Source organism: Vibrio sp. SCSIO 43133, from assembly GCF_023716845.1.
GTDB classification, from domain to species: domain Bacteria; phylum Pseudomonadota; class Gammaproteobacteria; order Enterobacterales; family Vibrionaceae; genus Vibrio; species Vibrio mediterranei.
The window spans coordinates 1,151,871-1,209,541 of record NZ_CP068025.1 but is presented as its reverse complement, the minus strand read 5'-3'; the positions used below and the strand labels follow the sequence as shown (position 1 = coordinate 1,209,541).

Below are 57,671 nucleotides of genomic sequence, written 5' to 3'. Positions count from 1 at the left end.
CTCGATCATCTGATGGATTTCGCCTGTGCTGTCTTGTGTGCGGCTAGCTAACTGTCGAACTTCATCCGCTACGACGGCGAAACCTCGTCCTTGTTCACCCGCTCGAGCTGCTTCAATAGCTGCATTTAATGCCAGTAAATTAGTTTGCTCGGCAATATCTTGAATAACGGTCAAAGAGGTAGAGATGTTTTTGACATCTTCTTCTAACTTACTGATAACTGAACTTGCTTGGAGGACTTCATCAGCTAGAGCTTGTACCGACGTTGCAGCTGTATTCACCGTTTGTTGGGCATCTCGGGCATTTTCGTCTGCTTGCTGTGCTGATGTTGCAGCGCTAGTGGCGTTAGATGAAATTTCAGAGGATGTTGTCGTCATTTCAGTCATAGCTGTGGCTACTTGTTCGGTCTCTTCTCGCTGATTGGTAGCAAGGCTATCCACCTGCATTGCTCTTCCTTTCATTGCGCGAGTTTCTTCCACAACAATATGGCTGGTCTCCGAGACGTTGGTAATGATCTCCTGGAGACTACTCACAAACGCATTGAAGTTCTCTCCAAGACGTTTAAATTCAGGTGCATCGAAGCTCTCCATTCTTGCAGTCAAGTCGGCATCACCTGTCGCAAACGTTTTTAGCGAAGCATCGAATTTATCAAGTGGCTTCATAATGCTTCGGTTGATGAAGGTAGCCATACCAAATACCACAACCAGTGTCAGTCCAGATAATAAAATGATAGTGATAATTTTCGCATTAAGCGCTTCTGTTGCTTGCTGCTCCATAGCAGAAATAGTGGTGTCTATATCGTCTATGTAAAAACCAGTACCGAGTATCAAATCCCACTCAGGTATATATATCGAGTAGCTTAATTTAGCTTCAGGATTGGTTTGTCCTGGTTTAGGGAAATAGTAGGTAGTAAATGCATTAGATTTGGCGTTATTAATAAGATCTTTAATAAACAAGTTGCCTTTGCTGTCTTTAGCATCGATAAAGTTTTGGCCTAGACCTGAACCATTTTTGCCTACAAGCAGACGATTGCCTTTCGAGTCATAGCCAAATAGATAGCCATTTTCTCCATATTCAAGATTTTTAAGTAGCTGAAGCACCTCTTCTCTCTGGCTTTTTTTCTCAATTAGAGGGAGAAGTGAGGACTTAGCAAGTTGTAAGTAGTTGCGCAGTTCTTGTTTCTTATTAACCAGCAAGCTTTCTCGGGTATCATCAAATTGTTGTTGGTTGAGTTCAGAAACCTTTGAGTAAGTGACTCCTAAAATTCCTAATGTAACGAGTAGTAAAGGAAGTATCGTTAAGACATACAACCGCTTTCGAATAGACAAATTCATAACATTCGTATCCTAATTATTATAATAAATACGCAATTATTGAGTTGCGTATCAATAACAAAGCAAGTGGTGTGCCTAAAATTTATTCAGGGAATGATGTTTGGAAAATAGTTCTTCTACCTGAATGGTTTATAAAGGTTGTGCCCTCAAGTCAGCTAATTTGAAGAAGTGCTTGTCAAATTTTCTATAACGGCTTTTGTTCCGTAACCGGAGAACGATTGCCGCTGAAATTACCGATTATATGATTCAGCGGATAAATCTTGCCATTTAACATATTGATATGGTTTATCTATCTGAAAAATAAAGATAAAAATCAGTTTGCGAGTTGATTTCTTCGACTAAGCTATAAATGACGAAGTAAAGGAAATCGTCATTTTTGAACGTAATGACATGGAGAATAATATGAAAGCAGTCTTTATTTTTATGCTAGGCGTTATGTGTTCGTTCGCTTCTATAGCTGAGGAAGGAGGCGCACCGGGTAATATTTGTCTAACGGAAGCGGGTTTAGTTGTCACTACTCACCTCGATACCTGTCCGAAAACGATGACGAAGCTTTAATAACTTTAGGCAAAGTGTTGAACCAGCATTTATGCTGGTTCGTGTTTTTTCATGCACAAGCGATATATCGTGGTGGTATTAGCTATCAGAAATGTACCTTCGACTAGTGAACCGCCGATAGAGCCAATCCATATATTATGGGTAAACCAACATGCGGAGTTGAATAAAATTAAACTCCGCATTTTGATACCAGATGCGGAGAATAATGCCCATGTACCCACTGCGGAACCAATAATTGGTAAGAGCTCTACAGGAGAGGAGACATTGGGGAGTGTCATGCCAAGTAGAATAACAATGAAGAACCACATAGCGCGCTTAGAGCGAGTTTTAATGGAGACGAAAGCACGAATACCATTGATAGCGACACCTATTGCACCAACCACGGCCCCCATCATGGCAAAATGTATCATCATGATGAAGCAAAATGCGACCATACAGTAACGGAACCGAAGGTCGTCTTTTTGTAAAAATGCCATGATCCCAAAGACAAAAGCAATACCACCAACAAGTTGGGCGAATAGCATTAACGTCATTCTAATTGCTTCTCCAGATAGTTCAGGCAACTTTGTGGGCTGGATAAAACGGTAATGTCAAACTGACACTCCGCTAATGCATATGCCATCGACGCTTGCGCTAACACGATAGCATCATAACGGTTTGTAGAATGTATACGATGCTCAGTGATAGTGTTTGCAATGCTTGAATTGAAAGCCAGCATTGAGCCCGCGACATAATGTTCCCACGCCGCTGGAATAAATAAAAACTCGAATTGAGAATGGTTGTTGGAGCTTTCTAGTAAAGATCGAGTGGGTTCTATCGTACTTTCAAGCGTAACAGCAACAAGTATCCGACTGTAGCCAATGGTTTGTTCTGCCATCGGTCGGTCGACTCGAAAAACACGGTTATCAGGGTAAGCATCCACAATTGGGCCCAGGGTTGAACAAGTGCAGACAATAAAGTCATAGCCTTGAGTAAGCTGATGGTTTAAATAACCTTGAATCTGCTTGACGATAGAGGGAGTTGGCCCTGTTTTGCGTATGTTGCTTAGAAATGATTCTTGGACATCGTGGAATATGTCATGTTTAGGGAGCGATGTTGCGGCTAGAGGTTTAAAGAGGGTGATGTTGCTCGCTAAAGTGTGCAGGAACAAAATCTTCATAAAAATCCTTTTCGTTATTGCTTGGGAGGCTCCTTCTGGAGCCTCAACAATACAGATTAATTATTCACTAATGCAACCGCTTCACGGGTAAGTCGAGCAAGTTCTTCCCATTCCCCAGCTTCGATTAGCTTTTTATCAACCATCCATGTCCCACCACAAGCGAGTACACGAGGGATCGCTAGGTAGTCTTTGATATTCTTAGGATTGATTCCGCCAGTTGGCATTAAGCAAACATCACCGTAGGGTGCCAACAGTGATTTCACCATACTAACGCCACCAGATGCTTCCGCTGGGAAGAATTTTAAAGTAGTGAGCCCCATTTCTAGCGCCGCCTCAACCGTACTTGGGTTGTTGACTCCGGGTACAATGTCGATCTCAAGCTCTTGACACGCTTTAACGGTATTTGGGTTGAAACCAGGTGAAACAATAAATGTCGCTCCTGCTTCTTTTGCTGCAATCACTTGCTCGCGATTTAAAACCGTACCAGCTCCAATCAACATGTCTGGTTGCGCTTCTCTTAGCAAACGAATCGCTTCGACTGCAGCCTCAGAACGGAAAGTGATCTCTGCAGCAGGTAGGCCGTTTTCAGCCAGCACTTTGCCTAAAGGGATGATATCTTCCGCTTTGTCGATAGCGATAACAGGGATGACTTTAAGCGCCTGTAGTTGTTCGTTGATAGTCGACATGTAAATTCCTTAATTTTTTTTGGTCACGACATCAGTCGCAGTCTTGGGGATTATTGCCCCTTTATGTTGAATTACGATTCCCGCGAGGCGATTGCCTCTCTGACAAGAGTGCTCCATTGAGCCGCCAGCGAGATAACAAGAGAGGAAGCCGCCGTTAAATGAGTCGCCCGCCGATGTTGTATCTACAACATTTTTCACGGGCTGCGTGGGAACGGTTAGGGATTGCTTGCCAAAGTTTTCTGAAACTAAGCAACCCTCTGAGCCCAGTTTTAGCACAACATTTTTGATGCCCTCACTATGAAGTCGTTCTATGGTTACTTGAGGGTTGAGGTCTCCCCAAATTAGCTTTTCATCATCAAAGGTGACTAATGCTATATCAGTAAGTTGATACATCTGGCGGTAGTTTTCTTTGACGGTAATAAGTTCATCTGAAGGCCACAAAGCTGGACGATAGTTGCTATCAAAGCTTATTTCGACATCATTTCGTTTTAGCTCGTTAAGTAAGCCGAAAAGTTTGACTCGATCCTCAGTGGGTAAAATAGCTAAGCTGATGCCGCTGAGAAAGACCATATTTGTCGACTTTAGAGCGTGAGCAATGGTGTCAAAATTAGGGTGTTGTAACAGGTATTTTGCTGCTGACTGGTTACGCCAATAGAGAAACGTCCGTTCCCCTTGTTCGTCTAGCTGAATAAGATAGAGACCGGGCGTTCGATCCCCGTCACGCAACACGAACTGCGTATCGATATTTTCATCTTGCCAACGCGCAATCATTCCTTCGCTGATCGCGTCGGTTCCCAAAGCGCTGACAAAGGAGGTTCTTATTAAGGTGTCCTCAGAGTTAAGCTGACAGCCACGGTTCAAATAAACCGCGGCATTAAGCGTATCTCCACCAAACGTCTGATGCATCTCACCAAATGGTTTCCCATTTAGTTCAATCATACATTCACCAATGATGGCGATATGTTTCATCGTAAGTCTCCCAATTACTTGATGGAAAAATAACGCTTGGCGTTGTTAAAACAGATATCTTCAACCATAGGACCTAACAGTGATAGGTCGTTTGGTACTTCGCCATTTTCCGCCCAGCGACCAATCATGTCACACAAGATACGACGGAAATACTCGTGGCGAGTGTAAGAAAGGAAGCTGCGAGAGTCTGTCAACATACCAACAAACTGGCTTAGTAAACCCAGTTGAGACAACTGTTCCATTTGTCGCTGCATTCCATCTTTTTGGTCGTTAAACCACCAACCAGAGCCAAATTGAACTTTGCCCGCAATGCCGCCACCTTGGAAGTTTCCAATCATCGTCGCCATCATTTCGTTATCACGAGGATTTAGGCAGTAAAGAATGGTTTTAGGTAGTTCATTACTTTGATCCATTTCATCAAGAAGATGAGCTAATTCGAATGCGAAGGTACGGTCACTGATGGAGTCGAAGCCGGCATCTGCACCAAGCATTTGGAACATGCGCGTATTGTTGTTTCGCTGTGCGCCAATGTGCAGTTGCATTACCCAACCTAGCTTGGCATAGCGTTTACCTAACCAGACTTGTACCGCAGTAGAAAACTGTGCGCACTCTTCTTCTGTGAGTTTTTCTCCGCTTAAGCGGCGTTTTATCAGGTGGTCTAATGCTTGCTCTGATGGAACTTGTGCGTAACGAACGATTTCAATGCCATGATCGGCTGCACGACAGCCGTGAGCATCGAAGTGAGAAAGACGTCGATCAAGTGCGTCAAGCAGGGTTGCGAAACTGTTAATCTCAACATCTGCTGCGCGGCCTAGTAACGTCATATAGTCTGCAAAACCATCCAACTCAATTTTGAAGGCTTTATCAGGACGCCAACTAGGCAGTACTTCAATATCGAAACTTTCATCATCAGCAATCGCTTTATGATGTTCAAGCGTATCGACTGGGTCATCAGTTGTCCCGGCCATGACAACATTCATTTGCTTCATAATACCGCGTGCTGAAAACTCAGGCGTTTGTAGCAGCTCGTTACAATGGTTCCAAATGGTGTCAGCCGTCTCGGGACTAAGTCGCTTCCCTGTAATACCAAATGGTCGACGCAACTCTAAATGCGTCCAGTGATAGAGCGGGTTACCTAACGTCATAGGCACTGTCTTTGCCCACGCTTGAAATTTGTCGTAATCAGAGGCAGAACCTGTGATCAATTGCTCTTGAATACCAGCTGAGCGCATACCGCGCCATTTGTAGTGGTCGCCTTCAAGCCAAATTTGACCGAGGTTATCGAACTTACGATTGCTTGCAACTTCGGCTGGATTTAAGTGGCAGTGATAATCGTAAATTGGCTGGTCCGCCGCATGCTCATGATAAAGGCGGCGAGCAGTTTCATTACTCAGTAAAAAATCTTCACATAGAAAGTCTTTCATCATTAGTTCCTTAACTCACCCTTAAAGTGCCGCGACGGTCGCTTTTGCACCATTGTCGATTAGTGATTGATAAGCGCTCGAAACGGCGTCTATAACCTGAAGGTCACGGCCAATATCAGCTGGGAAAATTGCTTCGATGCCAAGTAATGCTGGGACGACAGTGACATTCAGACCGTGCTGTTCGCAGACACTACGAAGCATCGTCGCCATTGGGTCGCGGACGTCGATTTCGTTACCTTGCTCATCAACACCAGACACATAGCGCATCCAGCCAGCGATACCTGCGGCAAGCCATTTAAATTCAGAACCTTGGTCTAGATGGAATTTTAGGCTTCCCCCCATACGTTGAGGGATCTTTTGGCTACCGTCCATCGCGATCTGCCAAGTCTTATGTTTTAAGCTAGGGTTAGTGAAACGATCAATGAGCAGCTTGGCGTAAGCTTCTAAATCTGTCCCTTCGGGCATCTTAAGCGATGGGGCTTGCGCTAACATCATCATATCGAAAGCGGCTTTGCGATAACCGGCATCTGTCATCGTGTCTGAGATATGAGCGTAACCACCGAGGTAACCTAAGTAAGCTAAGAATGAGTGACTACCGTTGAGCATTCTTAGCTTCATCTCTTCATAAGGCACAACGTCTGCGACAAACTCTGCACCAGCAATGTTCCAATCTGGACGACCAGCTACGAAGTTGTCTTCAATTACCCATTGACGGAAAGGTTCACAAGCAATACCACATGGGTCTTCAACGCCGAGTAGTTCAGTAATCTCACGTAGCGTTTCTTCCGTTGCTGCCGGAACGATACGGTCTACCATAGTGCAAGGGAAAGTTACGTTTGCTTCAATCCAGGCACCTAGCTCAGCATCTAGTAACTTGGCGAATTCTAAAATAGCCGCTTTCGCCACGTGACCGTTTTCTTGTACATTGTCGCAAGACATGACGGTAAATGGCGATAGACCACGTTCGCGACGAACTTTCAAAGCTTGAACTATGTAGCCTAGTGCTGATTTTGGAGAAGATGGGTTTTCTAAGTCGGCAATGACTAAAGGATTGTTCTTATCTAATCGACCAGTAGCAGGGTCTGCGCAGTAGCCTTTTTCAGTGATAGTCATTGAAACAATGGCGACCTGTGGTTCGGCCATTTTCTCAATAACAGCATCGATGCCGTCTAAACTTGGGTGTAGAGATTCTGTTACTGAACCAATGACCTTGACGTCTGTCGAAAGAGCGCCTTTTTCAGCGACACTATATAAATGATCTTGCGCACGTAGCGAAGTAATTAATTCTTCTCCACCGAAAAGGTTGATTTCACAAATACCCCAGTCGCTTTGTGATTTTCGCGCAACTTCATCAGTAAAGAGTCCTTGGTGTGCGCGGTGGAATGCACCGAAGCCTAGATGAACGATTCGTGATTTCAGCTCAGAACGCGGGTAGTTAGGTTGGCTTACAGATGCGTTCAGTGTGTGGTTACTGATATTTGTCATTGAATCGGTTCCTTATTTAGCCGCTGAAAGTGGAAACGCATCACCGTTTTGATATGTGTTTCCGTTAACGATGAGTTGACGTTTTTCGCTGTTTGGAAGGTTCAGCGTTAATGTGTCATATGCCGGTAGGAAGTCACCGGTACGAGTAATATTCAAAGTAATGGTGTTGTTGTCGCAAACCATTTCGATATTCAGAGTAATATGGTTGCCTGTTAGATAACCGTTAGACTCACCGTCATCATCAAAAATGCTACATTGACTCTGTCCTACCCCTTGAAGTGGGTAAATATTTAGGCCACGACTGTCATCTTTTTGGGCGTTGGCATTAGCGATTCTCGCACTTGTCGGGATCACTGCACCTGCACGAGCAAGCAGAGGGATGCGCTCTAGTGGTGCGGCGACGGAAATGGTGTTACCAGCGCTATACCATTGACCTGTGTAGAAGTCGTACCAACCATCCTTGTTATTTGGAAGATAGATGTCACGTTCACGTTGTCCTTCTTCTACTACGGAAGCGACGAGTAGATCTTTGCCTAGTAGGTAGTCGTCATTTTCGATAAACGTATTTTCATCATGCTCATGGTCCAGGAACGTAGGGCGAAGCATTGGTTCATCATGAGTATGAGCTTGATACAACGAATCATAGATGTACGGAAGAAGCTGGTAACGAATCTTCATAGCGTCACGAATAATAGGAGTGACAGTTGGATGCATCCAAGGTTCGTTAACGCTGCCATCGTCATTCCAAGAGTGGATGGTGAAACGTGGGTGCATAACACCGTTCTGTACCCAACGAGCGAAGAGTTCAGGATCAGGCTTGTCACCCGAGAAACCACCAACATCATGACCAAGGTTATACAAGCCAGACAAGCTCATACCTAAACCCATTTTGATATTGTATTTTAAGCTGGTCCAGTTGGTTCTGTTGTCACCACTCCAAGTTTGAACGTAGCGGTTCATCCCAGGGCACCCTGAGCGTGAAATCAAGTATGGGCGAAGTTCTGGAGCAAACTCGGTTTGCGCTTCGTAAGAAGCACGCATCATGAGTAATGGTTGCAGCGGGCGAATCAAGCCAACAGGAATCTCTTTGCCGAAACCGAAGCAACGTGCACTCTTGTCCCATATCTCGTATTCGTTGTTGTCATTCCAAGTAGAATCGATGCCTTTCTCTAATAACTGCGCTTTAACATTGTCCTGCCACCACTTGATAGTTTCTGGATTGGTAAAATCAAGGTGTGAGCCGTCCGCGTCCCAGAACACCGAGTTTTCTGGTACGTCATACTCGGAATCTTTAATGAACAAGCCTTTCTCTTTGACTTCATCGAAACGAGGGTGATCATGTAGCAAACAAGGCTTAATATTTGCGGCTAGCTTCAGCCCATGAGCATGGAAATGGGCTGACATTGCATTTGGATTAGGAACTTTTTCGTAGTTCCAGTTGAAGACATAGCGTTTGTCCCCGATAGACGTATAACCCGAAGAAAGTTGGAACGAGTCACAAGGAATACCGTGCTCTGCACATTGGTCTACAAAACCTTCTAGTAGCTCCTGAGAATTAGGTGCGTCTGTGTATTGCATGGTTGAGCCGCTGTAACCCAAGCTCCATTTTGGACCAAAGGCAGTGCCACCAGTTAAACGGACAAACTGTTGAGTCACATTTTTGATGCTTTCGCCGTACATGAAATACAGATCTAAGTCACCGTCTTCGGCACGATAGCTACGGTATTTGATGTGGTAGTTATCCAGCTCATTTCCTAAATCAAACCAGCAACTTGCTAAGTTGTCATAAAAGACACCAAACGATGCGCCACTTTCATCAGAGGTCGTTTTAGTGATATAGAAAGGAACATGTTTGTACAGAGGATCGGTCTTGCTTGCGTCATAACCCATTGCATCGAGGTTGCGCATCTCAAAACGACGACCTTCACGATTGAGGTTGCCAGTCTTCTCTCCAAGACCGTAGTATAGTTCGTTGTCACCACGATTCATAAAGTGGGCAATACCTGGTTCACTAACACCCAATTGGTATGCGCCTGTTTTGCGATCTTTCGTTAATGGTTTCCACTCACCGTTTACTTTATGTTCCCACTCCATCCATAGAGGCTGGTGGACGGTTAAACGCAACTGCTCTGTCTCGATGCGCAGAGTATCTTGGTTTTCATAGAGTTCGAAAGTAGGTAAGGTGAACCCCTCTAGTGACATTCTGTCGCGACCTTCCCATGGTACATCGTTACCATCGGGTGCCACCATCCAAGTTCTGTCAAGGCGAAGAGTATTGTGACGTTGGAATAACACACGAATTAGATGGTTCTCTAGCACGAATAAATGAAGAGTGTGTTTGTCGTCGCAGCTTAGAATGATTTCGTTATTATTTTGCTGCTTAAATTGCCAGTTTCTAATGGTCTTCACTTTAGAATTCCTTTCAATAGAGAGAGCCCAAACGGGCTCTCAGAATGATATTTGGTGAGATTAGTAGCCTAGGAATAGTTGAGGTAGTATCAGGCTTACTTGAGGTACGAAAGTCACTAGCATTAGTGCTAGTACCAATACAGCGTAGAAAGGCAGTAATGGTTTGATAACTTTGTCGATCTTCACATCGCCTACAGAACAACCGATAAATAGTGCACTACCTACAGGTGGAGTACAGATACCGATACATAGGTTGAAGGTCATCATGATACCGAAGTGAACTGGATCCATACCTAGGTCCATCGCGATTGGAAGGAAAATAGGTGTAAAGATCAGTAGCGCTGGTGTCATATCCATGAAGATACCGACAATAAGCAGAATCAAGTTGATGATCAGTAGAATGATCAATGGGTTTTCCGATACGGCTAATAAGGCATCACTTATCATATAAGGGATATCAGCGTTCGCCATTGCCCACGACATGCCCATTGACGCACCAATAAGTAGTAAAACAATGGATGTCGTAACGACAGATTCAAGAATGATGCCCGGAAGCTGTTTGATCGATACTTCACGATAGAAAACTACAGCCAGCAATAGCGTATAAACAACAGCAATGGCAGATGCTTCAGTTGCTGTGAAAATACCGCCGATGATACCGCCCATGATGACGATGATTAAGCTCAGCGCTGGTAAAGCATCAAGTGTTTTCTTAATGACGACAGAGGTAGATGGCTTAGCGGCAACAGGATAGCCTCGTTTCTTCGCAATAATAGCGGCAACGATCATAAGGCCAAGGCCCATAATCATTCCTGGGATGTAACCCGCTAGGAAAAGTGCGCCGATTGATGTGCCACCGGAAATAAGAGAGTAAACAATGAATGTGTTACTTGGTGGAATCAATAGGCCTGTTGGACACGAAGTAATGTTAACAGCTGCAGAGTAGGCTGGGTCATAGCCTTCCTTCTTTTGTAGCGGTGCCATAGTGCCACCAACAGCTGCGCCAGAGGCCACGGCTGAACCTGAAATAGCACCAAACATCATGTTAGCAAGTACGTTTACGTGAGCTAATGACCCTGGGAGGCGGCCACCAAGTACTTTTGCGAATTCAATAAGGCGAAGTGCAATACCGCCTTGGTTCATGATATTACCCGCTAGGATAAAGAATGGTATTGCTAGTAGAGCAAAGCTATCAAGGCCGGATGCCATTTTCTGAGAAATAACGGCGATAGCGGCATCAAAAGGTAGTGTCATCATTACCGTTAATAATGACGCAATACCAATAGCGAACGAAATAGGAACCCCTAATCCTAGGAAAAGGAAAAAGCTACCAAATAAAACAATAATTATTTGCCATTCCACAGTAATATTCCTTATTAATTATTGGTTTGAAAGAGTGGAAGAGTTGGTATTTTTTGAGGTCATAAAAGCGATATTCTCAAGAATATCTTGGACCAAATAAATCACCATAAATAAGCCCGCAAGAGGAATTGCGGCATACACTAAACCCATCTCTATACCTAGAGCGGGAGATACTTGACCTGTCGCTAGAGTTTTTAACATTAATCTACCGCCACCATAGACCATAATGATGGAGGCGAAAGACATGCTGATCATATTAATCAGTAACTTCAACTTGTTATGTTTAGCTTCGTCGTGTTCGATTTTCATTGCTAATAAGTCAATAGCAAGGTGGCGTTTTTGTCCTAGCGTATAAGCTGCACCCATCAAACCGACCCAGATAAAGAGAAAACGGGCAACTTCATCAGTGAATGTACTTGGCGCGTTTAATACATAGCGAGAGAACACCTGCCAAGACACGCAAACAACTAAAACACTACTCAGCGAAATACAGAATAAGGATAAAACCTTATTCATTATCGTAATGAGCTTATTCATAACATCTCCTAGTTGACGAAATCCTTCGTCTTATAATTTGGAAAAAGAGCAAGAGGTAAGGTTGAGCAGATTTAAACACAGTAAATTGAAACCGCTTGTGACAAATCTCACAATAAAATTGGTCCAACCAATTTTAGCGATGAAAGCATGACATTGGTCAACCAATTCGATTTTTTACGTTGATTATTGGTTGGTGATGGTTCAGATTGATAGCGTAGTTAATAAGAAACGGAATTTAGCCATAATTGGTTAACCGAATTGTAATAATTAATCCTATAACTGAACATAAATTGAATGGAGACTCCCCTATGCGTTGGAACAAAACAGCACTAACAACTTTCGTTACTTGTGCTCTCGCTGCATCGACTTCTTTTACCGCTTCTGCAGTAACCACGCTAAAACTTAGCCACAACCAAGACCGTAATCACCCTGTGCATAAATCAATGCAGTACATGGCGGATGAAGTGAAAGAGCTGACAGATGGTGAAGTTCGTATCCGTATTTATCCGAATGGACAGCTTGGCACTCAACGTGAATCGATGGAATTGCTACAGAATGGTGCTTTAGACATTGCGAAATCAAATGCGAGTGAAATGGAAGCGTTTGAACCAGCTTATGGTGCGTTTAACATTCCTTATATCTTCCGTGACCGTGACCACTACTACCGTGTAATGCAAGGTGAAGTAGGTGAAAAAATCCTAGATTCCTCTCACGATAAAGGTTTTGTTGGTTTAACTTATTATGATGCTGGTGCTCGCAGCTTCTACGCCTCAAAAGCCATTAAAACACCTGCTGATCTTAGTGGTATGAAAATCCGCGTTCAGCCAAGTCCAACTGCTGTTGAAATGATTAAACTGATGGGTGGTTCGCCAACTCCACTATCTTACGGTGAGCTATACACAGCAATGCAACAAGGCGTTGTTGATGGTGCAGAAAACAACCCTACAGCGCTAACAACCGCTCGTCACGGTGAAGTTGCTAAAGTATTTAGCCAAGATGAGCATACGATGATTCCAGATGTTCTAGTAATCAGCTCTAAAGTTTGGGACAAGCTGCCGAAAGACCAGCAAGAAGCTCTTAAGAAAGCGGCTAAAGATTCCATGATGTATCACAAAGATCTATGGACCAAAATGACGAACGAAGCTATCGAGAAAGCAAAAGATAGCATGGGCGTAGAGTTTGTAACTGTAGAAAAACAACCATTTGTTGATGCAGTGAAACCAATGCACGATGCGGCGTTGAATAACCCTGCAATTGCAGACTACGTACGCGATATCGATGCGTTAGCAGTTCAATAATTAATGAGTTTTTGGGAGCACGATTTGTGCTCCCGCTTTCGGAGTTTAAGTAAGATGCTAGAACGTTCTGAACTTGCTGAGAATGCGATTAATTGTTTGCATGACGAACAATACGATGTGCCTTTCAATCTACAGAATTTAAACCATAGCAATATGTTGTTTATGGGGGGACGCAACACTGAGTCTCTTAATGGACATTGGAACTTTGCGGTTGATCTTTTAGATACAGGCCTTCGTCAACGTTGGTATGACATGAAGCCGATGCCAGCAGAGCAAAGAATTGAACCTTGGGACTATGACCCATACGTGGGCGAAACCATTCCAGTACCTTCGTGTTGGCAAATGCAAAAGGAGAAGTGGTATTTCTTCGAAGGCAGTGCTTGGTATACCAAATCTTGGGACTATGAAGAGTCTAATAAGGATGAGCGTGTATTCTTACGTGTTGGTGCTGCACAATATGATTGTAAGGTATTCTTAAATGGCGAGTTTCTAGGTAATCACTATGGTGGTTCCACGCCATTTTTCGCTGAGTTTACGGGTAAATTAAACCAGGGCCGTAACTGGATAATGTGCTGTGTAAACAATACTCGCACCCTAGACCGAGTACCAATGCGCAATACCGATTGGTTCAACTACGGTGGTATATACCGTGATATCGAGATTGTAAGAACCCCAAAAGAGATCATTCGAGATTTACATGTCTACTTAGTACCAAATGGTCAATATAACTTGGTGCATGTTGACGTAGAAGTTGAAGGTTCACAGTCTGAAATAACCTTTGCAATTGAAGAGCTGGGTATCAATGAGAGACTGTCAATTGTAGATGGAAAAGCAACAATAGAATTAAGCGTTGAGCCTGAGCTTTGGTCTCCAGAAAGTCCGAAGCTGTATGATGTTTCAGCAACCTACGGGAATGATGTCGTCACAGATCGTATCGGTTTTAGACAGGTCGAAGTTAAAGGTACTGAAATCTTTGTTAATGGTGTGAATACTTTCTTACGTGGTATCAGTGTCCATGAAGATGACAAAGAGATAGGCAAGGTTGTTACACCGGAAGACCTAAAGCGTCGATTCCAGCATGCGAAAGAGCTGAACTGCAATTACATGCGATTTGCGCACTATACGCACCACGAAATGGCGACCAAAATGGCTGATGAGCTTGGTTTCCTTATCTGGGCTGAAATACCAGTATATTGGGCGATAGATTTCGAAAATCCAGCAACTTACCGAGACGCTGAAAACCAACTACTAGAGATGATTAAGCGTGACCGTAACCGCGCAAGTATCATTATGTGGTCAGTGGGCAATGAGAACGCTGATACGGATGCGCGCTTAGAGTTTATGTCTGGTCTAGTTCGTACCGCGCGTGACAATGATCCTTGTCGTCTAGTTTCTGCTGCTTGTTTGGTTAACCATGCGAAGAACAAGATTGAGGACCGTTTAGCTGAGCATCTAGATATTATTGGTATCAACGAGTACTACGGTTGGTATGAAGAAGTGTTTGATGACCTTATCGAAATCGGTGAAAACTCTAATCCAGGTAAACCGGTTGTTATTTCGGAGACTGGTGCTGATGGCTTCATTGGTGAGGGTGCGCCGAAAACAGGCTTCTTCAGCGAGTCATACATGACAGATGTATACAAAAAGCAAATCGAATATCTGGAAAAACTGGATTACATTAAAGGCATTTCGCCATGGATTCTTTATGAGTTCCGTGTGGAACGTCGCCAGAACATGTTCCAGAAAGGTTGGAACCGTAAAGGTCTCATCTCGAATGACAAATTTACGAAAAAAGAGTCATTTACGCTACTTGCTGACTTCTATGGCAAGTTGAAACAAGAAAGCTTGAAATGACATATAATTGGTCAACCAATTGGTTGACCAATTTAAACCAAGTGATATTATTAACCTAAGACCAATTTATAAGACGATGCTATGAATATCGCTATTACTGCACCTAAAAGACTGTATCAAGAAATCGGACTTGCGCTTCAAGAGCGTATTCAATCAGATGAATTCAAAATAGGGGACAGACTGCCTCCTGAACGTGATATCGCTGAAGAGATGGAAGTGAGCCGATCTGTGGTGCGTGAAGCGATTATCATGCTAGAGCTGCAAGGATTAGTTGAAGTTCGCAAAGGCTCAGGCGTTTACGTCAACGCAAAGCCCTCTGCTGATGCTCAGCAATCTCAATTGGCAACGCTTAGGGCAAATTCTGATATTGGTCCTTTTGAATTACTTCAAGCTCGACAAGTACTCGAAAGCCAAATCGCCAGTTTTGCAGCGATGCATGTGACGAAAAACGATATCAGTCGCCTCAGAGAGGCATTAGATACTGAGCGTCAACAGTTGGAAACAGGTCATGGGGATTACGATGGTGATGAACTATTCCATTTAACCATTGCAGAAGCGTCTCAAAACAGTGTTCTTAGTGATATTGTTAAAGATCTTTGGATGCGCCGCGATGAGAGTTCAATGTGGAGACAGTTGCACTCACGTATCACTAACATGAATTATCGTACCGCTTGGTTAGACGATCACGAAAAAGTGTTGCTTGCCCTTCAACGTAGAGATCCTGAAGGTGCAAGAGAAGCAATGTGGCAACACTTGGAAAACGTAAAACAAACGTTATTTGAATTATCTGACGTAGATGATCCGCAATTTGACGGCTTCCTTTTCCGTTAGTTAAAAATAACAGTTTAGCTCTTCAATAATAATAACGACTAGTGAGTATGAAATTATTCGCTACGCACTAGTCTTGTCCAAAGATAGGTAATTAATATGGAACAAACATGGCGTTGGTATGGCCCTAATGACCCTGTATCACTAGATGATATTAAACAGGCGGGAGCAACTGGTATTGTAAATGCTCTGCACCATATTCCAAATGGTGAAATTTGGACAAAAGAAGAAATATTAAAGCGTAAAGAAATAATTGAAGCAAAAGGCTTTGTTTGGTCGGTTGTAGAAAGTGTACCAGTACATGAAGAAATTAAGACTCGCTCTGGTAATTATCAACAGTGGATTGATAACTACAAGCAATCGCTAATCAATCTTGCTGAATGCGGTATTGATACGGTGTGTTATAACTTCATGCCGGTATTAGATTGGACGCGTACAGATTTGGAATATGAATTAGCTGATGGCTCAAAAGCACTGCGTTTCGACCAAATCGAGTTTGCAGCGTTTGAACTATTTATTCTAAAACGTCCAGGCGCGAAAGCTGAATATACCGAACAGGAGCAAGCGGATGCCAAGGCGTGTTTTGACGCTATGTCTCAAGCTCAGATCGATAAGCTAACGTCTAACATCATTGCTGGACTGCCAGGTGCCGAAGAAGGGTACACACTTGAAGAGTTTCAAGCGCGCTTAGATACCTATAAAGGCATCGATAAAGAGAAGCTGCGCGAACACATGGTGCTGTTCTTACAAGAGCTGATTCCAGTTTGTGAGCAGTATGGACTTAAGTTGGCGGTTCATCCTGATGATCCACCACGTCCGATTCTTGGCCTACCACGCATTGTGTCGACGATTGAAGATATTGAAGCGTTAACAACGGCGGTGCCGAGTAAAATGAACGGTATCACGATGTGCACAGGTTCGTATGGTGTTCGTGGTGACAATGACTTGGTGAAAATGATCGAATCATACGGAGAGCGAATTTACTTTACGCACTTACGCTCTACTCAGCGTGAAGATAATCCGATGAGTTTCCATGAGGCAGCTCATCTGGAGGGCGATGTCGATATGTACAATGTGATCAATGCGTTGTTGAAAGAAGAGAACCGTCGACTAAGCACCGGCGAGACTCGCATGATTCCAATGAGACCAGACCATGGTCATCAAATGATCGACGATCTGAAGAAACAAACCAACCCAGGTTATTCTTGTATCGGTCGTTTGAAAGGGCTGGCTGAGATCCGTGGTGTGGAACTCGCTTTGAAGCGCGCATTTTATATGTAATGGCTCCACCATTCGTATACTAAAAAAGAAGGAGGCGTTTGCCTCCTTTTTTGTTTTTGTTGTTAATGAATTAGACCTTGAACAATAGCGGTAACACCACTGAGTGAACATAATGCCAGTGCGCCAATACGGATTTTCTCTTTTGGTAGGGAATGAGTAGTCATTAAAGCCAACTTATAGCCTAACCATGCTGCTGGGATAAGCGGTACCGTGATATACAAATGATGTAGTGTTAGGAAGCCTATCGGCGCTTGTACGACTAATGACATGATCGAACTGAATACAAAGAAAGCGGACAAATTGCCTCTTAATTGGTTCGCCTCTTGGTGCTGGAGTAACAAAGCCATCGGTGGCCCTCCAATGGCACTGCTGGTACCAAAAAAGCCGGAGAAGAAGCCAGCGACCCCCATTCTGGTAGGTGTTGGTTCTATTCTGAATGGTAGCAGGCTAACTACAACTGCGAATACTACTAATACCCCTAACCACAGAGATAGAACCTGTGTGGAAACGTACAGAAGCAGCGCAGCTCCTGCAATCGAGCCCGGTACACGGCCAATCATGGCCATTTTTAATCCGCCGATTGCAATATTAGAGCGATGTTTCGCAGCATTAAGTAAAGAGATAAATAATGCAACCAAGCAGATAGGGGCCGGTACATAGTCAGGAGATACTTGGAACAGCAGTGGTGCAGCAACGATCGCTAACCCAAATCCAATGGCAGTTTGTACAAACGAACCCAAAAAGATCAGCAACATCGCGATAAGTGCCGTGTGACTAAACCAGTCAGCGAGCATGGGACTTCCTTTATAAAGAACAACAATACAACAGCGGTGCTGCTATTATATACAATTGTCATCGCGCAGACACGCTAAAAGTAACAAAATATTTAAAATAGATGATGTTAAGAATTATTATATGAAGTGATATAGATAATAAAAAAGGGAGCAGTAATGCTCCCTGAAATATTAAGCAACTAAAAGAAGTTAAAAATGAATGCCGCTAATATTCCCTCATTCCTTGCGAAGTATTATTATGTCCTATTCAGAGCTTTCTAACCCAGTGCAGAGCAGTAATTCTGTCGCTAAAGCACCAGTACTGAAAGTAATACCAGCTACAAGTAGTACAATGGCATATTTGCTTGCTATGATGCAGAGGCCAATGGTATTAATTATCTTCTCCATATCGCTTCTCCTTTGAAACGTGAACAGTATTTATCTGCTATTTATTTTATGTCATTGGTAGAATATTAATTGCGACGTCAAGCTATATATTGAACTTTATCTTTGAACTAATTGTATAAAAAGCGAATAGGTCATAAATTTACAACTGCTTACAATGACAAGTCTGGGAATGTAATTTGATATATTGAAATGTTTGTACGTGTTTTGAAACAAATATCTTATAATTAAATCATCAATCAACAAGGGATACGTTGTATGTTGAATATGGATTTCTCCCAAAGAGTTGTTATCGATACATTGACTATGGAATGGATCGCCTCTCCCGCAAATGGTGTGAATCGGAAGCCTTTAGAACGAGAAGCCGCTGAGTCAGGTCATGTTACTAGCATCGTTGAATACCTCCCAGGAACTCGGTTTAGTCAACACTCGCATCCTCTGGGTGAAGAGATATTGGTATTAGAAGGTGTGTTTTCTGATGAAACGGGAGATTACCCAGCAGGCACATACCTTCGAAACCCTCCGGGTAGTTCACACGCGCCATTTAGTAAGCAAGGGTGTGTCATCTTGGTGAAACTCAATCAGTTTGATGAGAATGATCTCAAGTCTGTTAGAGTTGATACGACCCAAGCAGAATGGCTACCGGGGATAGGTCAAATGGAAATTCTGCCTTTGCACTCCTTCAATCAGGAGAATGTTGTGCTACTGCGTTGGAATGGTCCGGATAACTACCATCCACATGGTCATTTTGGTGGTGAAGAATTGTTCGTTATAGAAGGGACCTTGATAGACGAGCACGGAGAATACCCCAAAGGAACATGGACGCGAAGCCCTCACGAAAGCCAACATACACCTTATGTAAAACAACCGACAACTATTTGGTTTAAGACCGGCCATTTACCAATCAAAAAATAAGGCGACAATAGATTGCCGCCTTACGCTTTTCAACAGCAAGTCTTATTAAGGCTGTTGACGTGTTGGTGCTAATACGATTTCACGAATACAGACGTTTTGAGGTTGTGAGTAAGCAAACTCAACCGCACGAGCCACATCATCTGCAGCTAACACGCCACCCATCACTTCTTTCCACTCATCGTAACCGTCTTTAATTTCTTGAGAAGTAGTATGTGAAAGAAGCTCAGTTTCTACAGCGCCGGGTGCAATAGTAACAACACGTACGTCTGATTCTGCTACTTCTTCACGTACGTTTTCTGATATTGCGTGAACGGCAAATTTAGTACCACAATAAGCAGCGTGATTGCCGAACGTCTTGCGACCTGCAATGGAACTGATGTTGATAATAGTGCCAGAGTTACGAGCTTTCATTGGTGCTAGCACCGCTTGCATGCCGTTTAGTAGACCTAGTACATTAACGTCAAACATGGTTTTCCACTCTGCAGAGTCTTGCGTATCGATCTGGCCAAGTAGCATCATGCCGGCATTGTTGATAAGAGCATCGGCAGGACCAAACTGCGCTTCAGCTTTAGCGATTGCAGCTTCAAACGTAGCTTTGTCAGTGATGTCGACTTTTTCACACAGTGTGTTAGGAAGTTGCAGTGCTTCAAGTTTTTCTACACGACGAGCCAAAAGCAATAGTGGGTGACCAGCGTCACTTAAACGACGAGCAATCGCTTCACCAATACCAGAACTCGCACCTGTAATTACAATCAGCTTTTTCATTTGTTCACCCTCTAAGTGTTATTTGTGATTAGACTTCTTTTTCGAAGATGTGTGTATTGTAGTAGATGAATTATTGTTGATATATGGGGATTTAATTGAAACTGTGTTGTCATATAGCAACAATGAAAACTAACCTTCTGTTCCTATACTAAAAAAGATATGCACCTAAACACCTCGTTGGATCGTGTGTCAGAAAGGGTTAAAATTCCTGTCAGTTGTTAGGGGACGAACTGATGTATAAGTGGTTATTAGTTGTATTGGTTATAGTGGGGCTGCCATTTCGGTCTTTTGGTCTGGAGATCTCTCCAGATGTCAAAATTGATAGAGTAGAGGTAAAGAAATCAGCAAGGCGAATGTACTTGATGGATGGCGATACTGTTATCCGTGAGTATAGGATTGCGCTTGGTAAGAATCCGAGAGGGCATAAAATCCAAGAGGGTGATAATCGAACGCCGGAAGGAAAGTACTATCTCGATTTTGTTATGGACGATTCCGCTTTTTATCGCTCCATGCACATTAGTTATCCTAACCTGAGAGACAAAAATCGTGCAAAGAGTTTGGGTGTCGCGCCTGGCGGCAACATTAAAATTCATGGGTTGAAGAACAACAATACTAAGCCACCTCAATTCGTACAAAGCTTTGATTGGACTAATGGTTGTATTGCCATTACTAACGATGAGATGGATGAGCTTGTTTCTTTAGTGAAAATAGGCACGCCTATTTATATTCGATGGTAATGAAGTTAGTCGGAATAGCGACAGCAAGCTTATGATTGCGGGGGTTGAGCATAAACATAATGGATCTTACCGTCGCTAAATTCTTAGTTACATGTAGTTGCAGGTTTGGGCCAGTCGAATCAACGTTTCTGATTTGAATTTGGATTTACTGCCGGCAAGTTGAGCCAAGTAGTAGTCTCGCAATGGACGTTTTGCATCTTGTTTTGCTTTAGGCTTAGTGTGTTTCATCATGTTCCTCCAGCCTGAGTTTGCTTCAGAATCTGAACTCATTGTCGGTTAAAATGCGGCAGTTAAAAACAGAGTTATTTTTGTCTCAAATGTTCCTTATAAGTAAAGCTCTGGCGATTAATCTATGAATGCGGGTTTAAATTGCTAAAATAAGGAACATTAATAAGACGAATTGGTACCTGTTTTTGGAAAGTATTAACCTTTACCGTTACTTTAAGCGCCTAGAGGCTTTTGAAGTCGGTCATCAGCATGCAGTGACACTTTCTGACGTCGCAGAGCGTTTCTTTTCTAGCCCAAGGCACACGCGTTCGATCCTAAAACACCTAAGCCAAGCGGAATGGATTACTTGGGTGCCCAGAGCGGGCCGAAACCAGCGCTCTACACTCATTCGATTATTGTCTGAAGGGGAGGTTAAACGTCGTATTGCTTCTCAATGGGTTAAAGAGGGTAAGTATGACCGGGCTCTGGAATTTTTAGATAATGATCAAGTGGCGTTTGGTCAACTGCTACAACAAACCTCAGGTGCAAAAATCACTGAAGGACGTGTCAATGTCCAACTGACCTATAACCGGCCATTAACTCGATTAGTTCCTCATATTCCACATCGAAATAGCGAACGATTCTTGAATCGCCAGCTCTATAGTTGTCTGGTTTCAATGGATAAAGCTGGCGAGCTCAAACCTGATGTGGCGCATCATTGGGAAGTGGACCCGTCGTTTCAAGTTTGGACGTTCTACATTCGACCTTCCGTGTTTTTTGACAACGGTGACCAGATTGATGCTAAGACGATTAAAAGCTTATTGTTGCAACTTCAGCAACATTGCTACTATGCGAATGAGCTCGACCACTTGGAATCCATAGACGTTAAGCCCCCCTATGTGATGACCATCAATCTTAGCCGTCCTGACAGAGGGTTTGCCGCGCTGCTCACCGATCTTAAGTATTCGATACAGCCGCCAGAGCAATTGGCACAAAATGATCGAAACATAGTCGGTAGTGGTGTCTTTTCACTTAATAACCATTCAGAACAAGTACTCTCCCTCGTTGCTAATGAACAGTATTTTGGGCTAAGAGCCTTAACAGATAACGTTACGATTTGGTCTTTGGATGGCAGTATAGAGAAAGTGACTGAACGTGATGCAGCATGTGCGCACCGTGTTTCACCCACCATTAAGCGTATCGAGCCCTCATCTAGGTCGACTATATCCCATCCCGCCATCGACTTTGACCAGAATGAATTGCTCAGTGCCACATCACGAGCAAGAATTGAAGATGGTTGCCTGTTTCTCCTCTTTAATCAGCATGGTAGAGCACTTACTTATCCTCAACGACGTTGGTTTAGTGAAACCTTATGCGGTGAAAATGTTTGGCACCAGTTAACGCTGGATCAGCGTACCTTCGGTGCGGAAATAGCGAGTAATTTCTTTCCTTTCTGGCACAACGTTAAGCGAATTCATACCGCTCAGCCCGTTGACCTACCTGAAACTATTCAGATAGCTTTCTATGCTCATCCCGGTGTTTTACGAAGCGCTGATGCCGCGAAGAAAATTCTTGAGCGACGAGGGGTGAAAGTACAACTCAATTTGTACAAGTTTCATGAGTTTATTGAAAAAGCTATGGCAGAAGGGTTTGAAGAAGAGCTTATTATGAGCAGCTTAAACTTAGATGATAATAGGCAGGTATCGGCTTTATTGTTTTTCCTTAGTGACCCCGTACTTCATTCTGCAATTGGTAAACAAGCCAGTGATTGCCTTATTTCGGAGATTGACAAGATTAGGGCGAGTTCAAAGCCAAGTGATTATTTAAAACAGTTAGAACAGCTAGGTTCGCTTTTGATACATGAAGGGTTAGCCAGCCCAATGTTTCATCATCGTCAAACATTGAGCTTTCATGGCATCTTGAAAGGTGTGGAAATCACGACTTGGGGCTGGCCTCAATTACGTGATGTTTGGTCTGTAGATTGAACCTCGTGCGCTGCTAAGCGTTCGGTTAGCACCTTTTGATTGGCTGTGGTCGTTTCTAACGATTCTGCCGTTTGATGGATCGCACTGGCCATTTTGGACACGTTTCGTGTGGCGTGAATAATGGTGCCTTGCATTGGACGAAGAATTAACCAGTACGCTGCAATTAGAGCCAGAACAATGGCGAAGACAAGTAGAGCAAGCAATAATAACACATTAAATCGAACGTCGTAGGCAAATTTTTTGGTGCTGTTGGCGATGGAGTTTTGTGATTGTTCTAAAGCGCCCGGTAAGGCAATAAGTGATTGTTTGGACATCTCAGTGAGTTCGTTGATGTTATCCATGGTATCAACGAGCACTTGTCGTTGTTCCTCATTCAGGCTTTCATTTTTTGACAGTAAAGTTAACGATGTCGCCAAATTATCGATGGCAACTGCAGAGCGCTCAATGGACTGTTCGATTCCCTTAAGATCTAGCATCATTTTAATATTGACTAATGGCTCCTCTAGCTCGCTCGGCTCTGTAGTTTCTGAGGTCGCGGCAAAGACGCTTTGCAATGGTAATAGAAGGGTCAGGGCGATAGTTAATAACGTTTTCATGGGTATCCCAAGCAGAATAGGTGACTATTTTAATGCTACTAACTTAGTTCAACTTTAAGGTAGATACCAATTAACGTTTTGTATCCTATCTGTATTTTCTATTTACGTTGCAACTTAAACCAAGACACTAAACCTATTCCGCCCAATATAAGAAAGGTTGATAGGAGCGACATGGCAGACACGGTTTCACCGATAAATAGCCAACCAAGAACCATAGCAATAACAGGGACTGTTAGCTGCAGTAATGACGCATCAAGCACATCGATCTTCGGAAGCAGTGAGTACCATAAAAAGTAACCTACAGCAGAGGCGAGCGAACCCGATAACACGGCGTAAAGAGCACCGGATGCATTGAATAGAATCGACTCTGAACTAACAAATAGGCTCAAAATAAAATAGAGAATCATGAATCCACTGGCCACGAGAAAACCTTGTTTAGTGGCTAAGATAGGAGATGGGACGCTTTTCCCTAATATTGTGAAGATACTCCAGCAAACCCCAGATAAGACCATCAGCACAGTGCCGACAACAGAAGGTTGAGATGCGGACGGTAATAGTAATGAAGCAAAACCGGTTAACGCGATGGCAATACCCACCATCTCTAACTTGGATATTTCATGGCCACTGATTCGGTGATAAGCGATCAGTGCCAATTGTACGGTGCCAAACAAGATTAAGGCGCCAGTCCCAGTATCAAGCGTGATGTAAGCAAAAGAAAATAGCAATGCATAGCCAAAAAGTGACAAGCCTAGGGAGAGTGATTGACATTGACTGAGCTTAAGTGAGCTTTGGTTTTGTCGTTGGTCGTCCAATAGATAGCTAAGGGCAACCAAGGTGACGGCTCCACTGACTAAGCGAATTAAAGTAAACCCTACTGGATCGATGACCTCGGTTCCCAAAGCGAATCGACAGAATAGAGAGTTAAGCGCAAATGCCGTCATGGCGGTGAGCGCCAAAGAGAAGTTTTTGTTCATCGGGCTTCAATCAGTTACAACCGAGTCATTATCCTAACGGTCAGAGTCCTTTCACGGAATAACCAATAACTTATATATTATGTTTTTCACTTCCATCTAATCAGAGTTACTCTGCATAATTGTATAACTATCACTTTTTATCATGATTAACTAAACTAAATATCACTTTTATAGAGCTTTAAAGCGGCATACAGTGAAAAGGCATTTAATAGAAGTAGAGAACATTATGAAAGTCGAAATAGTAAATGCGATGCCAAAGTACGATGAGGCGTTGTGTGCTGTGATTCAGTCCGTGGGAGCCGAGTTTGGCGCAGTGGGCGAAGGGTTTGGTCCTTCGGATCCAGAAGTGTTAGCAATGAGCGAAAACTACAGTGAAGTAAATCGCAGTTTGTATCTTGTTGCGCTAGTGGATGGCAAGGTAGTTGGAGGTTGCGGATTAGCACCATTTGGTGATCATCAAGACGTATGCGAGCTAAAGAAACTTTTCTTACTACCTGAAACTCGCGGGCTTGGATTAGGTAAGGAGTTAGTGCAGCAATGTTTAGCGTTCGCGACTGAACAAGGCTACGCATCTTGCTACTTGGACACACTCACTTCCATGTCGGCAGCAGTGAGATTGTACGAGAACTTTGGTTTCACACATTTAAACGCACCCTATGAAGGTACGCTGCATAACGGTTGCGATGTTTGGATGCTTAAGTCTCTACCGTAAAAAAGGAAATCGCGTTACGGATGATAGGACACAACTACAAGTTATTGCGACCACTGCAAGCTCTACTTGAAACACGTAGCCTCACTGAAGCTGCAGAACGGTTGCGAGTAACTCAGTCGGCGATGAGTAGAAATCTTACTCAACTAAGAGCGGAGTTTTCTGACCCTCTGTTAATTCGAGAGGGAAAAACATTCATGCTCACGGCACGTGGGGAGTCGCTTAAACGAGCGCTACCTCATGTTCTTAGCGCCATTGAAGGCTTATATTCAGACAGTTCGATTGAGCCCAGTGAAATAAAGCGCACCTATCGAATAGCGTATTCAAGTTTTAGTTCATTATCGCTGGTAAAAGACTTGAGTTTGGCGTTGATGAGTCAAGCGCCGAATGCCTCCTTCAGTATGGAATTGTGGCAACATCGGGATATTGATGAGTTGTCCACGGAGGATGTCGATATACTGATCACCCCAGCACACCGGATCCCGGACAACATCTATGGGAAGCGCATTGCTGACAACGACTATGTTGTTGTTAGGTCTAAAGAGCATCACAAGTCTCAACAGACGCTTTGTCTTGAGCGATATCTTGAGTCTCGGCATGTCTTACTGCATTTGGTGGCGAATATTGATCTTGAGGTGAACGAGTTTTTTGCCAACTTATCGGTAAAAAGAAATGTAGCGTTAACGTTGTCGAGCGCTCGCGAAGCTCTGGACGTTGTACGAGAAAGTGATTTATTGGTAACGCTGCCTAAGTATCTTGTAGAAAGATTGCCAGACAAATCCGACTTTGACATTCACCCGCTGCCATTTTCATTGCCGTCACACAGTTACTATTTACTGTGGCATGCTAAATGGCAAAATGATGTGGCTCACCGTTGGTTACGCGACACAGTGTTTTCGCTGTTGTAGACGCTGCCTGTCTTCTATGATTTGGTTATCCTTTTGCTTGCTCACATAGTAGATGCAACCATTGTTGGTGATGAGCCGCCACTTGTTTGGTCACGAATCTACCGGTTAGCCAACGGAGTCCACCTCGCTGAGTTGATTCAGTGACAATGCGGCAACCGTTGTCGCAAGGACTTAATAGCCAAGCGTGGTACATAACAACGTCTCCACATTTCCCTTTCCAGGCAATACGCTCGTGAGGGATATATTCCACTACCGTACATTCAAAGCTCATGGTCTTGGTGATCCAGTTAAACATCGTTCCTTTGTGAAGCTCACGCGTGTCACCTTTTGTTATCTGAACCGCAGTTTTTCTATGGTGCCAATTAGGCCAACAAGGCGCTTGAACGATACAAGCCCATATCCGTTCACATTCTGAGGGTACGACAATCTCTTCCTTAACGTGTACGGATGAGTTTTTAGGATGGTAATAGTCAGGCCAATGAATCTCTGTTAACTCGCTCATGCCTATCTGTTTTCCCGTGTTAATGAGCCTTTGTTAACTATAGTCACGATATACAGGCCGTCATAGAAATTGGCTAACGTTGAACGGAGTCTTCATAAAGATTCTGTTATCAGAACGTAATGAAAAACTGCTTTTGTATGATTATATGCTCAATTTTCGAGTGGTAGATCTCATTATCTAGCATTGATCGCAAAATCTCACCGGAGATTGATTGCTTAACCCAAACAGAGCATATATGATTAACTCAAATAGTCATACAATAGTATTTTAGGAGTCACACATGACAAAACCAGTCATTGGTTTCATCGGCCTAGGCCTTATGGGCGGTAACATGGTTGAGAACCTTCAAAACCGTGGTTACGAGCTAAACGTAATGGACCTAAACAAAGACGCTGTTGCTGCTTGTGTAGCTCGTGGCGCTAAAGAAGCAACAACGGCAAAAGAGCTGGCTGAAAACAGCGACATTGTAATGCTGTGTCTAACCACTTCTGCAGTAGTAGAGAAAGTCGTTTATGGTGACGAAGGCATCCTAGCTGGTATTAAAGAAGGTTCAACACTTATCGACTTTGGTACCTCTATCCCTGCTTCCACTCGCAAGATTGGCGAAGAGCTTGCAGCTCGCGGCGCTGGTATGATCGATGCGCCACTGGGTCGTACTCCTGCTCACGCGAAAGATGGTTTACTAAACATCATGGCTGCCGGTGATATTGACACATTTAATAAGGTAAAGCCTGTTCTTGATGAACAAGGCGAAAACGTATTCCACCTTGGTGCGTTAGGCTCCGGTCACGTGACTAAGCTAGTGAATAACTTTATGGGTATGACCACTGTAGCAACGATGTCGCAGGCATTCGCTGTTGCGAAACTAGCCGGTGTTGATGGCCAACAGCTATTCGACATTATGTCAGCAGGCCCATCTAATTCTCCATTTATGCAGTTCTGTAAGTTCTACGCCGTAGACGGCGAAGAGAAATTGGGTTTCTCCATTGCTAATGCAAACAAAGATCTAGGCTACTTCCTAGAAATGGTATCTGACCTAGGTACTGAGTCTTTGATTGCTGAAGGGACTTCTAAGAGCCTACAGGCAGCGGTTGACGCAGGTCTAGCTCAAAACGACGTGCCAGTAATCTTCGACTACTTTACTCAACTTAAGAAGTAACGGTTTGCTACTAAGTTAATTGAGCCCCGCTATCAAGCGGGGCTTTGTCATTTTTACTTGGGAAATAATACAGACTCCACCTCTAGCAATTGTTTCAGTTTGGTCAATTTAACGACATATAATGTTCGTGTATTTTGCATCTCGATGTCATTTTGGCAGGCAACACTGAATGAACATAATCAGCTACAAGGAAAGTCATGTATGCCAGTGTTGTTATCTCGCAGTGTAAAAGCGCTGCCATTTACCCGCAAAGCTAAGCTTCAACCATTCACCAATACCGAACTCATCTACAATCCCTCTTTCAAAGATACGCTAGCGACACTGCGTTCATATTTAAATGTGGATAAGCTAATCTACTCTCAGGTTCCTAGCATTCCGGTTGAAACGATTAGACGTGACAGTATTGAGTCAGATACAGGCGATTGTGTATTTCGCTTAGGGCACTCTGCGGTGTTAATGAAAATAGACGGTAGAGTGTTGCTCACTGATCCTGTATTTAGCGACAGAGCATCGCCTTTGTCTTGGGTTGGTCCTAAGCGTTTTCACCCCTTACCTATCTCTTTAGAAGATCTTCCTCGCATTGATATCTGTTTAATCAGTCATGATCATTATGATCACCTTGATAAACAAACCATTAAACAACTTCATGAACGAGTTGATCAATTTCTTGTACCGAAGCGTGTCGGACACTATTTACTTGGCTGGGGGGTGGCGCGAAATAAAATCCAAGAATTGGATTGGTGGCAGTCGGAGAGAATTGGGACATTGACGTTTGTTTTCACTCCAACTCAACATTTCTCTGGTCGTTCCTACAAAGAGCGTGATTTGTCGTTGTGGGGAAGCTGGGTGATACAGGGTAGTGAATCAAATATTTACTTTAGTGGTGACTCTGGTTATTTCAGTGGTTTTCGCGATATTGGTGAACGTTATGGTCCCTTTGATTTAACGTTGATGGAAACGGGGGCTTATGATGATAGGTGGGCCGATATTCACATGTTTCCAGAGCAAAGTGTTCAAGCGCATATCGATGTAAAAGGGAGTGTCATGTTGCCCATTCATAACAGCACCTTCGACCTCTCTTTCCATGCTTGGAATGAGCCGTTAAAACGCCTAGTTCGAGAAGCTAGTGAACGCAATGTAAATGTCGTATGTCCGAAAATTGGAGAAAAGGTACTCATACGAGAGTTGAGTGCAACTGAGAATCAACAGGTTTGGTGGGATTAACCAATGGTATCTTGGTTGACACCATTGGTTTGCGTAATCACCGACGTTGTTTAAGAACTCGTTTGGCTACGAATGAGGTCGGTGACCTGTTCCAATGACTCGAATAAATAGTCAGCTATTTCAGCGATGTCTTTTTGGGGTGGTGTGATGTCTGGAATCATCGCTGCCTGGCATCCAGCATCTTTTCCTGCGCGCATGCCATTATTCGAATCTTCCAGTACCAAGCATTCACTTGGAATCAGGTTAAGGCGTTGGCATGCCATGATGTAGCAATCTGGCCTAGGTTTACCATTTTGTACATCTTCTGCGGTAATTATGGTATCGAATTGCTCAAGGTAGTCTGAGTTTTGAAAGTTATGTTTTACTTCAGGCAAATGGGAGGAGGTGACGAGTGCAGTGATAAGATTGAGTTCCTTAGCCGTTTTGAAAAGCTGGTGGAACCCATGTTTGTAGTCTATTCCTTGTTCTCTTGTTTCATGAAAATGTTGGTCGCGAATGACCTTGTATGCGGCTAAGTCAAATCCTTCACCAAAGTGCTCACACAACATTCGTTCACAGTCAGGGTCTTGCACGCCAATAAAACCTTGATAGTAGTCGTCGGTTAATTCATACCCCATCTGGGTAGCCGCGTATTGCCAACTCTTTTTGTAGACCGTTTCCGTATCGAATATCAATCCGTCCATATCAAATAAAAGTGCGGAGATCATTTAGGTAATCCTCTTAGGTTTCACGTTTTGTTTTTATAGCGCTACTTTGTCAGAGATTAAATGAAAGTCAAAAAACATATCTGTAATAAAATTACATTATGGCGATTTTCGACTATTTATTGAGCTATATTGGTCGGCTTTAAGTAGGGTTAGATGAGCTTTCTGAGTGGTAATTTAATCAAAGTGTGACTTGAGTCTCTAATTATTTTGTGTGTCACGGGTTAATAAATGTGATGCTGATCAACAATAAATGAGATTTATTATCAATAAAGCTGCTGTGTAATTTATCAACGCTGCAATTACGTGATCTACATCACTCGTTATTGTTGTTTGTGGTTTTTGTGTAGTGATTTATATCACAAAAATGCCGTCATGCTGACTTTTGGAAATCTTGTGTTACTTTTTAATGGACTTTTGAATAACAACTTTTGGTCCAAAGGGACTACTTTTTCTGATAACGAGGATGACCTTATGCTATCTCCTGAAGCGAAAATCAAAGTACAGAACTTTGGTCGTTTCCTCTCCAACATGGTGATGCCAAACATTGGCGCATTCATCGCTTGGGGTTTGATTACGGCACTATTTATTCCAACCGGATGGATTCCAAACGAAACTTTGGGTTCGATGGTCGGTCCGATGATTACTTACCTTTTACCGCTATTGATTGGTTATACCGGCGGTAAAATGGTTGCTGGCGACCGAGGTGCGGTTGTTGGTGCTATCACAACAATGGGTGTGATTGTTGGTACAGATATCCCAATGTTTATGGGTGCAATGATTGTAGGTCCACTTGGCGGTCTAGCGATTAAGAAATTTGACCAAGCAGTTGAAGGTAAAGTTAAGAGTGGCTTTGAGATGTTGGTTAACAACTTCTCGGCTGGTATCGTTGGTATGCTTTGTGCCATCCTTGCTTTCCTAGTTATTGGCCCAGCAGTTAAGGTACTCTCTACTGCACTTGCTGCGGGTGTAGGCGTAATGGTTAACGCAGGTCTTCTGCCTCTAACCTCTATCTTTGTTGAACCTGCGAAGATCCTGTTCCTAAACAACGCGATCAACCACGGTATCTTCTCGCCACTTGGTATCCAACAAGCCGAAGAAATGGGTCAATCAATCTTCTTCCTGATTGAAGCGAACCCAGGTCCAGGTCTAGGTCTACTACTTGCTTACATGTTCTTTGGACGCGGTAATGCTAAAGAGTCAGCACCAGGTGCGGCGATCATCCACTTCTTTGGTGGTATCCACGAAATCTATTTCCCATACGTGCTAATGAACCCACGTCTGATCATCGCAGTGATTGCTGGTGGTATGACGGGTGTGTTCACACTAACGATGTTCGATGCAGGCCTAGTATCTCCAGCGTCTCCAGGTTCAATCTTTGCTGTACTTCTGATGACTCCTAAGTCTTCATTTGTTGGTGTGATTCTATCTGTAATTGCCTCAGCAACAGTGACATTCTTCATCGCATCGCTACTAATGAAAACATCTAAACAAGATGACGAAGAAGAATCTCTAGAAAAAGCTGCAAGCCAAATGGCAAGCATGAAAGCGTCTTCAAAAGGTCAAACTGGTGCAGCTCTAGACTTAGCAAAAGTTCGCAAAATCATCGTAGCGTGTGACGCGGGTATGGGTTCAAGTGCGATGGGCGCAAGCATGCTTCGTAAGAAGGTAGATGCTGCTAACTTAGACATTTCGGTAACTAACTTAGCGATCAACAGCCTACCGGATGACGCTGACATCGTCATTACTCATAAAGATCTGACTGACCGTGCACGTAAGCATGCCGCAAACTCACATCACATTTCTCTAAGCAACTTCCTAGATGGTGCTTTGTATGATGGTCTGGTTTCTGACCTTGTGAATGCACAACAAGCGGGTGCTGAGCCAAAAAAGCCTGAAGCACCAGCAGACACTAGCTCAAGCGAAGAAGGAACGCTTAAGCTTTCGAATGAAAATATCTTCTTAGGTATGGAAGCAAAAACCAAAGAAGAAGTTATCAAGTTTGCTGGTGAGCAACTCGTAAAACTTGGTTATGTAGAACCGCAGTATGTTGAAGGCATGTTGGCTCGCGAAGAGTTGGTTTCTACGTACCTTGGTGAGTCGATTGCAGTACCTCACGGCACTATTGAAGCAAAACAGTTCGTCAACAAAACCGGTATCGTGTTCTGCCAATTCCCTGAAGGTGTTCAATGGGGTGAGGACGAAGATGATGTTGCGAAGATGGTCATTGGTATCGCAGCGCAAGGTGATGAACATATTCAAGTTATCACAGCGATTACGAATTCACTTGATGACGACGAAGCTGTTGAATGTTTGAAGTCTACCACTGACGTTGAGGATGTACTTCGCATCCTAAGTGGTAAGTAGCATAAATGGTGATGATCACCATGGCTTTAAGTCATAGCTCCTAAGTGAAACGAGACCAACGCTCCCCCTGTTGGTCTCATTTTTGATTTTGTTTTTTTCTTTTTTTAATGAGTTATTTAGGAAGACGTCTTATGAAAGCACTACATTTTGGCGCAGGTAATATCGGTCGTGGCTTTATTGGTAAACTATTGGCAGATGCGGGTATTCACGTAACATTTGCCGATGTAAACGAAACAGTGGTTAATGCCCTAATCGAACGTCAATCCTACCCAGTAAAAATCGTTGGCGAAGATTGTATTGTAGAGCAAGTTAACAATGTGACTGCCGTAAACTCAACGAGCACAGACATCATTGAGCTCATCGCGACTGTTGATATGGTAACAACCGCTGTTGGCCCTACGGTTTTAAAAATTATCTCTAAATCTGTTGCTCAAGGTATCGAAAAACGTCTAGAAAGTGGCAATACTGCACCTCTTAATATTATCGCATGTGAGAACATGGTTCGTGGCACTAGCCAGCTCAAAGAGATGGTGTTTGAGCATCTATCAGCAGATGCCAAAGCGTTTGCGCAAGAGCACATTGGCTTTGTAGATTCTGCGGTAGACCGTATCGTTCCTCCTGCTGAGGAAGGCGAAACCGATCCTCTGGCAGTAACTGTAGAAACGTTCAGCGAATGGATTGTTGATGAAACTCAGTTTGTTGGCGACATCCCTGCTATTAAAGGCATGGAATGCACGGACAACCTAATGGCGTTCGTAGAGCGTAAACTGTTTACATTGAATACTGGCCATCTAATTACGGCTTACTTGGGCGTGCTTGCAGGCCATGAGACAATTAAAGATTCTATTGAAGACCCTGCGATCTTTGCAGATGTTCAAGCAGCTATGCAGGAAAGTGGTGAAGTATTAATTCGTCGTTACGGCTTTGATGCAGAAGTGCACGCGGCGTACATTCAAAAAATACTTAACCGTTTTGCCAACCCATATCTACGTGATGAAGTAGATCGTGTTGGTCGTCAACCAATTCGTAAGCTAAGCCCACAAGATCGTTTGATCAAACCACTAAACGGTACGATTGAATACGGTTTACCTAACTCTCACTTAATCAAAGGTATTGCGGCAGCATTTCTTTATAAGAATGACGATGATCCACAAGCAGTAGAGCTTCAAGCTATGTTTGCTGAACAAGGCTTTGCTAAAACACTCGCTCATTATTCAGAGCTGAATGTTGATTCAGAAGTTGTTACACTAGCGCACGAAGCGTATCTAGCGCTCAAATGATTCAAGCTGTTGGTGCCACGCAAGTGGCACCCTTTGTATTAAGAGATGTTATGCCACTGCACCCACCCAATGAAACTGAACTTTTAGAGGCGCTGTCTGAAGCGAAAGACGCGAGTGAGTGCCTTATGGCGGCTTATGATGCGATTGATGATACGTTAGATACGCTGATCAATAGTATTTTTCATAAAGACGACTATGCAGTGAAGTACGTGGTGGATCCTCTTCTGACCAACGATGGTCCGCTGGGGGATATTCTCGTTCGGGCTAAGCTACTTTTAGGTCTAGGTGTTATCTCCAAGGAAGTATTCGATGATATCGATATCTTCGTAACACTGCGTGAATGGACCAAGCATCAAGAAAATGATGTGAGCTTTACCGAAAGAGACGTGTTGTTTGAGTTGAACAAAATCAGTGCTATCCAAAAAATGATGCCGATCGAATACGATGAAAGCATGACAGATGGCCTAGATGTGGTGATGCTGGAAATGTTTTTAGAACGCCACTATCAACGCGTTAAATCCACCATTATTCTGGCGATTACCGAGTTGGTTGAAACACTGTGTCGAGATAACCCGCTGGTTTAAATAGTGACGAGCTTCGGCACTATCCTGTGCCGAAGTTATATTTCTATCTCTCCTTCTTTTCTTCTTAGTTTATTCTCAATTTTCCCTCGGCTGTTTTTCAAAATACTACCCATTCTTCGTGATGTTATCTTTCGAAACGAAAGTTTTATGTGTGTTTTTTCATCAAATGAACCCTGTCTTAGATTTAATACAGCGGATTTCTTGCGTGATAACTTACGTTGTGAAATAATTTTGCTATCAGTTAAGTTTTGAATCGAAATTAAAATGCGAAAGCGAAATACTCAAGTCAGACGTCATTCCATTGCTCAACTTGTTAAAGAGCGTGGAGAGGTGAGCGTAGAAGAGCTATCCGCTCTATTCGACACCTCTGAAGTGACTATTCGTAAAGATCTTACTTCTTTAGAAAAGAACGGCCAGTTACTAAGACGCTATGGTGGTGCTGTAGCACTACCTCAAGAAGCTGTAGATGAGGTGCTGAATGAGTCGAGTTTGACGTCCGCCTCGAAAGAGAGCATCGCAGAGGCCGCAGTTGGTCTAATCAATGATCATTATCGAATTGTTATCGATTGTGGCAGCACAACAGGCGCTTTGGTCTCAAGGCTTGGCAGTAAGAAAGGATTAGTGGTAATGACAAACTCGTTGTCACTCGCGAATGCCATCAATGACTTGGAAAATGAACCAACGCTATTAATGACAGGCGGTACTTGGGATAGTCATTCAGAATCATTTCAAGGGCAGGTTGCTGAGTCGGTACTTCGTTCTTACGACTTTGACCAGTTATTTATCGGTGCCGATGGTGTCGATTTAGCGCGCGGCACCACCACATTTAATGAGCTAATCGGTCTTAGTAATGTTATGGCAGAAGTCGCACGCGAAGTCGTGGTAATGATTGAATCCGAGAAAATAGGCCGAAAAATTCCTAATCTAGAATTAGCGTGGGATGCCATTGATGTCGTCGTTACAGACAAAGGTTTAACTAACGAGCAGAAAGCTCAAATTGAATCGAACGGCGTAAAGGTGATTTGCGCTTAACAAAATTACTCCCTCCATCATTGATTTGCTTGCACTCAGAGAGGGAGACAGAAATAAGAAACGGAGAATTGATATGTGTGGAATCGTAGGTGCGGTAGCACAACGAGACGTAGCGGAAATTTTGGTAGAGGGTTTACGCCGTCTGGAGTACCGTGGATATGATTCAGCGGGCGTAGCCGTTGTTGATGCAGATTCAGAACTGAAACGCGTTCGTCGTTTAGGTAAAGTTCAAGAGCTCGCGGATGCGGTTGACTCTCAAGATGTGACTGGTGGTACAGGTATTGCTCATACTCGCTGGGCAACACACGGCGAGCCTTCAGAGGCGAACGCTCATCCACACGTATCCGGTGATATCGCTGTGGTTCACAATGGCATCATAGAGAACCATGAAGAGCTACGTGCAACGCTTCAAGAGCGTGGTTATGTATTCCAATCTCAAACCGATACGGAAGTTATCGCACACTTAGTTGAATGGGAACTGCGTACTTCTGCAACCCTAGTGGAAGCACTGCAAAAAACGGCAGCTCAACTTGATGGTGCTTATGGAACGGTTGTGGTTGACCGTAAAGACCCAAGCCGTATTGTGGCAGCTCGTTCTGGTAGTCCAATCGTTATTGGTTTTGGTGTTGGTGAGAATTTCTTGGCTTCAGACCAATTGGCTCTATTGAGTGTGACACGCCGTTTTATGTATCTTGAAGAAGGCGATGTGGCAGAAATTACTCGTCGCGAGGTTACTGTTATCGATGTAGACGGCAACCCAGTTGAGCGTGAAATCACTGAGTCTAATGCGGAACATGATGCTGGCGACAAAGGTCAATACCGTCACTTTATGCAAAAAGAGATCTTCGAGCAGCCTCGTGCGTTGATCAACACCATGGAAGGTCGTATTACCGACAAAGCGGTAGTCACTGAAACAATTGGTGTCAACGCGGTAGATATTCTTAAGAAGGTCGATCACGTTCAAATCATCGCTTGTGGTACGTCTTATAACTCAGGTATGGCTGCTCGCTATTGGTTTGAGTCGATTGCAGGCGTAAGCTGTGATGTGGAAATTGCTTCTGAGTTCCGCTACCGTGATTTTGTGGTTCGCCCTAATAGCTTGCTAGTGACGTTATCTCAGTCTGGTGAGACGGCTGATACTTTGGCTGCTCTTCGTTTAGCGAAAGAAAAAGGCTACATGTCGGCAATGACTATCTGTAACGTTGCTGGTTCATCGTTGGTTCGTGAGTCTGACTTTGCCTTTATGACTCGCGCAGGGACTGAGATTGGTGTGGCATCGACGAAAGCCTTTACGACTCAACTAGCAGCAATGTTAATGATGGTAGTGTCTATCGCTCGTCTGCAAGGTCGTATGACCGAAGAACGTGAAGCTGAAATCGTAAAATCTCTACATGAACTTCCTACAAATATTGAAAAAGCGCTAGCATTCGACAAAGAAATCGAGGCATTAGCAACTGACTTTGCAGATAAGCATCACACACTATTCCTTGGCCGCGGTGAGTACTACCCAATTGCTATGGAAGCGTCGCTGAAACTCAAAGAGATCTCATACATTCACGCAGAAGCTTATGCAGCAGGTGAACTGAAACACGGTCCTCTAGCACTTATTGATGCAGACATGCCAGTTGTCGTTGTTGCGCCAACTAACGACCTCCTAGAGAAGCTGAAATCGAACATTGAAGAAGTACGTGCGCGTGGCGGTCTACTGTATGTATTTGCTGATGAGAAAGCAGGCTTTGAAGGTGATGAAAACATGAAGATCATCCAAATGCCAAACGTTGATGACATCATTGCTCCAATCTACTACACCGTACCAATGCAGCTACTGTCTTACCATGTTGCATTAATCAAAGGTACCGATGTGGACCAGCCACGTAACCTAGCGAAAGCGGTAACGGTTGAGTAACTGTAATTTGTAAAAACAAAATATGAAGTAATTTAAGCGGCCAATAGGAATATTGGCTGCTTTTCTTTTCGTATGTAGACGACAGAGTATTTCTCTTTAGAGTTAGGGTTTCTGTGTGGGCTGTTTAAAGAATCAACAGTTATGTCGCCAAATGGCAATTCACTAACCTTCGCTTTGTCTATGATGCCTCCATCAACTTAATAGTGTTCTAGAGGAAGCCATCATGAAAAAAGTGATTATCAATACAAATGTATTTAACGGTGTCGATGACAAGCTGATAGAGAATGTGTCGATTCTCATAGAAGACAATTTGATAGTAGAGATTGGTGATATCGATCTTTCAGTTGCTGATGAAGTTATTGATGCGAAGGGTGGCACAGTTATGCCTGGTCTGATTGATGCCCATGTACATATTACTCTCTCTGCGCCGTTTAATGTTATTGATACCATGACACGTGAGGAAGTGGCGATTCGTTCGGCCAAGATTTCCGAAGAGATGCTAATGCGTGGGTTCACCACCATTCGTGACGTGGCTGGTAATACGCTTGGACTCAAAACCAGTATCGATAATGGTTACGCATTAGGACCTCGCATTTTGCCGTCTATGGCGGCTATTTCTCAAACGAGCGGTCATTCTGACTACCGCCAAAACCGAGCTCAAGAACGCAAAGGTGACCACGAAGATTCACCGATGATGAAACTGGGAGCGATGAAAGTCGCTGATGGTCGTGCAGAAGTATTAAAAGCAGTACGCGAGCAGTTGTTTATGGGCGCCTCTCAAATCAAGATTATGGCCGGTGGTGGTGCTTCCTCAACATTCGATCCACTAGATACATTGCAGTACACGTTGGATGAAATGAAAGCGGCTGTTGAGGCGGCCTCTGATTATGGAACCTACGTAGCGGCTCACATTCATACCGCAGATGCGATGCGTCGAGCTGCTGAAGCGGGAGTCATGTCTTTTGAACATGCGACAATCATGGATGACGATATCGCACAAACTATCAAAGAAAAGGGGATTTGGGTTATCCCATCATACTTCACGTCTTCCTTAATTGCAGAGCGAAAAATACCGCTGCCAAATGAAGAAACTTATCGCAAAACTGAGCGAGTTGGCAAAGCGATGTTCCACTCCGCTGAGCTTATTAAGAAGTATGATATTCAAAACTTAGCATTCGGTACTGATTGTGTGGGTGAGAAAGACGTACATGCGACTCAACTTAATGAGTTGGCGGCTATCGAGCAAACGTTCGATACGATAACAGCGCTGCGTATGGCAACTTCAAACTGTGGGCGCTTGTTTGAGATGTCAACGTACCAGCACCCATACCCGCAAGGGAAACTGGGTCAGATTGTTGAAGGGGCTTACGCGGATCTATTGATTATCGATGGTAACCCGCTGAATGGCGTAGATTGTGTTATGAATTGCGATAGACAAAAAATCATCATGAAGGATGGTGTCGTTTACAAAAACACTCTTTAGCCTCATGAAAGCGGCACTTTCTTCAATGTAAAAGAACGAGCAACAAAAAAGGGCAGTGAAGTCATCATTCATTGCCCTTTTTATTATTGATAACTTGCAGTCAGGCTTTCTTCTTCACTTTTCCTTGAACCGCTTTAAATCTTGGGTTGGATTTGCATATTACATAAATACGACCGCGGCGCTTAACGACTTGGCAATCATGGTGGCGCTGTTTAGCACTTTTGAGTGAGCTAAGTACCTTCATTTGTGTTCCTTACTTGTTGGTAGCGACATGGCCGAAGCGGCGATTGAAATTAGCTACACGTCCTTCTTTATGAATAACTCTTTGTTTTCCTGTGTAATAAGGATGTGATTCCGATGACACTTCAATAGTCATATACGGATAGGTTTTACCATCCTTCCACTCGATAGTTCGGTCTGTTTCCAGCGTTGAGCCAACGATAAAGTACTTGTCTACGCTCGTATCGTGAAAAATAACCTGACGATAATTTGGATGAATATTCGGTTTCATAATACCTCTAATTGTTATGTTATAACATTGCAAATGATAATCGTTATCGAATGAAGAATGCAACAGAAATTTCAATGGTGGTCTGTGTGATGACTAATCCATAACAAAGTTACGGTTGATAATTAAATGATAATCAATATCATTTAATTTCTTGGTAAGGAGAGTTGAAGGTTAGACCGATGGATATGAAAAAATGGGAAAGACATACACTGTTAGCCGACGAAGCGGAGAAACAAGGGGAGTTGATGGCAGCGGTCGCCCATTACCAAATCGCGCTGTCTGAATCACAGCAGATGAAATTTGATACATCAGACCTTGAAGAGTTGGAAGATCTACTGGCGGTTAAAGTAATGTCCTGCCATAACCTTGCTGACTTTTGGCGTGCACAAGGAGACAGTGAATATGAACTGAAGTACTTACAACTAGCTTCAGAAGAAGTGATGACCTTGTTACCTCAATGTCCGCGTACTAGTTGTGATCGTTTTATCTCTTCGCTGGGGTGTTGCAAGTCTGCATTGGTCGAATTTCTTAAACGCCATCCGAATCCAAAGGTTGCAAATCATATAGCTGACATGCAAACGACAAATGATTGTGAGTTGATTGTGAAGTTTAAAATTCATTGATCGGCTTAAGTTTTCTCTCCTATATGCAATTCTCATTTAATCTTCGGCTACATATGAGATGTGATGATAGTTCGTTGTTCTCAATGCAAAGAAACAATGACTTATGAAAATGTATCAGTTTGCCTGATGGTACGTGTTTTTCATTGGTCAAAAAAACGCCTTATAGTGTTCGATATGAGCAGAGTAAAGGAGTATTCGGCTATTCGCTAACGATTAACGTCAAGGGGAATTACCATGAGCAAACTTACTCAAATCATATTGGCTTCAGTCCTTCTTTCACTCTCATCATTCTCATTTGCTAACGAGCAAACGCCGCGACATGGTGAGTATGTTGGTGAAGCGGAAGTCTTGGTTAGGAATGTGGTCAGCACAAAAGTAAAAACCTGCCTTTATAAAGGCAGTACCGAAGAGCCCGTAGAGCTTAAATGGGGCAAAACGTTGACCTGTCCAGACTCGATAACCATCAATGGCAATGTGATTCATGAAGGTGATGGGCTTAATACATCAGACCACAAGCGAATGTAAGGCGAAATCTATGTTCGTTAAATGAAAGAAACCGAGATTTGATATCTCGGTTTCGAAATCTTGGGGGAAAACTAGTAGGCGTTATGCTTCAGAAACAACGCTAACACAAGCAAGGCTGACGTCTTGATCGATATAGGCCATGCCGAGCTTATTTAAGTAATCCATTCTATCCGCGGTTCGCAGGTCAATATCTGGACCTTCAATATTGTTGCTTTGATAAATCTGCGCTAAGTGCGCCATAAACTGCTCACCTACGCTCATCATTAGTAGGCTCATCGCACCTACATCGGGTTTTACTTTTTCGCGTTGTTTTTCTGATAAATTGACCGCAAGGACAATAGGTTCTTCTTCACCTTCAAAACGAACGCTGCGGTCTCGAACGGTTTGCTGCGCCCAATAATAAGCCAATTCTTTACTTTGAGTCAGAAAAACAGGCTCGACAGATTCGGTGTAATTGTTACCTATCGTTGCCATGGTCTTTTTCGCGGCTTGGTTAAGAGCTTTGTCGCCGGAGCGCTTAAGCCCTTGTCCTTGGATTGAACTTAGTAGCGCCGATGAGGTGCCGTGGTACCAAACATCACTGGTTGCAAAGCCATCTTGGGATAGCAACTCTTTAGCATCTTGAAGATAGGAAGGAACTGTAGTCATAGGCATTCTCAACAAACATGAATGAATTTAGTCTAACAGAAGTGGAGAGTGAGACTGCGTCTTGGGGCGCAATTCTCACTCTCTAGGTGTGTTATCTATTTACTCTCATGAGTGTGTAGAGAGCAAATCGCCACCTTAATTAGTCGAACTGGTGAGAAGTATTCAGTTCACCGGCTGCTTTCAACGCATTTTCACCTGCAAAGTATTCTTTGTGGTCGTCACCGATGTCTGAACCAGACATGTTTTGGTGTTTCACACAGGCAATACCTTGACGGATTTCTTTACGTTGAACATTGGCTACGTAGCCCAACATGCCTTGCTCACCGAAGTACTCTTTCGCTAGGTTGTCAGTTGACAATGCAGCAGTGTGGTATGTTGGTAGCGTGATTAGGTGGTGGAAGATCCCCGCTTCACGAGAGGCATCCGCTTGGAAAGTGCGAATCTTTTCATCAGCACGCTTAGACAGTTCAGTTTCGTCGTACTCAGCGCTCATTAGGTTAGCGCGCTCGTATGCTGATACATCTTCACCTGCTTCAACCATTGCATCATAAGCTTGCTGACGGAAGTTAAGTGTCCAGTTGAATGATGGTGAGTTGTTATAAACTAGCTTAGCGTTCGGGTGAACTTCACGTACGCCGTCCATCATCTCTTTGATTTGACCAATATGTGGTTTCTCAGTTTCAATCCACAGTAGGTCGGCACCAGCATTAATCGCCTCAATACAGTCAAATACGCAACGGTCTTCACCAGTGCCTTGACGGAATTGATATAGACCTGAAGGTAGACGCTTAGGACGTACCAGCTTACCTTCACGGTTGAAACAAACGTCGCCTTGCTTCATATCTGCTACATCGATCTCTTCCACGTCTAGGTAAGAGTTGTAGATGTCGCCTTGGTCGCCTGGCTCTTTAACTACTGCGATTTCTTTTGTTAGGCCAGCACCTTGTGAGTCAGTACGTGCAACGATAACACCGTTATCGATACCTAGCTCAAGGAAAGCGTAACGTAGTGCACGAAGTTTGGCATGGAAATCAGCGTGAGGTACCGTTACTTTACCGTCTTGGTGACCACATTGTTTCTCATCCGCTACTTGGTTTTCGATTTGAAGACAACAAGCACCAGCTTCGATCATCTGTTTCGCCATTAGGTAAGTTGCTTCTGCGTTACCAAAGCCAGCATCGATATCCGCGATGATAGGTACAACGTGCGTTACGTGATTATCGATTTGGTCTTGAATAGAATCTTGTAGATCCACATCACCCGCTTCACGAGCAGCATCTAGAGCACGGAATAAACCACCCAGCTCACGAGCATCGGCTTGACGTAGGAATGTGTATAGCTCTTCTACTAAACCAGCAACCGACGTTTTCTCGTGCATTGATTGGTCAGGCAGTGGACCAAACTCTGAACGAAGTGCTGCAACCATCCAACCTGAAAGATAAAGGTAGCGACGGTCGGTTTTACCACCGAAGTGCTTTTTAATAGAAATCAGTTTTTGTTGACCGATGAAACCATGCCAGCAACCCAATGATTGAGTGTACTTAGAGCTATCTTCATCGTAGGCCGCCATATCAGCACGCATAATATCTGCTGTGTATTGCGCGATATCTAGACCCGTTTTGAATTTGTTTTGAGCACGCATGCGAGCAGCAGATTCTGGATTAATAGCATCCCATGGAGCACCAGCAGCGCGTTTTGCAACTTCTATCATTTCGATATCTTGAGTGATTTGCGACATAACTATTCCTTAGTTTCACGTTGGATATTATTGGCCAAATGGCTTAGTCATCTTTCTCCGAGGGCTTCATGTTTCAGATGGGACGACCCGTTTAATTTGTTGTTATGGACAAATCGTAGCCGCATGTGTGATAATTTTGTTAATTTATAGTTATTATATTCGGTATTTTTTATATGAATATTGCTCGTATAGACCTTAATTTGCTTGTGTATTTAGACATGTTGCTACGGGAAAGAAATGTCACCAGAGCAGCAAATCAGTTGGGCATTACCCAACCCGCCATGAGTAATGGTTTGCGCCGATTACGTGATCTGTTTGAAGATCCGTTGTTGGTTAGAACGAGCGAGGGAATGATACCGACAGAGCGTGCACAAAAGCTGCAACCAGTGATTCGCAATATCTTGGCAAACGTTGAAAAGACACTACAGCCGACCACGGAATTCCATGCTGATGACAGTGAACGCGTGTTCCGCATCATGGCAAGTGACTATGCGGAATCCACCATCATCCAACCTTTGCTTAAACGGCTAAGTGAAATAGCGCCGAAAATCCGTCTAGATATCATGACGCCTAGTGATGTTAGCTACCAAGATGTAGAGCAAGGAACGGTGGATATCATCATCAACCGCTTTGATGATATTCCTCAGTCTTTCCACCAAATGAGCTTATGGCATGACGGGTTCTCATGCTTATTCAGTTGCGATAACCCGATTGCAGATAATTTTGACTTGTTGTCGTATTTGAAAGCACAACACATTTGGGTGAGTAAAACCGGGATGGGGACTGGGGTTGGGATTAATCCCAGTGAGGCGCAAAAGCTTGGTTGGATTGATGAAGCGCTGATGCGTATTGGTAAGACCCGCAACATTACGGTGTTCACTCGACACTATTTGTCGGCCATCCTATTTGCCCAACAGAAAAACTTGATCCTTACCATTCCAACCAAAGCGGCGCAGCTTCAGCGTCATAATCCTAAGCTTCTGATAAAGCCAGCACCATTTGCGATTGAGCCTTTTGAAGTGAAGATGGCCTGGAGCCCACTTCTGCAAAGTAATCCGGATCACCAATGGATGAGACGCTTGATTAAGAGTGTGGCAAACGAGTTAGAAAGTGGTGTAACAGAGTAGTGAATTTGGATATTTATTATGTGAATGTTCACTATAAATGGCATAAATTAGCTAAATTTTCGTCTGTTACGTAAATTTATTGAATAGTCATCGATTAATTCGAGAGAGATTTTATGAGCAATCGTATTCAACAGGGAAGCTTGAACATTGATAGCACCCTCTACCAATTAGTTAATGAACAGGTGATGCCAGGCACTGGCATTAATGCTGACGACTTTTGGCAATCTTTTGAGTCCATTCTTAAAGACTTAGCGCCTAAAAACCGCGCGCTGTTAATTAAGCGTGATGATCTACAGCATCAGATTGACGCTTGGCACCAAGAGCGGACAGGGCATGCAATAGATGCAGCAGAATACAAACAGTTCCTACAAGAGATTGGTTACCTAGTACCAGAAGGCAATGACTTCCAAGTCACCACTGCCAGTGTTGAACCTGAGATTGCGACGCAAGCAGGTCCTCAGTTGGTTGTTCCTATTATGAATGCTCGCTTTGCCTTGAATGCTGCTAATGCTCGTTGGGGAAGTCTTTACGACGCGCTTTATGGAACAGACGTCATCAGTGAAAATGATGGTGCAGAGAAAGGTGGAAGCTTTAATCCGGTTCGTGGAGCAAAAGTGGTGGCTTATGCCCGAGAGTTTCTTGATGAAGCAGCACCGCTAAATGGTGTTTCTCATAAAGACGTGACTAAATACAGTATCAGCAACGTCAGTATCGGCAATACGTTAACCGCAACGTTGGAAAACGGTGAGGAAGTTACGTTGATCGACAGTGATCAGTTCATTGGATACCAAGGGGATGCAAGCGCACCATCTTGCATCTTGTTGAAGCATAATAATCTGCATATTGAGATTCAAATCGATCCGACAGCTCCTATTGGAAGTGTTGATGCTGCGGGTATTAAGGACGTGCTGGTAGAAGCGGCACTTACTACGATTATGGATTGCGAAGATTCAGTAGCTGCAGTGGATGGTGAAGACAAAGCGCTTGCCTATCGAAACTGGTTAGGGCTGATGAAAGGCGATCTACAAGAATCGCTTGAGAAAAATGGTAAAACCATTGTTCGTAGTCTTAATCCTGACCGCCATTATACTAGCGTGTCTGGCGGAGAAATTTCGCTCAAAGGCCGCAGTATGTTGTTTATACGAAATGTGGGTCATTTGATGACGAACCCGGCCATTATTGATGCGCAAGGTAATGAAGTGCCTGAAGGTATTATGGATGGCATGATTACATCGTTAATTGCAATGCATGACTTAAAAGGTAACAGCAAGTATCAAAACTCAACCGCTAACAGTATTAATATCGTTAAGCCTAAGATGCACGGCCCTGAAGAGGTAGCATTTACCAATGAGCTGTTTGGTCGTATTGAAGATGCCCTCGGTTTAGAGAGATACACCATCAAAGTTGGCATCATGGATGAAGAACGCCGTACATCGGTTAACTTGAAAGAGTGTATCCGCGCTGCGAAAGATCGTGTGGTGTTTATTAACACTGGGTTCTTAGACCGAACTGGTGATGAAATTCATACCAGTATGGAAGCTGGTCCCTTCGCTCCTAAAGCACAGCTGAAGAGTATGACTTGGATTGGTGCATACGAAGATCAAAACGTCGACCTTGGTCTTGCCTGTGGGTTGCAAGGTAAAGCGCAAATTGGTAAAGGGATGTGGCCTGAGCCTGATAATATGGCCAAGATGATGGAAGCTAAAATTGGTCACCCGCAAGCTGGTGCTAATACCGCTTGGGTTCCGTCACCAACAGCAGCAACACTCCATGCGCTGCACTACCATAAAGTGAGTGTGCCTAGCCGCCAAAAAGAATTACGCGAGCGGGTTCGAGCGAATGTAGATGATATCTTGACGATTCCATTACTAGGCAATCAAAAGTTGACGGCGAAAGACATTCAAAGCGAGTTAGATAACAATACGCAAGGTATCTTAGGTTATGTTGTACGCTGGATTGACCAAGGTGTTGGTTGCTCTAAAGTACCTGATATCAATGATATTGGCCTGATGGAAGATAGAGCGACACTACGTATCTCTAGTCAACATATCGCCAACTGGCTACGTCACGGCATCTGTGATGAGGCGCAGGTTATGAAAACCATGAAGCGTATGGCGGCGGTTGTTGATGAGCAAAATGCAGGTGACCCTAACTACAAAAATATGGCGCCTGATTTTGAAAGTAGCATTGCGTTTTCAGCCGCATGCCAGCTTGTATTTGAAGGCTGTGCACAACCTAATGGTTACACGGAACCTGTTCTTCATGCGATGCGTTTGAAGCTAAAAGCAACCCAACACTAAACAATCAACTATAAAAGATACACCCCCAATTAAACCGAGCCCAAGGTGCCGCGCTTTATAGCGCGGTTTTTTTTATCTTGCGATAAAGGGTTTTGAACGTCGGGTGGAAAAATGACAGATAAAAAAACACCGAGAACATAGTCTCGGTGTGAAAGATAGTAATAGTAAACTCGGGAGGGCTGAGTCTCCCAATACAAAAATCTTAAGGATCGTTGGCTACATAGTGATGTAGAAACAGTTTGATCATATATTCACCACTCCTATTGGAACATTAGACTAAAGTGGTAAAGCGAATAGCAAACTTGAAAACTGATTTTTCATTTTTATTTCACAGAATTTTTTGCGTTTGATGAGATTTTTGCTACTACACACTTCAAAACCGCATAGTCGTAGTTCTGCTCAAGGTACTCATAAAGTGGCTTGAGTTTGTAATCTTGCAATGTCTTTAAACTTATTGCTGCTGTTGTGATGGTGTCATACTCTGCCTCACTAATATCGACGACTTGTTCGAGTTGGCAGGCATTGATTTCTATCGCTTTGGCTAAATGAGCCAATACCGTTGCTAGTTTTATATTCCGCTCAGTCGCAATCTGGTCAGGCGTTAATCCTTGTTGAAGTCGTGTCAGTGACTCAAGCTCAGTCTCATTTAAGACGGTTTCTTGTTCTGTTTTGGGCTCGATAGCATCAATAAAGCGCTGACCATATTTACTGATTTTAGTCTCGCCAAAACCGGAGATTTGATGCAGATCGTTAAGTTGTTGAGGTCTCTCAATCGACAGCGCTTCTAGTGTCGCGTCGCTACAAATGATATAGGCCGGAACTTGTTGCTCTGTCGCTAAGGATGATCGCACCTGTTTTAATACATCAAACTGTTTGATGTCTCCTGTTGAAAGTCCAGTACGGCGACCTTTAGTGCTAGAGCGAGCTTTTGAATTAGAACTACGAAGCTTTCGCAATTGTATGGGGGCTTCACCTTTTAAGTATGGTCGACAATGTTCGGTCAAGCGGAGACTGCCATGGTCGCCATGTACCTCTAGCAGGTTCATGGCAAGCAATTGACGAAATACGCCTTGCCATTGTTTCGCATTTAATTCGGTGCCGATACCGAACGTAGAGACGTTATGGTGCTGGTTCTGTTCAATTCTTTGGTCTGACTTGCCAAGTAGAATATTAATTAAATAGCTGGCACCAAAGCGTTGCTCGGTACGAAACACGGTAGAAAGTGCTTTTTGAGTCGCTTTGAGTCCATCCCAAGTCTCGGGTGGTGTAAGGCAGTTATCACAGTTACCGCACGGCTGTTCCAGGGATTCTCCAAAATAAGCCAAGAGTGCTTGGCGTCGACAAGTAGCAAGGTCGCAGTAGCCCAGCAGTGCATTGAGTTTTTGAATGGAAGTAAATTTGAATTGCTCCGAAGCGTCGGAGTTTTGCACCATTTGGCGTTGTAATACCATATCTTGCATGCCAAATGCCATCCAGGCATTGGCTGGCTGACCATCACGTCCGGCACGTCCTGTTTCTTGATAATAGGCTTCGATGCTCTTCGGCAGGCTTAAGTGTCCAACAAAACGTACATTAGGCTTATCAATCCCCATACCAAACGCAATCGTGGCAACTATGATGATGCCATCTTCTCGTAAGAACCTTTGTTGATTCAACGCTCGCTGATCCGCAGACATACCCGCATGATAAGGGAGGGCAACTTTACCTAACTCGTTGAGCCATTGAGCTGTTTCTTCCACCTTTTTTCGGGACAGGCAATAGATAATACCTGCATCTTCAGGATGATGAGCTTGGATAAATGACCAGAGTTCTTGCTTGGCATTGCTAAGGTCTGAGACGTGATATTGAATGTTCGGTCTATCAAAACTGTGAACAAAGACCTCGGCGTTCTCCAAGGCCAGCTGCTCGATAATTTCTTGCTGTGTTCGACTATCCGCAGTCGCGGTAAGTGCTATTCGTGGAACAGAAGGAAAGCGCTGCTTTAGGACATCTAGCTTTTGGTATTCAGGACGAAAGTCGTGTCCCCATTGGCTAACGCAGTGTGCTTCATCAATGGCAAATAATGATAAATGGCACTGCTCTAGCAGACCAAGCGTTCGCTCCAGCATCAGTCGTTCTGGAGCTACATACAAAATATCGATATCCCCAGATCTTAGCTGTTGTTCGACAATCTGCTGATCATAGGGCGTTAAAGTTGAGTTTAAATATGCGGCTTTTACACCTATCTGATGAAGGGCATCGACTTGGTCTTGCATCAAAGCAATGAGTGGTGACACAACAATCCCAACCCCTTGCCGCAAAATGGCAGGGATCTGATAACAGATCGATTTACCGCCTCCAGTAGGCATTAAGGTTAGTACATCGTTTCCTGATATAAGAGTGTTGATGATGGACTCTTGCTGATGACGGAACTCATCATAACCAAAAAGGGATTTGAGTAATTGTTGTGGAGTCATTGGTTTGGCTATATTCGGATAGGTCGACACAGTTTCTCAATCGTGACGATCGTTTTCAAGCGCAGTCTGTTGTCACTTGAGGTTACTCGGGTTAACTCAATGAAAGGATGCAATAAAAGTTGTAGTCGATGGTTTAGAAATCAAAAAAACGGATTAAGTAGGAAAGAAGGGGAAGAAGAGATAGTCGGGCTTAGCTTGGCATATAAGCCCGACTTATACGGAGCTTTGGAATACGTTAGCACTCCATTGCTAGTCACTTTTTGTTGCAAGTGACGTCTTTTTAGAACAAAGGGTAACTAAAAAGTTCCATTACCCTTGTTCAAAAAGTTGGTTTATAGACCTTTGATGTTCTCAACTTCAAGTTCGTTGAAGTAGCGAACAGTCTTCACTTTAAGCTCTTGCTGAGCTGCATCGTCAGCAACGATGATCGCTTTGCGGTGCATTTGAAGTGCTGTCACTGTCCACATGTGATTTACAGAACCTTCAACTGCCATTTGTAGAGCAAGTGCTTTGTTGTGACCTAGAGTTAGGATCATTACTTCTTCTGCATCTAGAAGAGTCGCCACACCGATAGTTAGTGCGTACTTAGGTACTTGATTGATATCGTTATCGAAGAAACGAGAGTTAGCGATACGAGTATCTTCTGTCAGAGTTTTGATACGAGTACGAGATGCTAGAGAAGAACCTGGCTCATTGAATGCGATATGACCATCAATACCCACACCACCCATGAATAGGTTGATCTTGCCGTATGAACGAATCTTTTCTTCGTACGCAGCACAGTGAGCATCGATGTCATCAGCAAGACCGTCAAGAAGGTTGATGTTCTCTTCTTGGATGTCTACATGATTGAAGAAGTTGTTGTACATGAACGAACGGTAAGATTCTGGGTGCTCAGGGTCGATACCAACGTACTCATCCATGTTGAAAGTAACAACGTTTTTGAAGCTTACTTCACCAGCGTTGTATAGTGCGATCAGCTCTTTGTATGTAGAAAGAGGTGTTCCACCAGTTGGCAAACCTAGAACAAATGGTTTTTCAGCAGTTGGTTGGAATGCATTGATACGCTCTGCGATATGGCGTGCTGCCCACTTACCTACTTGTTCTGCGTTTTGTAATGGAATAAGTCTCATGTTGATCCCCTAATAATAGAATTTAGTTTGTTCTGAAACATTAATTCGCATTATAAAATAAGTTTTTCGAGTCGGCTATTACTTTTCTGTGAATTTTGCGATTTTTCTTGATCGGGATCGCTTTTCATTAGCTTTATGTCGACAAAATCGACAAAGTGAAAGGGATGAAAGTTAAAAATTTCGATAGGTAAATAAAGTGGTTACGACGCGTAAGCTAGGTCATTTTTGAGGGGAAAAGCTAAGAGGGCGCGATGCACCCTCTAGAATTCTTTAGATAGCTTGACCGTTTGCAGTAACTGCAACATCGACATTGCCTCGTAGAGCGTTTGAATATGGGCATACTTGGTGCGCAACACGAACCAGTTCAATAGCAGCGGCATCTTCCATATCTAATGTCACATCAAGCGCAACATCCAAAACAAATCCGCCTTGTTCGTTTGCTTTTAATGCAACCGTTGCCTTTGTCGGCGCCGCTTTTAGGCCAAGCTTCTGCTGCTGAGCAACATGAAGGATTGCGTTCGAAAAACACGCTGAATAACCAGCAGCAAAAAGCTGTTCTGGGTTAGTCGCCGTTCCCGTGCCGCCAAGTGCTTTAGGATATGACAACGCAAGATCTAATAGACCGTCATCTGTAGTCACTTGTCCGTTACGTCCAGCAAGAGCGGTAGCAGAAGTTGTATAAAGTGCAGACATGATTCATTCCTTATGTATTAATAATGATTGTGTGTAATTAGATTGTGCACAAATCATATTGCCAAATAAGAGTGATTGCAAGTATATTGTGCGCAATATAAATAAATGGTTTGGAAAGATATGAAGTTCGACCAGCTAGAGTCATTAGATATCGATAAGCAAGTTTGCTTTGCACTTTACAGCGCTAGTAATGCACTGACGCGAGCTTATCGACCAATTTTGGAACAGATTGACCTGACATATCTGCAATACATGACCATGCTTGTATTGTGGAAGAAAGCCCCGATGAACGTTAAAGACATTGGTGCAGACTTGAAGTTGGATTCTGGAACGCTCACTCCTTTACTTAAAAGACTTGAACAGAAAGGGCTTGTGGAGAGAAAACGCAGTGAAACAGACGAGCGTGCGAGAATGATTACTGTCACAGAACAGGGCTTTGCTCTGCGTGAAAAAGCCATGTCAGTCCCCAACTCCATTGCATGTAAGGCTCAATTGGAACTGGAAGACGCGCTGACATTAAAACGAATCTGTGAACAATTGACCAATAACCTAATGGATTAGTACTTGATGGATATCGAAGGATTATCAAAAGTAGGCTTTAAGCACCTTCTGGCGCTTCATGTCATGCTTGACACAAGCAGTGTCACCAAATCAGCAGAAGTACTGTCGGTTACGCCATCCAGTGTGAGCAAAACCATCACTCAGTTACGTGAAATATTAGACGATGAATTGTTCTACCGTGATGGTTCTCAACTCACGCCAACCCCTTATGCCGTAAAAATCGCGCCATTGATTCACTCTATGCTGGCAAGTATGAACGGTTTATTGAACCAAACACGATTTGAACCAAACTCATTTGAAGGCCGATTCAGCCTATCGATGAGAGAAAGCACTTTTGAGTTGTTCGCGCATTCCTTGGCGCGGCTGACCATAGAGTGCACGCCAAAGGCCAAACTCCAAATCATGACAAAGGCTCGATTTGGCTTCGACGCTTTGCACAGTGGCCAAGTAGATTTCATTATTCTCCCTCACGATGTGAGCCAAGCCCCAACCAATACCAAAGAGTTGATTTGGGAAGTGATTCTGGAAGATGAATTGGTTTGCCTAATGTCTTCTGACAACCCGTTAGCAGGACGTGAACTGACAATTGATGATTACCTAAATAGTCAGCATATCGGTATTTCAGATGCCGAACTTAATCGCCCTTATTTTGAGCAGACTCTACGCCAGAAATATCGCGCTAGAGATGTAAAAGTGAATGTTTCAGACTTCGGTGCAGCAGCTGTACTGTGTCATCAATCCAATTTGCTGTTTACTTGCTCTAAAAAATGGGCCGATATTGCGCTTCAAGCAAAAGGATTGGTAGCAAAACCCTTGCCTTTTGAATACGGTAAGGTGGCATACAGTTTGGTGTGGAACCGAGCTAGCATTAACGATCATGCCATCGCATGGCTATGTAATTATCTTCGAAATCTCGCTTAACCCTTAGCTGCTTGTTTATGAAAACCGTATTGGCAGTTGCATATTGATAGGTGATGAAATAGTCTGTTATTTCATCACTAAGGAAATTCATATGTGTGCACAGTCTAACTACCTCTGGCTTCTACTCGATATACCAGTAGCTCGGTAGGTTTTTCTGTGCCTGGCTACGAGTAAAGCGTAGCCAGTCCACACCGCTTATTCTCGTAGCCTTTATTGAAAGGGAGTAAGAATGAGCAACGCGATAGAATCATCCCAAACGTCATCGAAGCCCCAATATGTTAAAGGGTTAATGTTCGCTTTATCTGGAGCGGCGCTTTTCTCACTCAAGCCGATATTGATTAAAATCGCTTTTCAATATGGTGGCGATGCTACAACCATCATGTCGTTGCGCGCATTTAGCTCGCTGCCTTTTTATTTATTGGTGCTTTGTATTCTTTGTCGCTCAGCGGAAAAGCGCCAGCACGTTAGACGTCATGGCTGGCAAGCTGCATTAGTAGGCGTTTTAGGTTACTACGTTGCCAGTTATCTAGATATAGCCGCATTGGAGTACATCAGTGCTCAACTCGAACGGTTACTTATATTCCTATTCCCCAGCTTCGTGGTGCTATTTTCTTGGGTATTTTTGGGACAAGCGCCGTCCAAGCTTGTGCTTAAAGCCGTTGGTATAGGGTATTTAGGTATTGGTTTTATTATCGCTCACGACTTACAGTCTTTTGGCGGAGAAGTATGGAAGGGGAGTGGCTTGGCTATAGCATCGGCGATCGTGTTTGCCGCTTACTTAATGTTAAGTAAAAACATCATAAGTAAGATAGGAAGCGAGCTGTTTACCAGTATTGGTATGGGTAGCGCCGGATTAGCGATCCTAGTGCATTTGTCCTTATCAGGGATTAGTCCGAGTGACTGGTCGTTTCCTCTAATTTTGCTGGGTATTATATTAGGAATCTTCTGCACAGTGCTTCCCTCTTACCTTATCGCAGCTGGAATGGCACGACTAACCGCGACCGAATTGAGTGTCACCTCAAATATAGGTCCCGGCATTACGGCATTAGCGGCGGTGTTTGTTCTAGGTGAGGCATTTACTGTCTATCACGCCGTTGGGTTATGCTTAGTACTGTACTCGGTATACAGTATGAAACAGGCAAACTAAGATATCACTGTGGCTAGATTGGTTACCCAACTAGCCATATCTAGCCACATTAGACATAGCGGAGGAAAGGTTTATTTCCATGCGCTACCGAACTGAATATAGGTTGTCCACTCTTCAGGTCCTTTTGCGACGTCGATACCCATACGCAAACCAAGCTGACGGGCAAGCAAGTATCGAAAACCGGCACCTTGGGTATAATATACTTTGCTTCTAGAGATGCTTTCATCATGATTGAATGCAGTACCTGCACCAGCAAATCCAAGAATCGTCCAGCGATTATCAATGTCATAGCTCAGTTCGATTTCACCCAAGGCCGTATTGTCGCCACGATAACGCATGGCTGCTATGCCTCTCATTTCAATAAATGGTTTGGCGTACACTTCTGCTCGTGGGTCAACGTTGTCCGAAATAGATTTTACATCTGCGCGCAGGCCTAGCCCCCATTGTGATGAAAGTCTCGAGTAGTTGAGGAAATAAGCATTGTATTTTTGGTAGTCAAATTGACCCCCGAAGGCTTTTCTATGGTAATCCAGTTTGATACCCGCTTTAGTCCCTTCTCTTGGAGAAAACTGGTTGTTGCGACTATCGTACATCGCTCGAATGCCCACTCGTCCATCTCTAGAGTTTAATGCTAGCTCATTCAATTGGTCGAAGGTCGATGTCGAAGACATATAGCTGTAAGCGCCACCAAGGAAGAAGTTTGACTCTCCTAATCGAAAATCAATCTCCTGAAAGAAATACAATCCTTTTAAACTTAGATCGAGAGGGGTATCTTGTTCGTACATTTTCAAGTTGAACTGTGCGCCAAACAAACCGCCAAGATAACGGATTTTGTCGTTACGCCAGTTGCCAGAATGAAAACCACCATAAAGATGGGAGCCGTTGCTTGTTCCAAGCGCCATCAACCCGGAAGCACTGGCTGGAATATCTTCAACTTTTTCACCGGCCAAGCGTTTCGCTTTACGTTCGTCTGATTCGTGGAAGAAAAGCAGCGCTGCACCACCACCGACGCCAACTGCTGGGTCAGTGACTGTAAGGGGAACTGGCAAAAAACCAGCGGCGTTATCCAAGATAAATTGGCTGCCATCCAGTCTGCCGTCCGTAGGGTCGATAAAACTGTCCATCATTCCCGCACTGGTGTTTTTTGAAATGAAAACAAGTGGTAGTGACAGTAAAGCGAATAGGTGGGTTCTATTAGGTATTTGCATGTTTTGCTACTTAGTTAGGCCTATTAGGTGAAAGTTGACTCCCTATTTTTCCTTTATTCTATAAAGGATTCTGGTCTTCCTAAGTCAGATTTGTGTAGTTTAACGATGAATGAGTAAATACTCCAACTGCCATCTATTCGAATGCTTTATGAGTCTTAGTTGGACATTAGAGGGTTTACTCTAGTGGCCTTGAGACTGTGCTCTAATTGAATCAATAAATTCTAGTGGGCTGAGTAGAGCAAGAAAGGAAGCAAAAGATACAAAGTAGTGATAATTATCACAGCAAACAGTGCATAAAAAGTGAATCAGACATCGAAAAATCCTATATAAAATAGGCTCAAAATGCGGTAATGTCCGCGTGTTATTCCTAACAAATAAAAAGCGTCCAATGATTAATAAGTTCTTAAGCTTGTCCGACACAGCGAAGGGGATTAGCGCGTCGATTTTAGCCTCATGCTTGTTTGGCTTATTGCCTCTTTATGTTCAATTTCAGCCCGAGTTAGAAGCATTTAATGTTGCGGGAGGCGAAGGGCATTGGATCGCGGCACAGCGTATTATCTGGAGTGTGCTTGTTGTGCTCTTGTTTCTTACACTGAGCCGAAGAATTGGTATGCTTTTTAGCGCGCTAAAGCAAGTCAACCGCTGGCATCGGTATTTGTTCTCTGCGTTACTCGTTGGACCGCAATACTGGATTTTTGTTTGGGCACCTCTATATGGGGAGACCTTGTCAGTCGCCTTAGGCTACTTCTCTCTACCTTTAGTGCTGGTGGTGGTTGGGCGATTTGTTTATGGCGATAGACTGACACCGCTACAAACTCTGGCTTGCTGTGTGGCTGGTGCCGGGGTGATATACGCTTATATGATGGCTGAAGGGTTATCGTGGATAGTGCTTTTGATTGCGCTTGGCTATCCAGTTTATTTTGTCCATAGGAGGACTTTGGGTGTCAAAAGCGATGTTGGTTTTGCGCTCGATAATTTATTCCTGTTGCCATTTGCGTTAGGGGCCACACTCTATCTTCAACCATGGAGTTATATCCAGCAATTGGATGCATCGGTTTGGATTTACTATGTTGGCTTGGCGGTAGCTGGCTCAGTTCCTATGTTGCTCTTTTTGTTTGCGTCACAGTCTTTATCTATGTCGCTCTTTGGCTTGTTAGGGTATGTTGAACCTGTTTTAGTATTCTGTGTAGGACTACTGTTAGGGGAGCGTGTGGCTGCGAGTGATATGCCGACGTATTTATTGGTGATGGTTGCTTTACTAATATTAGCCATAGATGGGTTAAAACGCGCCCGTTCTCACGGTGCGGTGAAATAATCAGTTTACCAAGTATTAGCATAGAGAATTGATGATGTTAGAAAAGATTTGGTCAGAATATCAATCAGGCTTGCGAAACTTCTTGAGAAGTAAGATTTCCAACGAATCGGATGCGGAAGATGTGCTGCAGGAAATTTTGATAAAAACGTATCAGAATCTCGATAAGCTACAGAACCCAGACAGCATCAAATCTTGGCTATTCCAAATCGCTAATCGTTCCGTAATCGATTTTTATCGAGCAAATGGTAAAGCTTCTTTGGCAGAGGGAGAAACTTTGTGGTACGAAAGCTCAGAAGAAGATGCCAAGCAACAACTCGCGAGTTGCATTCAGCCATTGATGAGCTCATTGTCTGATTCTTCGGCCGAGCTTTTACAGTCGATAGATATTGAGGGTAAGTCGCAGAAAGAAGTCGCTGAGGAACTAGGTGTTAGTTACTCAACACTGAAGTCGCGAGTGCAAAAAAGTCGCACAGAATTGAAAACTGTGTATGAGCAATGCTGCCGTTTCTCCTTTGACTCGCAAGGCGCTGTCATGGATTACGAAGCGAAACAATCGAAATGTAATAAGTGTTAGCTTTTCAGTCTCAGTTGAATTCAGTGCAGTGCCGATTAAGTGGCACTGCACCCTACTTTATTCTTGAGATATTACATTACCGAGCTAAAACTTCCCAAGGGCACTTCTAAAGTGTTTTCACCCACTCTAATCGGGCTTCCAATCATTTCGTCATACGCATTGTCTTGTCTTAGAACCACTTCTTTTGCCTCAATGTTGTGGCACAATCTGCGCATATCAACGATATTGTGGCTGCGTATCAGTCGCCCATTTTCTTCAGTAATGTAGTGTTCGTCACCATCAATAATCACCGATGCTTGATAAAGCGACATTTCAAGTGAGTGTATGACCAACTTATCAAACTGAGCAAACTGTTCCAAAGCGCTTAATTTTGTGTTCATGCTAACTCCTCCTTGCTAGACAAATCTCATACGATGCTAGTTGGTAAATTGTTCAAATAATGGTCTAGGAGGCTTTGGGTACATCAGGTTGAGAAGGTGTTTGTTAGTGATTTTTAATTTGGTTTACAATGTAAATGCAAGGCGTAGCAAGGATGCTATGCCTTGTATCTATGGTTTGTGACTACTTCAATTTTCCTACCATGCCGCTTGGAATATTTCCGCGATTTCTTGTTTAGTCGCCTGACGAGGATTGGTTAAACAGCAAACATCATTCAGTGTACTTTCTGATAGTTTATCAATATCACCTTGGTTAACGCCTAGTTCTGCTAACGTCGCAGGAATGTTAACCTTTCTTGCAAGCTCATCCATCGCTTCAATTGCCAGCTCAGCTGCCTCCTCTGTCGTTAATCCATGAACCTCTTTGCCCATTGCTTGCGCAATATCGACGAATTTTTCAGGGTTAGCCGTGAGATTAAAACGTTGAACATGAGGAAGGAGTACGGCATTACAAATACCATGTGGAAGGTGATAAGTTGCCCCTAACTGATGAGCCATCGCATGTACGTAGCCAAGAAGCGCGTTGTTAAATGCGATACCTGCCATAAACTGTGCGTAAGCCATCAGCTCCCGAGCTTTGAGGTTACTTCCGTTGCTGACACACGTTGGCAAATGTTTGTTAATCAGCTCAATTGCTTTTAATGCAACCGTGTCTGTGATCGGGTTCGCGGCAACTGAGACGTAAGCTTCAATAGCGTGAGTAAGTGCATCCATGCCTGTTGCAGCGGTCAGTGATCTCGGCATGGCAAGCATTAACTGAGGGTCGTTGACCGAAATCAATGGGGTTACCTTTTGATCAACGATCGCCATTTTGATTTGTCTGCTTTCATCCGTGATGACACTAAACATCGTCATCTCAGAAGCGGTACCAGCTGTGGTATTAATCGCAACTAAGGGGAAGGGTGATTTGCGTGCTTTGTTAATTCCCTCATAGTCGGTGATTTTGCCACCATTAGTTGCGACCAAGGCGATACCTTTCGCACAATCATGAGGTGAGCCACCACCAACAGAAATAATAAGATCACAATCATTGTCTACTAACGTAACTAGACCTTGTTCTACATTGTCGATGGTAGGGTTAGGCTGTGTTCCATCGTAAATGGTAAAAGATATGCCTTTGGCGGTGAGTTGATCAGTAATCGTTGCCACTAGGCCAATTTGAGTTAAAACGGTATCCGTCACTATCAGTGCTTTATTGAAGCCTTGCTGGTGAATGGTATCAACGGCTTGAGACAAACAACCGCTGCCTAACAAATTGGTAGAGGGAAGGATAATAGAACTGCTCATTTGAATGCTCCTTGCTATTCGACCTGATGTATATGATGGCGAGAAGCTAACATGGGTAAGAGTAAGTTCT

General features: G+C 43.6%; 55 protein-coding genes (1 of these 55 only partly in view). 27 read left to right on the top strand and 28 right to left on the bottom strand.

Annotated features, from left to right (window positions below; genetic code table 11):
• Window positions 1-1,332: the 5' portion of a methyl-accepting chemotaxis protein gene (locus JKJ11_RS22340; protein ID WP_031493454.1), read on the bottom strand. 330 nt of this gene lie to the left of the window's left edge; only the first 1,332 of its 1,662 coding nucleotides appear in the window; it begins with the start codon at window positions 1,330-1,332; its stop codon lies off the left edge, out of view.
• Between the two features lie 402 nt (window positions 1,333-1,734).
• On the opposite strand from JKJ11_RS22340, the gene JKJ11_RS22335 reads away from it, so the two are divergent.
• Entirely contained in the window at window positions 1,735-1,890 is a 156-nt protein-coding gene (locus JKJ11_RS22335) for a hypothetical protein (protein WP_006070313.1), read from the top strand.
• A gap of 29 nt (window positions 1,891-1,919) precedes the next feature.
• Here JKJ11_RS22335 and JKJ11_RS22330 read toward each other — a convergent pair whose 3' ends face one another.
• Genes JKJ11_RS22330 through JKJ11_RS22290 form a run of 9 tightly spaced genes read right to left on the bottom strand, consistent with a single transcriptional unit; the run spans window position 1,920 to window position 11,921 of the window.
• Window positions 1,920-2,423: a YgjV family protein gene (locus JKJ11_RS22330; protein ID WP_006070314.1), complete on the bottom strand. Its 504-nt coding sequence runs from the start codon at window positions 2,421-2,423 to the stop codon at window positions 1,920-1,922.
• On the bottom strand, window positions 2,420-3,049 hold the full coding sequence (locus JKJ11_RS22325; protein WP_198559225.1) for a hypothetical protein: 630 nt from the start codon (window positions 3,047-3,049) through the stop codon (window positions 2,420-2,422). The genes JKJ11_RS22330 and JKJ11_RS22325 overlap by 4 nt, the downstream gene beginning before the upstream one ends.
• Before the next feature lie 56 nt (window positions 3,050-3,105).
• Window positions 3,106-3,735, bottom strand: coding sequence for a bifunctional 4-hydroxy-2-oxoglutarate aldolase/2-dehydro-3-deoxy-phosphogluconate aldolase (locus JKJ11_RS22320; RefSeq protein ID WP_006070316.1), 630 nt, complete (start codon window positions 3,733-3,735; stop codon window positions 3,106-3,108).
• Between the two features lie 9 nt (window positions 3,736-3,744).
• Window positions 3,745-4,704, bottom strand: coding sequence for a sugar kinase (locus JKJ11_RS22315; protein WP_198559224.1), 960 nt, complete (start codon window positions 4,702-4,704; stop codon window positions 3,745-3,747).
• A gap of 14 nt (window positions 4,705-4,718) precedes the next feature.
• Window positions 4,719-6,128: a glucuronate isomerase gene (uxaC, locus tag JKJ11_RS22310; protein WP_038227453.1), complete on the bottom strand. Its 1,410-nt coding sequence runs from the start codon at window positions 6,126-6,128 to the stop codon at window positions 4,719-4,721.
• A gap of 21 nt (window positions 6,129-6,149) precedes the next feature.
• Window positions 6,150-7,613, bottom strand: a complete 1,464-nt coding sequence (locus JKJ11_RS22305; RefSeq protein ID WP_096443167.1) for a fructuronate reductase — start codon at window positions 7,611-7,613, stop codon at window positions 6,150-6,152.
• Between the two features lie 12 nt (window positions 7,614-7,625).
• Window positions 7,626-10,022 (bottom strand): glycoside hydrolase family 31 protein, encoded by a 2,397-nt coding sequence (locus JKJ11_RS22300; protein WP_252039221.1) that lies wholly within the window; start codon window positions 10,020-10,022, stop codon window positions 7,626-7,628.
• Window positions 10,023-10,082: 60 nt separating this feature from the next.
• Entirely contained in the window at window positions 10,083-11,384 is a 1,302-nt protein-coding gene (locus JKJ11_RS22295; RefSeq protein ID WP_006070321.1) for a TRAP transporter large permease, read from the bottom strand.
• A gap of 18 nt (window positions 11,385-11,402) precedes the next feature.
• Window positions 11,403-11,921, bottom strand: coding sequence for a TRAP transporter small permease (locus tag JKJ11_RS22290; RefSeq protein WP_006070322.1), 519 nt, complete (start codon window positions 11,919-11,921; stop codon window positions 11,403-11,405).
• Window positions 11,922-12,229: 308 nt separating this feature from the next.
• Between JKJ11_RS22290 and JKJ11_RS22285 the strand changes: the two genes are divergently transcribed.
• The 4 genes from JKJ11_RS22285 to uxuA all read left to right on the top strand — a co-directional run bounded on the left by JKJ11_RS22285 (window position 12,230) and on the right by uxuA (window position 17,182).
• Entirely contained in the window at window positions 12,230-13,219 is a 990-nt protein-coding gene (locus JKJ11_RS22285; protein WP_006070323.1) for a TRAP transporter substrate-binding protein, read from the top strand.
• 54 nt (window positions 13,220-13,273) lie between these two features.
• Window positions 13,274-15,073 carry a glycoside hydrolase family 2 protein gene (locus JKJ11_RS22280; protein ID WP_006070324.1) on the top strand — a complete coding sequence of 600 codons (1,800 nt, stop codon included), beginning with the start codon at window positions 13,274-13,276 and terminating at the stop codon, window positions 15,071-15,073.
• Between the two features lie 81 nt (window positions 15,074-15,154).
• Window positions 15,155-15,904, top strand: coding sequence for an FCD domain-containing protein (locus JKJ11_RS22275; RefSeq protein WP_006070325.1), 750 nt, complete (start codon window positions 15,155-15,157; stop codon window positions 15,902-15,904).
• Window positions 15,905-16,000: 96 nt separating this feature from the next.
• A complete protein-coding gene (uxuA, locus tag JKJ11_RS22270; protein WP_252039219.1) occupies window positions 16,001-17,182 on the top strand; it encodes a mannonate dehydratase in 1,182 nt (393 codons plus the stop codon).
• 62 nt (window positions 17,183-17,244) lie between these two features.
• Here uxuA and JKJ11_RS22265 read toward each other — a convergent pair whose 3' ends face one another.
• Entirely contained in the window at window positions 17,245-17,976 is a 732-nt protein-coding gene (locus JKJ11_RS22265; protein WP_006070327.1) for a sulfite exporter TauE/SafE family protein, read from the bottom strand.
• Window positions 17,977-18,219: 243 nt separating this feature from the next.
• Window positions 18,220-18,363: a hypothetical protein gene (locus JKJ11_RS22260; RefSeq protein WP_006070328.1), complete on the bottom strand. Its 144-nt coding sequence runs from the start codon at window positions 18,361-18,363 to the stop codon at window positions 18,220-18,222.
• A gap of 255 nt (window positions 18,364-18,618) precedes the next feature.
• Between JKJ11_RS22260 and JKJ11_RS22255 the strand changes: the two genes are divergently transcribed.
• The gene (locus JKJ11_RS22255) at window positions 18,619-19,275 is read left to right on the top strand and encodes a cupin domain-containing protein (RefSeq protein WP_006070329.1); all 657 of its coding nucleotides are present in this window, start codon (window positions 18,619-18,621) and stop codon (window positions 19,273-19,275) included.
• 45 nt (window positions 19,276-19,320) lie between these two features.
• Here JKJ11_RS22255 and JKJ11_RS22250 read toward each other — a convergent pair whose 3' ends face one another.
• Complete coding sequence (locus JKJ11_RS22250) at window positions 19,321-20,040, bottom strand: SDR family oxidoreductase (protein WP_062456181.1); 720 nt, start codon at window positions 20,038-20,040, stop codon at window positions 19,321-19,323.
• A gap of 233 nt (window positions 20,041-20,273) precedes the next feature.
• Between JKJ11_RS22250 and JKJ11_RS22245 the strand changes: the two genes are divergently transcribed.
• The gene (locus JKJ11_RS22245) at window positions 20,274-20,777 is read left to right on the top strand and encodes a L,D-transpeptidase family protein (RefSeq protein WP_006070331.1); all 504 of its coding nucleotides are present in this window, start codon (window positions 20,274-20,276) and stop codon (window positions 20,775-20,777) included.
• 87 nt (window positions 20,778-20,864) lie between these two features.
• On the opposite strand, the gene JKJ11_RS22240 is transcribed toward JKJ11_RS22245, so the two are convergent.
• Window positions 20,865-21,008, bottom strand: a complete 144-nt coding sequence (locus tag JKJ11_RS22240; protein WP_006070332.1) for a hypothetical protein — start codon at window positions 21,006-21,008, stop codon at window positions 20,865-20,867.
• Window positions 21,009-21,190: 182 nt separating this feature from the next.
• Here JKJ11_RS22240 and JKJ11_RS22235 point away from each other — a divergent pair, with 182 nt between their 5' ends.
• Window positions 21,191-22,969 (top strand): SgrR family transcriptional regulator, encoded by a 1,779-nt coding sequence (locus tag JKJ11_RS22235; protein ID WP_252039217.1) that lies wholly within the window; start codon window positions 21,191-21,193, stop codon window positions 22,967-22,969.
• On the opposite strand, the gene JKJ11_RS22230 is transcribed toward JKJ11_RS22235, so the two are convergent.
• Together JKJ11_RS22230 and JKJ11_RS22225 are read right to left on the bottom strand one after the other, a co-directional pair.
• Window positions 22,939-23,565 (bottom strand): hypothetical protein, encoded by a 627-nt coding sequence (locus JKJ11_RS22230; RefSeq protein WP_006070334.1) that lies wholly within the window; start codon window positions 23,563-23,565, stop codon window positions 22,939-22,941. The genes JKJ11_RS22235 and JKJ11_RS22230 overlap by 31 nt on opposite strands.
• Window positions 23,566-23,663: 98 nt before the next feature.
• Entirely contained in the window at window positions 23,664-24,539 is an 876-nt protein-coding gene (locus JKJ11_RS22225; RefSeq protein WP_124941485.1) for a DMT family transporter, read from the bottom strand.
• A gap of 226 nt (window positions 24,540-24,765) precedes the next feature.
• Between JKJ11_RS22225 and JKJ11_RS22220 the strand changes: the two genes are divergently transcribed.
• A complete protein-coding gene (locus JKJ11_RS22220; protein WP_252039215.1) occupies window positions 24,766-25,251 on the top strand; it encodes a GNAT family N-acetyltransferase in 486 nt (161 codons plus the stop codon).
• A 20-nt stretch (window positions 25,252-25,271) separates the two neighbouring features.
• A complete protein-coding gene (locus tag JKJ11_RS22215) occupies window positions 25,272-26,156 on the top strand; it encodes a LysR family transcriptional regulator (RefSeq protein WP_252039214.1) in 885 nt (294 codons plus the stop codon).
• Between the two features lie 25 nt (window positions 26,157-26,181).
• Here the strand turns inward: JKJ11_RS22215 and JKJ11_RS22210 are convergent, their stop codons facing one another.
• Complete coding sequence (locus JKJ11_RS22210) at window positions 26,182-26,658, bottom strand: SRPBCC domain-containing protein (RefSeq protein WP_006070338.1); 477 nt, start codon at window positions 26,656-26,658, stop codon at window positions 26,182-26,184.
• A 280-nt stretch (window positions 26,659-26,938) separates the two neighbouring features.
• On the opposite strand from JKJ11_RS22210, the gene JKJ11_RS22205 reads away from it, so the two are divergent.
• Window positions 26,939-27,817 (top strand): NAD(P)-dependent oxidoreductase, encoded by an 879-nt coding sequence (locus tag JKJ11_RS22205; protein WP_006070339.1) that lies wholly within the window; start codon window positions 26,939-26,941, stop codon window positions 27,815-27,817.
• A gap of 201 nt (window positions 27,818-28,018) precedes the next feature.
• Entirely contained in the window at window positions 28,019-29,041 is a 1,023-nt protein-coding gene (locus JKJ11_RS22200; protein WP_038227440.1) for an MBL fold metallo-hydrolase, read from the top strand.
• Window positions 29,042-29,091: 50 nt separating this feature from the next.
• On the opposite strand, the gene JKJ11_RS22195 is transcribed toward JKJ11_RS22200, so the two are convergent.
• A complete protein-coding gene (locus tag JKJ11_RS22195) occupies window positions 29,092-29,748 on the bottom strand; it encodes an HAD family hydrolase (RefSeq protein WP_031493809.1) in 657 nt (218 codons plus the stop codon).
• A 471-nt stretch (window positions 29,749-30,219) separates the two neighbouring features.
• Here JKJ11_RS22195 and JKJ11_RS22190 point away from each other — a divergent pair, with 471 nt between their 5' ends.
• The 6 genes from JKJ11_RS22190 to JKJ11_RS22165 all read left to right on the top strand — a co-directional run bounded on the left by JKJ11_RS22190 (window position 30,220) and on the right by JKJ11_RS22165 (window position 38,397).
• Complete coding sequence (locus JKJ11_RS22190) at window positions 30,220-32,112, top strand: PTS mannitol transporter subunit IICBA (protein WP_006070342.1); 1,893 nt, start codon at window positions 30,220-30,222, stop codon at window positions 32,110-32,112.
• A 131-nt stretch (window positions 32,113-32,243) separates the two neighbouring features.
• Window positions 32,244-33,392 carry a mannitol-1-phosphate 5-dehydrogenase gene (locus JKJ11_RS22185; protein WP_006070343.1) on the top strand — a complete coding sequence of 383 codons (1,149 nt, stop codon included), beginning with the start codon at window positions 32,244-32,246 and terminating at the stop codon, window positions 33,390-33,392.
• 50 nt (window positions 33,393-33,442) lie between these two features.
• Window positions 33,443-33,976: an MltR family transcriptional regulator gene (locus JKJ11_RS22180; protein WP_086027620.1), complete on the top strand. Its 534-nt coding sequence runs from the start codon at window positions 33,443-33,445 to the stop codon at window positions 33,974-33,976.
• A 264-nt stretch (window positions 33,977-34,240) separates the two neighbouring features.
• Window positions 34,241-35,008 (top strand): DeoR/GlpR family DNA-binding transcription regulator, encoded by a 768-nt coding sequence (locus JKJ11_RS22175; RefSeq protein ID WP_006070345.1) that lies wholly within the window; start codon window positions 34,241-34,243, stop codon window positions 35,006-35,008.
• A 73-nt stretch (window positions 35,009-35,081) separates the two neighbouring features.
• On the top strand, window positions 35,082-36,914 hold the full coding sequence (glmS, locus tag JKJ11_RS22170) for a glutamine--fructose-6-phosphate transaminase (isomerizing) (protein WP_252039212.1): 1,833 nt from the start codon (window positions 35,082-35,084) through the stop codon (window positions 36,912-36,914).
• A 223-nt stretch (window positions 36,915-37,137) separates the two neighbouring features.
• Window positions 37,138-38,397: a metal-dependent hydrolase family protein gene (locus tag JKJ11_RS22165; protein ID WP_006070347.1), complete on the top strand. Its 1,260-nt coding sequence runs from the start codon at window positions 37,138-37,140 to the stop codon at window positions 38,395-38,397.
• A 100-nt stretch (window positions 38,398-38,497) separates the two neighbouring features.
• Here the strand turns inward: JKJ11_RS22165 and ykgO are convergent, their stop codons facing one another.
• Together ykgO and JKJ11_RS22155 are read right to left on the bottom strand one after the other, a co-directional pair.
• The gene (ykgO, locus tag JKJ11_RS22160; protein WP_006070348.1) at window positions 38,498-38,641 is read right to left on the bottom strand and encodes a type B 50S ribosomal protein L36; all 144 of its coding nucleotides are present in this window, start codon (window positions 38,639-38,641) and stop codon (window positions 38,498-38,500) included.
• A 9-nt stretch (window positions 38,642-38,650) separates the two neighbouring features.
• Window positions 38,651-38,908 (bottom strand): type B 50S ribosomal protein L31, encoded by a 258-nt coding sequence (locus JKJ11_RS22155; protein ID WP_006070349.1) that lies wholly within the window; start codon window positions 38,906-38,908, stop codon window positions 38,651-38,653.
• Between the two features lie 179 nt (window positions 38,909-39,087).
• Here JKJ11_RS22155 and JKJ11_RS22150 point away from each other — a divergent pair, with 179 nt between their 5' ends.
• Both JKJ11_RS22150 and JKJ11_RS22145 read left to right on the top strand, forming a co-directional pair.
• The gene (locus JKJ11_RS22150; RefSeq protein ID WP_006070350.1) at window positions 39,088-39,531 is read left to right on the top strand and encodes a DUF2753 family protein; all 444 of its coding nucleotides are present in this window, start codon (window positions 39,088-39,090) and stop codon (window positions 39,529-39,531) included.
• Between the two features lie 234 nt (window positions 39,532-39,765).
• Complete coding sequence (locus JKJ11_RS22145; RefSeq protein ID WP_252039211.1) at window positions 39,766-40,056, top strand: hypothetical protein; 291 nt, start codon at window positions 39,766-39,768, stop codon at window positions 40,054-40,056.
• An 81-nt stretch (window positions 40,057-40,137) separates the two neighbouring features.
• On the opposite strand, the gene JKJ11_RS22140 is transcribed toward JKJ11_RS22145, so the two are convergent.
• Complete coding sequence (locus JKJ11_RS22140) at window positions 40,138-40,704, bottom strand: hypothetical protein (protein WP_252039209.1); 567 nt, start codon at window positions 40,702-40,704, stop codon at window positions 40,138-40,140.
• 139 nt (window positions 40,705-40,843) lie between these two features.
• Window positions 40,844-42,442, bottom strand: a complete 1,599-nt coding sequence (locus JKJ11_RS22135) for an isocitrate lyase (RefSeq protein WP_006070353.1) — start codon at window positions 42,440-42,442, stop codon at window positions 40,844-40,846.
• Window positions 42,443-42,615: 173 nt separating this feature from the next.
• Here JKJ11_RS22135 and JKJ11_RS22130 point away from each other — a divergent pair, with 173 nt between their 5' ends.
• Entirely contained in the window at window positions 42,616-43,569 is a 954-nt protein-coding gene (locus JKJ11_RS22130) for a LysR family transcriptional regulator (RefSeq protein ID WP_038222008.1), read from the top strand.
• Window positions 43,570-43,682: 113 nt separating this feature from the next.
• The gene (locus JKJ11_RS22125) at window positions 43,683-45,869 is read left to right on the top strand and encodes a malate synthase G (RefSeq protein ID WP_006070355.1); all 2,187 of its coding nucleotides are present in this window, start codon (window positions 43,683-43,685) and stop codon (window positions 45,867-45,869) included.
• A gap of 323 nt (window positions 45,870-46,192) precedes the next feature.
• Here the strand turns inward: JKJ11_RS22125 and recQ are convergent, their stop codons facing one another.
• The 3 genes from recQ to ohr all read right to left on the bottom strand — a co-directional run bounded on the left by recQ (window position 46,193) and on the right by ohr (window position 50,151).
• Entirely contained in the window at window positions 46,193-48,325 is a 2,133-nt protein-coding gene (recQ, locus tag JKJ11_RS22120) for a DNA helicase RecQ (protein WP_252039208.1), read from the bottom strand.
• Between the two features lie 332 nt (window positions 48,326-48,657).
• On the bottom strand, window positions 48,658-49,458 hold the full coding sequence (gene nagB, locus JKJ11_RS22115; RefSeq protein ID WP_031493925.1) for a glucosamine-6-phosphate deaminase: 801 nt from the start codon (window positions 49,456-49,458) through the stop codon (window positions 48,658-48,660).
• A 270-nt stretch (window positions 49,459-49,728) separates the two neighbouring features.
• Window positions 49,729-50,151 (bottom strand): organic hydroperoxide reductase Ohr, encoded by a 423-nt coding sequence (ohr, locus tag JKJ11_RS22110; RefSeq protein WP_031493924.1) that lies wholly within the window; start codon window positions 50,149-50,151, stop codon window positions 49,729-49,731.
• A gap of 105 nt (window positions 50,152-50,256) precedes the next feature.
• Between ohr and ohrR the strand changes: the two genes are divergently transcribed.
• From ohrR to JKJ11_RS22095, 3 genes are all read left to right on the top strand, one after another.
• Window positions 50,257-50,712, top strand: coding sequence for a transcriptional regulator OhrR (gene ohrR, locus JKJ11_RS22105; protein WP_239921482.1), 456 nt, complete (start codon window positions 50,257-50,259; stop codon window positions 50,710-50,712).
• 6 nt (window positions 50,713-50,718) lie between these two features.
• Window positions 50,719-51,633, top strand: coding sequence for a LysR family transcriptional regulator (locus tag JKJ11_RS22100; RefSeq protein WP_006070360.1), 915 nt, complete (start codon window positions 50,719-50,721; stop codon window positions 51,631-51,633).
• A 229-nt stretch (window positions 51,634-51,862) separates the two neighbouring features.
• Window positions 51,863-52,780 carry a DMT family transporter gene (locus JKJ11_RS22095; RefSeq protein WP_038227399.1) on the top strand — a complete coding sequence of 306 codons (918 nt, stop codon included), beginning with the start codon at window positions 51,863-51,865 and terminating at the stop codon, window positions 52,778-52,780.
• 71 nt (window positions 52,781-52,851) lie between these two features.
• On the opposite strand, the gene JKJ11_RS22090 is transcribed toward JKJ11_RS22095, so the two are convergent.
• Window positions 52,852-53,988 carry a BamA/TamA family outer membrane protein gene (locus JKJ11_RS22090; RefSeq protein WP_006070362.1) on the bottom strand — a complete coding sequence of 379 codons (1,137 nt, stop codon included), beginning with the start codon at window positions 53,986-53,988 and terminating at the stop codon, window positions 52,852-52,854.
• Window positions 53,989-54,376: 388 nt separating this feature from the next.
• Here JKJ11_RS22090 and rarD point away from each other — a divergent pair, with 388 nt between their 5' ends.
• Window positions 54,377-55,303, top strand: coding sequence for an EamA family transporter RarD (rarD, locus tag JKJ11_RS22085; protein ID WP_006070363.1), 927 nt, complete (start codon window positions 54,377-54,379; stop codon window positions 55,301-55,303).
• 34 nt (window positions 55,304-55,337) lie between these two features.
• Window positions 55,338-55,877, top strand: coding sequence for an RNA polymerase sigma factor SigZ (gene sigZ, locus JKJ11_RS22080; protein WP_252039994.1), 540 nt, complete (start codon window positions 55,338-55,340; stop codon window positions 55,875-55,877).
• A gap of 71 nt (window positions 55,878-55,948) precedes the next feature.
• Here sigZ and JKJ11_RS22075 read toward each other — a convergent pair whose 3' ends face one another.
• Both JKJ11_RS22075 and JKJ11_RS22070 read right to left on the bottom strand, forming a co-directional pair.
• On the bottom strand, window positions 55,949-56,257 hold the full coding sequence (locus tag JKJ11_RS22075) for a DUF6482 family protein (protein WP_006070365.1): 309 nt from the start codon (window positions 56,255-56,257) through the stop codon (window positions 55,949-55,951).
• 195 nt (window positions 56,258-56,452) lie between these two features.
• Entirely contained in the window at window positions 56,453-57,601 is a 1,149-nt protein-coding gene (locus JKJ11_RS22070; protein WP_252039206.1) for an iron-containing alcohol dehydrogenase, read from the bottom strand.
• Between the last annotated feature and the right edge of the window lie 70 nt (window positions 57,602-57,671).

What these genes read in the sequence shown, in the direction of transcription:
- JKJ11_RS22210 (WP_006070338.1), bottom strand. Translation starts at nt 26,658, where the DNA reads ATGAGCGAGTTAACAGAGATTCATTGGCCTGACTATTACCATCCTAAA.
- JKJ11_RS22315 (WP_198559224.1), bottom strand. Translation starts at nt 4,704, where the DNA reads ATGAAACATATCGCCATCATTGGTGAATGTATGATTGAACTAAATGGG.
- JKJ11_RS22250 (WP_062456181.1), bottom strand. Translation starts at nt 20,040, where the DNA reads ATGAAAAAGCTGATTGTAATTACAGGTGCGAGTTCTGGTATTGGTGAA.
- ykgO (WP_006070348.1), bottom strand. Translation starts at nt 38,641, where the DNA reads ATGAAGGTACTTAGCTCACTCAAAAGTGCTAAACAGCGCCACCATGAT.
- JKJ11_RS22100 (WP_006070360.1), top strand. Translation starts at nt 50,719, where the DNA reads ATGGATATCGAAGGATTATCAAAAGTAGGCTTTAAGCACCTTCTGGCG.
- JKJ11_RS22285 (WP_006070323.1), top strand. Translation starts at nt 12,230, where the DNA reads ATGCGTTGGAACAAAACAGCACTAACAACTTTCGTTACTTGTGCTCTC.
- JKJ11_RS22180 (WP_086027620.1), top strand. Translation starts at nt 33,443, where the DNA reads ATGCCACTGCACCCACCCAATGAAACTGAACTTTTAGAGGCGCTGTCT.
- JKJ11_RS22070 (WP_252039206.1), bottom strand. Translation starts at nt 57,601, where the DNA reads ATGAGCAGTTCTATTATCCTTCCCTCTACCAATTTGTTAGGCAGCGGT.
- JKJ11_RS22140 (WP_252039209.1), bottom strand. Translation starts at nt 40,704, where the DNA reads ATGACTACAGTTCCTTCCTATCTTCAAGATGCTAAAGAGTTGCTATCC.
- JKJ11_RS22335 (WP_006070313.1), top strand. Translation starts at nt 1,735, where the DNA reads ATGAAAGCAGTCTTTATTTTTATGCTAGGCGTTATGTGTTCGTTCGCT.
- JKJ11_RS22095 (WP_038227399.1), top strand. Translation starts at nt 51,863, where the DNA reads ATGAGCAACGCGATAGAATCATCCCAAACGTCATCGAAGCCCCAATAT.
- JKJ11_RS22090 (WP_006070362.1), bottom strand. Translation starts at nt 53,988, where the DNA reads ATGCAAATACCTAATAGAACCCACCTATTCGCTTTACTGTCACTACCA.
- JKJ11_RS22230 (WP_006070334.1), bottom strand. Translation starts at nt 23,565, where the DNA reads ATGAAAACGTTATTAACTATCGCCCTGACCCTTCTATTACCATTGCAA.
- uxuA (WP_252039219.1), top strand. Translation starts at nt 16,001, where the DNA reads ATGGAACAAACATGGCGTTGGTATGGCCCTAATGACCCTGTATCACTA.
- JKJ11_RS22150 (WP_006070350.1), top strand. Translation starts at nt 39,088, where the DNA reads ATGGATATGAAAAAATGGGAAAGACATACACTGTTAGCCGACGAAGCG.
- JKJ11_RS22175 (WP_006070345.1), top strand. Translation starts at nt 34,241, where the DNA reads ATGCGAAAGCGAAATACTCAAGTCAGACGTCATTCCATTGCTCAACTT.
- JKJ11_RS22260 (WP_006070328.1), bottom strand. Translation starts at nt 18,363, where the DNA reads ATGGAGAAGATAATTAATACCATTGGCCTCTGCATCATAGCAAGCAAA.
- JKJ11_RS22145 (WP_252039211.1), top strand. Translation starts at nt 39,766, where the DNA reads ATGAGCAAACTTACTCAAATCATATTGGCTTCAGTCCTTCTTTCACTC.
- JKJ11_RS22075 (WP_006070365.1), bottom strand. Translation starts at nt 56,257, where the DNA reads ATGAACACAAAATTAAGCGCTTTGGAACAGTTTGCTCAGTTTGATAAG.
- JKJ11_RS22240 (WP_006070332.1), bottom strand. Translation starts at nt 21,008, where the DNA reads ATGATGAAACACACTAAGCCTAAAGCAAAACAAGATGCAAAACGTCCA.
- uxaC (WP_038227453.1), bottom strand. Translation starts at nt 6,128, where the DNA reads ATGAAAGACTTTCTATGTGAAGATTTTTTACTGAGTAATGAAACTGCT.
- JKJ11_RS22190 (WP_006070342.1), top strand. Translation starts at nt 30,220, where the DNA reads ATGCTATCTCCTGAAGCGAAAATCAAAGTACAGAACTTTGGTCGTTTC.
- JKJ11_RS22330 (WP_006070314.1), bottom strand. Translation starts at nt 2,423, where the DNA reads ATGACGTTAATGCTATTCGCCCAACTTGTTGGTGGTATTGCTTTTGTC.
- JKJ11_RS22165 (WP_006070347.1), top strand. Translation starts at nt 37,138, where the DNA reads ATGAAAAAAGTGATTATCAATACAAATGTATTTAACGGTGTCGATGAC.
- JKJ11_RS22245 (WP_006070331.1), top strand. Translation starts at nt 20,274, where the DNA reads ATGTATAAGTGGTTATTAGTTGTATTGGTTATAGTGGGGCTGCCATTT.
- ohr (WP_031493924.1), bottom strand. Translation starts at nt 50,151, where the DNA reads ATGTCTGCACTTTATACAACTTCTGCTACCGCTCTTGCTGGACGTAAC.
- JKJ11_RS22320 (WP_006070316.1), bottom strand. Translation starts at nt 3,735, where the DNA reads ATGTCGACTATCAACGAACAACTACAGGCGCTTAAAGTCATCCCTGTT.
- JKJ11_RS22220 (WP_252039215.1), top strand. Translation starts at nt 24,766, where the DNA reads ATGAAAGTCGAAATAGTAAATGCGATGCCAAAGTACGATGAGGCGTTG.
- JKJ11_RS22325 (WP_198559225.1), bottom strand. Translation starts at nt 3,049, where the DNA reads ATGAAGATTTTGTTCCTGCACACTTTAGCGAGCAACATCACCCTCTTT.
- JKJ11_RS22305 (WP_096443167.1), bottom strand. Translation starts at nt 7,613, where the DNA reads ATGACAAATATCAGTAACCACACACTGAACGCATCTGTAAGCCAACCT.
- glmS (WP_252039212.1), top strand. Translation starts at nt 35,082, where the DNA reads ATGTGTGGAATCGTAGGTGCGGTAGCACAACGAGACGTAGCGGAAATT.
- JKJ11_RS22215 (WP_252039214.1), top strand. Translation starts at nt 25,272, where the DNA reads ATGATAGGACACAACTACAAGTTATTGCGACCACTGCAAGCTCTACTT.
- JKJ11_RS22155 (WP_006070349.1), bottom strand. Translation starts at nt 38,908, where the DNA reads ATGAAACCGAATATTCATCCAAATTATCGTCAGGTTATTTTTCACGAT.
- rarD (WP_006070363.1), top strand. Translation starts at nt 54,377, where the DNA reads ATGATTAATAAGTTCTTAAGCTTGTCCGACACAGCGAAGGGGATTAGC.
- JKJ11_RS22200 (WP_038227440.1), top strand. Translation starts at nt 28,019, where the DNA reads ATGCCAGTGTTGTTATCTCGCAGTGTAAAAGCGCTGCCATTTACCCGC.
- JKJ11_RS22195 (WP_031493809.1), bottom strand. Translation starts at nt 29,748, where the DNA reads ATGATCTCCGCACTTTTATTTGATATGGACGGATTGATATTCGATACG.
- JKJ11_RS22135 (WP_006070353.1), bottom strand. Translation starts at nt 42,442, where the DNA reads ATGTCGCAAATCACTCAAGATATCGAAATGATAGAAGTTGCAAAACGC.
- JKJ11_RS22205 (WP_006070339.1), top strand. Translation starts at nt 26,939, where the DNA reads ATGACAAAACCAGTCATTGGTTTCATCGGCCTAGGCCTTATGGGCGGT.
- nagB (WP_031493925.1), bottom strand. Translation starts at nt 49,458, where the DNA reads ATGAGACTTATTCCATTACAAAACGCAGAACAAGTAGGTAAGTGGGCA.
- sigZ (WP_252039994.1), top strand. Translation starts at nt 55,338, where the DNA reads ATGTTAGAAAAGATTTGGTCAGAATATCAATCAGGCTTGCGAAACTTC.
- JKJ11_RS22290 (WP_006070322.1), bottom strand. Translation starts at nt 11,921, where the DNA reads ATGAATAAGCTCATTACGATAATGAATAAGGTTTTATCCTTATTCTGT.
- JKJ11_RS22125 (WP_006070355.1), top strand. Translation starts at nt 43,683, where the DNA reads ATGAGCAATCGTATTCAACAGGGAAGCTTGAACATTGATAGCACCCTC.
- JKJ11_RS22265 (WP_006070327.1), bottom strand. Translation starts at nt 17,976, where the DNA reads ATGCTCGCTGACTGGTTTAGTCACACGGCACTTATCGCGATGTTGCTG.
- JKJ11_RS22130 (WP_038222008.1), top strand. Translation starts at nt 42,616, where the DNA reads ATGAATATTGCTCGTATAGACCTTAATTTGCTTGTGTATTTAGACATG.
- JKJ11_RS22185 (WP_006070343.1), top strand. Translation starts at nt 32,244, where the DNA reads ATGAAAGCACTACATTTTGGCGCAGGTAATATCGGTCGTGGCTTTATT.
- JKJ11_RS22280 (WP_006070324.1), top strand. Translation starts at nt 13,274, where the DNA reads ATGCTAGAACGTTCTGAACTTGCTGAGAATGCGATTAATTGTTTGCAT.
- JKJ11_RS22255 (WP_006070329.1), top strand. Translation starts at nt 18,619, where the DNA reads ATGTTGAATATGGATTTCTCCCAAAGAGTTGTTATCGATACATTGACT.
- JKJ11_RS22275 (WP_006070325.1), top strand. Translation starts at nt 15,155, where the DNA reads ATGAATATCGCTATTACTGCACCTAAAAGACTGTATCAAGAAATCGGA.
- recQ (WP_252039208.1), bottom strand. Translation starts at nt 48,325, where the DNA reads ATGACTCCACAACAATTACTCAAATCCCTTTTTGGTTATGATGAGTTC.
- ohrR (WP_239921482.1), top strand. Translation starts at nt 50,257, where the DNA reads ATGGTTTGGAAAGATATGAAGTTCGACCAGCTAGAGTCATTAGATATC.
- JKJ11_RS22225 (WP_124941485.1), bottom strand. Translation starts at nt 24,539, where the DNA reads ATGAACAAAAACTTCTCTTTGGCGCTCACCGCCATGACGGCATTTGCG.